The organism is Pseudomonas sp. P106(2024), from assembly GCF_057480815.1.
This window is the reverse complement of record NZ_JBLIYU010000012.1, coordinates 1-56,553: the sequence shown is the minus strand read 5'-3', so window position 1 is coordinate 56,553 and position 56,553 is coordinate 1. Positions and strand designations below refer to the sequence as shown.

The 56,553-nt window shown below is 63.5% G+C and carries 51 protein-coding genes and 2 tRNA genes (1 of these 53 only partly in view); 32 read left to right on the top strand and 21 right to left on the bottom strand.

The genetic code is table 11. The features are described from left to right. From rlmE to AC25M7_RS18625, 16 genes are all read left to right on the top strand, one after another. On the top strand, positions 1 to 594 hold the 3' portion of the coding sequence (rlmE, locus tag AC25M7_RS18700; protein ID WP_011532133.1) for a 23S rRNA (uridine(2552)-2'-O)-methyltransferase RlmE. 33 nt of this gene lie to the left of the window's left edge; the window shows 594 of its 627 coding nt (coding positions 34-627); its start codon lies off the left edge, out of view; its stop codon occupies positions 592 to 594. Between the two features lie 203 nt (positions 595 to 797). After that, positions 798 to 2,705, top strand: a complete 1,908-nt coding sequence (ftsH, locus tag AC25M7_RS18695; RefSeq protein ID WP_028691259.1) for an ATP-dependent zinc metalloprotease FtsH — start codon at positions 798 to 800, stop codon at positions 2,703 to 2,705. 8 nt (positions 2,706 to 2,713) lie between these two features. Further along, complete coding sequence (gene folP, locus AC25M7_RS18690) at positions 2,714 to 3,565, top strand: dihydropteroate synthase (RefSeq protein ID WP_069016465.1); 852 nt, start codon at positions 2,714 to 2,716, stop codon at positions 3,563 to 3,565. A 16-nt stretch (positions 3,566 to 3,581) separates the two neighbouring features. Further along, a complete protein-coding gene (glmM, locus tag AC25M7_RS18685) occupies positions 3,582 to 4,922 on the top strand; it encodes a phosphoglucosamine mutase (RefSeq protein ID WP_088851437.1) in 1,341 nt (446 codons plus the stop codon). Between the two features lie 66 nt (positions 4,923 to 4,988). Then, positions 4,989 to 5,744, top strand: a complete 756-nt coding sequence (gene tpiA / locus AC25M7_RS18680) for a triose-phosphate isomerase (RefSeq protein WP_486971353.1) — start codon at positions 4,989 to 4,991, stop codon at positions 5,742 to 5,744. Between the two features lie 4 nt (positions 5,745 to 5,748). Continuing rightward, a complete protein-coding gene (secG, locus tag AC25M7_RS18675) occupies positions 5,749 to 6,141 on the top strand; it encodes a preprotein translocase subunit SecG (RefSeq protein WP_028691255.1) in 393 nt (130 codons plus the stop codon). Between the two features lie 21 nt (positions 6,142 to 6,162). Further along, positions 6,163 to 6,248, top strand: a tRNA-Leu gene (locus AC25M7_RS18670). Between the two features lie 98 nt (positions 6,249 to 6,346). After that, positions 6,347 to 6,423, top strand: a tRNA-Met gene (locus AC25M7_RS18665). A gap of 130 nt (positions 6,424 to 6,553) precedes the next feature. After that, the gene (gene rimP / locus AC25M7_RS18660; RefSeq protein WP_036986186.1) at positions 6,554 to 7,012 is read left to right on the top strand and encodes a ribosome maturation factor RimP; all 459 of its coding nucleotides are present in this window, start codon (positions 6,554 to 6,556) and stop codon (positions 7,010 to 7,012) included. Between the two features lie 59 nt (positions 7,013 to 7,071). Continuing rightward, positions 7,072 to 8,553 (top strand): transcription termination factor NusA, encoded by a 1,482-nt coding sequence (gene nusA, locus AC25M7_RS18655; protein WP_028691253.1) that lies wholly within the window; start codon positions 7,072 to 7,074, stop codon positions 8,551 to 8,553. A 27-nt stretch (positions 8,554 to 8,580) separates the two neighbouring features. Then, entirely contained in the window at positions 8,581 to 11,121 is a 2,541-nt protein-coding gene (infB, locus tag AC25M7_RS18650; protein ID WP_028691252.1) for a translation initiation factor IF-2, read from the top strand. Between the two features lie 116 nt (positions 11,122 to 11,237). Further along, the gene (gene rbfA, locus AC25M7_RS18645) at positions 11,238 to 11,636 is read left to right on the top strand and encodes a 30S ribosome-binding factor RbfA (RefSeq protein WP_028691251.1); all 399 of its coding nucleotides are present in this window, start codon (positions 11,238 to 11,240) and stop codon (positions 11,634 to 11,636) included. A gap of 3 nt (positions 11,637 to 11,639) precedes the next feature. Next, positions 11,640 to 12,557: a tRNA pseudouridine(55) synthase TruB gene (truB, locus tag AC25M7_RS18640; RefSeq protein ID WP_062360905.1), complete on the top strand. Its 918-nt coding sequence runs from the start codon at positions 11,640 to 11,642 to the stop codon at positions 12,555 to 12,557. Positions 12,558 to 12,706: 149 nt separating this feature from the next. Then, positions 12,707 to 12,976: a 30S ribosomal protein S15 gene (gene rpsO, locus AC25M7_RS18635; protein WP_003249971.1), complete on the top strand. Its 270-nt coding sequence runs from the start codon at positions 12,707 to 12,709 to the stop codon at positions 12,974 to 12,976. Between the two features lie 248 nt (positions 12,977 to 13,224). Next, entirely contained in the window at positions 13,225 to 15,330 is a 2,106-nt protein-coding gene (gene pnp / locus AC25M7_RS18630) for a polyribonucleotide nucleotidyltransferase (protein WP_028691249.1), read from the top strand. Between the two features lie 260 nt (positions 15,331 to 15,590). Next, positions 15,591 to 15,941 (top strand): BON domain-containing protein, encoded by a 351-nt coding sequence (locus AC25M7_RS18625; RefSeq protein ID WP_028691248.1) that lies wholly within the window; start codon positions 15,591 to 15,593, stop codon positions 15,939 to 15,941. A gap of 94 nt (positions 15,942 to 16,035) precedes the next feature. Here the strand turns inward: AC25M7_RS18625 and AC25M7_RS18620 are convergent, their stop codons facing one another. Beyond that, positions 16,036 to 16,338: a heme-binding protein gene (locus tag AC25M7_RS18620; protein WP_028691247.1), complete on the bottom strand. Its 303-nt coding sequence runs from the start codon at positions 16,336 to 16,338 to the stop codon at positions 16,036 to 16,038. Positions 16,339 to 16,399: 61 nt separating this feature from the next. Between AC25M7_RS18620 and AC25M7_RS18615 the strand changes: the two genes are divergently transcribed. Beyond that, positions 16,400 to 16,813: a VOC family protein gene (locus AC25M7_RS18615; protein ID WP_028691246.1), complete on the top strand. Its 414-nt coding sequence runs from the start codon at positions 16,400 to 16,402 to the stop codon at positions 16,811 to 16,813. A gap of 69 nt (positions 16,814 to 16,882) precedes the next feature. Here AC25M7_RS18615 and AC25M7_RS18610 read toward each other — a convergent pair whose 3' ends face one another. The 16 genes from AC25M7_RS18610 to dksA form a co-directional block, all read right to left on the bottom strand. Next, positions 16,883 to 19,819 carry a DUF748 domain-containing protein gene (locus AC25M7_RS18610; protein WP_186596638.1) on the bottom strand — a complete coding sequence of 979 codons (2,937 nt, stop codon included), beginning with the start codon at positions 19,817 to 19,819 and terminating at the stop codon, positions 16,883 to 16,885. Between the two features lie 79 nt (positions 19,820 to 19,898). Beyond that, positions 19,899 to 20,768 (bottom strand): oxygenase MpaB family protein, encoded by an 870-nt coding sequence (locus AC25M7_RS18605; protein WP_028691244.1) that lies wholly within the window; start codon positions 20,766 to 20,768, stop codon positions 19,899 to 19,901. A 31-nt stretch (positions 20,769 to 20,799) separates the two neighbouring features. After that, a complete protein-coding gene (locus AC25M7_RS18600; RefSeq protein WP_028691243.1) occupies positions 20,800 to 21,153 on the bottom strand; it encodes an antibiotic biosynthesis monooxygenase family protein in 354 nt (117 codons plus the stop codon). 27 nt (positions 21,154 to 21,180) lie between these two features. Continuing rightward, positions 21,181 to 22,164 (bottom strand): zinc-dependent alcohol dehydrogenase family protein, encoded by a 984-nt coding sequence (locus tag AC25M7_RS18595; protein WP_028691242.1) that lies wholly within the window; start codon positions 22,162 to 22,164, stop codon positions 21,181 to 21,183. A 169-nt stretch (positions 22,165 to 22,333) separates the two neighbouring features. Beyond that, positions 22,334 to 22,636 carry an ArsR/SmtB family transcription factor gene (locus AC25M7_RS18590; protein WP_028691241.1) on the bottom strand — a complete coding sequence of 101 codons (303 nt, stop codon included), beginning with the start codon at positions 22,634 to 22,636 and terminating at the stop codon, positions 22,334 to 22,336. Positions 22,637 to 22,712: 76 nt separating this feature from the next. Further along, positions 22,713 to 24,647 carry an acetate--CoA ligase gene (gene acs / locus AC25M7_RS18585; protein WP_486971352.1) on the bottom strand — a complete coding sequence of 645 codons (1,935 nt, stop codon included), beginning with the start codon at positions 24,645 to 24,647 and terminating at the stop codon, positions 22,713 to 22,715. Between the two features lie 156 nt (positions 24,648 to 24,803). Next, complete coding sequence (pgi, locus tag AC25M7_RS18580; protein WP_028691239.1) at positions 24,804 to 26,468, bottom strand: glucose-6-phosphate isomerase; 1,665 nt, start codon at positions 26,466 to 26,468, stop codon at positions 24,804 to 24,806. 188 nt (positions 26,469 to 26,656) lie between these two features. Further along, entirely contained in the window at positions 26,657 to 27,520 is an 864-nt protein-coding gene (gene panC, locus AC25M7_RS18575) for a pantoate--beta-alanine ligase (protein WP_028691238.1), read from the bottom strand. Continuing rightward, positions 27,517 to 28,317: a 3-methyl-2-oxobutanoate hydroxymethyltransferase gene (gene panB, locus AC25M7_RS18570; RefSeq protein ID WP_028691237.1), complete on the bottom strand. Its 801-nt coding sequence runs from the start codon at positions 28,315 to 28,317 to the stop codon at positions 27,517 to 27,519. Before panB ends, panC begins: the two co-directional genes overlap by 4 nt. A gap of 250 nt (positions 28,318 to 28,567) precedes the next feature. Then, entirely contained in the window at positions 28,568 to 29,047 is a 480-nt protein-coding gene (gene folK, locus AC25M7_RS18565; RefSeq protein WP_236179475.1) for a 2-amino-4-hydroxy-6-hydroxymethyldihydropteridine diphosphokinase, read from the bottom strand. Positions 29,048 to 29,049: 2 nt separating this feature from the next. Beyond that, entirely contained in the window at positions 29,050 to 30,444 is a 1,395-nt protein-coding gene (locus AC25M7_RS18560; RefSeq protein ID WP_486971351.1) for a polynucleotide adenylyltransferase PcnB, read from the bottom strand. Between the two features lie 762 nt (positions 30,445 to 31,206). Next, positions 31,207 to 32,649 carry a sigma-54-dependent transcriptional regulator gene (locus tag AC25M7_RS18555; protein WP_069017543.1) on the bottom strand — a complete coding sequence of 481 codons (1,443 nt, stop codon included), beginning with the start codon at positions 32,647 to 32,649 and terminating at the stop codon, positions 31,207 to 31,209. A gap of 4 nt (positions 32,650 to 32,653) precedes the next feature. Continuing rightward, positions 32,654 to 35,629 carry a sensor histidine kinase gene (locus AC25M7_RS18550; protein WP_028691233.1) on the bottom strand — a complete coding sequence of 992 codons (2,976 nt, stop codon included), beginning with the start codon at positions 35,627 to 35,629 and terminating at the stop codon, positions 32,654 to 32,656. Further along, a complete protein-coding gene (locus AC25M7_RS18545) occupies positions 35,613 to 35,789 on the bottom strand; it encodes a hypothetical protein (RefSeq protein ID WP_003250005.1) in 177 nt (58 codons plus the stop codon). Before AC25M7_RS18545 ends, AC25M7_RS18550 begins: the two co-directional genes overlap by 17 nt. A 224-nt stretch (positions 35,790 to 36,013) precedes the next feature. Beyond that, positions 36,014 to 36,901: a tRNA glutamyl-Q(34) synthetase GluQRS gene (gene gluQRS / locus AC25M7_RS18540; protein WP_088851444.1), complete on the bottom strand. Its 888-nt coding sequence runs from the start codon at positions 36,899 to 36,901 to the stop codon at positions 36,014 to 36,016. Between the two features lie 100 nt (positions 36,902 to 37,001). Further along, entirely contained in the window at positions 37,002 to 37,445 is a 444-nt protein-coding gene (dksA, locus tag AC25M7_RS18535) for an RNA polymerase-binding protein DksA (protein WP_028691231.1), read from the bottom strand. 212 nt (positions 37,446 to 37,657) lie between these two features. Here dksA and AC25M7_RS18530 point away from each other — a divergent pair, with 212 nt between their 5' ends. Together AC25M7_RS18530 and sfsA are read left to right on the top strand one after the other, a co-directional pair. Beyond that, positions 37,658 to 38,830 carry a pyridoxal phosphate-dependent aminotransferase gene (locus AC25M7_RS18530; protein ID WP_028691230.1) on the top strand — a complete coding sequence of 391 codons (1,173 nt, stop codon included), beginning with the start codon at positions 37,658 to 37,660 and terminating at the stop codon, positions 38,828 to 38,830. 3 nt (positions 38,831 to 38,833) lie between these two features. After that, positions 38,834 to 39,547 carry a DNA/RNA nuclease SfsA gene (gene sfsA, locus AC25M7_RS18525; RefSeq protein ID WP_069017544.1) on the top strand — a complete coding sequence of 238 codons (714 nt, stop codon included), beginning with the start codon at positions 38,834 to 38,836 and terminating at the stop codon, positions 39,545 to 39,547. Here sfsA and AC25M7_RS18520 read toward each other — a convergent pair. Continuing rightward, on the bottom strand, positions 39,537 to 39,854 hold the full coding sequence (locus AC25M7_RS18520) for a Rieske (2Fe-2S) protein (RefSeq protein WP_028691228.1): 318 nt from the start codon (positions 39,852 to 39,854) through the stop codon (positions 39,537 to 39,539). The genes sfsA and AC25M7_RS18520 overlap by 11 nt on opposite strands. 161 nt (positions 39,855 to 40,015) lie before the next feature. Between AC25M7_RS18520 and AC25M7_RS18515 the strand changes: the two genes are divergently transcribed. The 4 genes from AC25M7_RS18515 to AC25M7_RS18500 are packed head-to-tail and all read left to right on the top strand — an operon-like array spanning position 40,016 to position 43,598. Beyond that, a complete protein-coding gene (locus AC25M7_RS18515) occupies positions 40,016 to 40,900 on the top strand; it encodes a heme/hemin ABC transporter substrate-binding protein (RefSeq protein WP_069017546.1) in 885 nt (294 codons plus the stop codon). A 50-nt stretch (positions 40,901 to 40,950) separates the two neighbouring features. Further along, positions 40,951 to 41,934 (top strand): FecCD family ABC transporter permease, encoded by a 984-nt coding sequence (locus AC25M7_RS18510; RefSeq protein WP_169740504.1) that lies wholly within the window; start codon positions 40,951 to 40,953, stop codon positions 41,932 to 41,934. Further along, on the top strand, positions 41,934 to 42,701 hold the full coding sequence (locus tag AC25M7_RS18505) for a heme ABC transporter ATP-binding protein (RefSeq protein ID WP_062360930.1): 768 nt from the start codon (positions 41,934 to 41,936) through the stop codon (positions 42,699 to 42,701). The genes AC25M7_RS18510 and AC25M7_RS18505 overlap by 1 nt, the downstream gene beginning before the upstream one ends. Before the next feature lie 12 nt (positions 42,702 to 42,713). Beyond that, positions 42,714 to 43,598, top strand: coding sequence for a ChaN family lipoprotein (locus AC25M7_RS18500; protein WP_486971350.1), 885 nt, complete (start codon positions 42,714 to 42,716; stop codon positions 43,596 to 43,598). Positions 43,599 to 43,769: 171 nt separating this feature from the next. Here the strand turns inward: AC25M7_RS18500 and AC25M7_RS18495 are convergent, their stop codons facing one another. From AC25M7_RS18495 to AC25M7_RS18485, 3 genes are all read right to left on the bottom strand, one after another. After that, positions 43,770 to 44,048, bottom strand: a complete 279-nt coding sequence (locus AC25M7_RS18495; protein WP_486971349.1) for a TfoX/Sxy family protein — start codon at positions 44,046 to 44,048, stop codon at positions 43,770 to 43,772. A gap of 261 nt (positions 44,049 to 44,309) precedes the next feature. Then, on the bottom strand, positions 44,310 to 44,663 hold the full coding sequence (locus tag AC25M7_RS18490; RefSeq protein ID WP_088851449.1) for a pentapeptide repeat-containing protein: 354 nt from the start codon (positions 44,661 to 44,663) through the stop codon (positions 44,310 to 44,312). 100 nt (positions 44,664 to 44,763) lie between these two features. Beyond that, positions 44,764 to 46,326, bottom strand: coding sequence for a bifunctional aminoglycoside phosphotransferase/ATP-binding protein (locus tag AC25M7_RS18485; protein WP_236179472.1), 1,563 nt, complete (start codon positions 46,324 to 46,326; stop codon positions 44,764 to 44,766). A gap of 117 nt (positions 46,327 to 46,443) precedes the next feature. Between AC25M7_RS18485 and mrcB the strand changes: the two genes are divergently transcribed. The 9 genes from mrcB to msrQ all read left to right on the top strand — a co-directional run bounded on the left by mrcB (position 46,444) and on the right by msrQ (position 56,298). Next, positions 46,444 to 48,765: a penicillin-binding protein 1B gene (gene mrcB, locus AC25M7_RS18480; protein ID WP_028691220.1), complete on the top strand. Its 2,322-nt coding sequence runs from the start codon at positions 46,444 to 46,446 to the stop codon at positions 48,763 to 48,765. A gap of 26 nt (positions 48,766 to 48,791) precedes the next feature. Next, positions 48,792 to 49,571: a tetratricopeptide repeat protein gene (locus AC25M7_RS18475; RefSeq protein ID WP_028691219.1), complete on the top strand. Its 780-nt coding sequence runs from the start codon at positions 48,792 to 48,794 to the stop codon at positions 49,569 to 49,571. Next, a complete protein-coding gene (locus tag AC25M7_RS18470; protein WP_062360937.1) occupies positions 49,568 to 49,900 on the top strand; it encodes a YqcC family protein in 333 nt (110 codons plus the stop codon). Before AC25M7_RS18475 ends, AC25M7_RS18470 begins: the two co-directional genes overlap by 4 nt. Before the next feature lie 407 nt (positions 49,901 to 50,307). Further along, positions 50,308 to 52,032, top strand: a complete 1,725-nt coding sequence (locus AC25M7_RS18465) for an acetolactate synthase 3 large subunit (RefSeq protein WP_028691217.1) — start codon at positions 50,308 to 50,310, stop codon at positions 52,030 to 52,032. A 1-nt stretch (position 52,033) separates the two neighbouring features. Beyond that, positions 52,034 to 52,525: an acetolactate synthase small subunit gene (gene ilvN / locus AC25M7_RS18460; RefSeq protein ID WP_003250040.1), complete on the top strand. Its 492-nt coding sequence runs from the start codon at positions 52,034 to 52,036 to the stop codon at positions 52,523 to 52,525. Positions 52,526 to 52,579: 54 nt separating this feature from the next. Beyond that, complete coding sequence (ilvC, locus tag AC25M7_RS18455) at positions 52,580 to 53,596, top strand: ketol-acid reductoisomerase (protein ID WP_028691216.1); 1,017 nt, start codon at positions 52,580 to 52,582, stop codon at positions 53,594 to 53,596. A 151-nt stretch (positions 53,597 to 53,747) separates the two neighbouring features. Further along, on the top strand, positions 53,748 to 54,599 hold the full coding sequence (gene pssA / locus AC25M7_RS18450; protein WP_028691215.1) for a CDP-diacylglycerol--serine O-phosphatidyltransferase: 852 nt from the start codon (positions 53,748 to 53,750) through the stop codon (positions 54,597 to 54,599). A 77-nt stretch (positions 54,600 to 54,676) separates the two neighbouring features. After that, on the top strand, positions 54,677 to 55,690 hold the full coding sequence (gene msrP / locus AC25M7_RS18445) for a protein-methionine-sulfoxide reductase catalytic subunit MsrP (RefSeq protein ID WP_062360939.1): 1,014 nt from the start codon (positions 54,677 to 54,679) through the stop codon (positions 55,688 to 55,690). Beyond that, positions 55,690 to 56,298 (top strand): protein-methionine-sulfoxide reductase heme-binding subunit MsrQ, encoded by a 609-nt coding sequence (gene msrQ / locus AC25M7_RS18440; RefSeq protein ID WP_028691213.1) that lies wholly within the window; start codon positions 55,690 to 55,692, stop codon positions 56,296 to 56,298. The genes msrP and msrQ overlap by 1 nt, the downstream gene beginning before the upstream one ends. Positions 56,299 to 56,553 lie beyond the last annotated feature (255 nt).

Genomic DNA, 56,553 nt, shown 5'->3' with positions numbered 1-56,553 from the left:
CTGCGTGAACATTTCAACGATCCTTTCGTCAAGCAGGCGCAGAAGGATGGCTACCGCTCGCGCGCGAGCTACAAGCTGCTGGAGATCCAGGAGAAAGACCGCCTGATCCGTCCGGGCATGAGCGTGATCGACCTCGGTGCGGCTCCCGGTGGCTGGTCGCAGGTGACCAGTCGTCTGATTGGCGGGCAGGGCCGGCTGATCGCCTCGGACATCCTGGAAATGGACTCGATACCCGACGTTACCTTTATCCAGGGCGACTTCACCCAGGATGAAGTGCTGCAGCAGATTCTGCAGGCGGTCGGCGATTCGCACGTGGACCTTGTGATTTCCGATATGGCCCCCAATATGAGTGGTACGCCTGCAGTGGACATGCCGCGCGCCATGTTCCTCTGTGAACTGGCCCTGGATCTTGCGACCCGTGTGCTCAAGCCCGGCGGAGATTTCCTGATCAAGATCTTCCAGGGCGAAGGCTTCGACATGTACCTCAAGGACGTGCGCAGCAAGTTCGACAAGGTGCAGATGCGCAAGCCGTCCTCCTCGCGAGACCGTTCCCGTGAACAGTACCTGCTGGGCAAGGGTTTCAAGGGCGCATGAAAGGCGTGTTGCGGGGTTGCCGATAGTTATTTCCAATCGGCCGTCCCGACTGGATTGTCCGAACTTCGTGTAGTCTAGCTTTCACAAAGGGTTACAGACGGTGCCTGCGGATGCGTGGGTAATGTAGTAAGTTAGGGCGATGAATATCATGCGAGGCACGGCTGCGTCGTGCGCCGGCCTCAGAGGGTAGCGAATTGAACGACATGGCAAAGAATCTGATCCTGTGGTTGATCATCGCCGCCGTCCTGGTGACGGTGATGAACAACTTCTCCAGCCCTAACGAGCCGCAGACCCTCAACTATTCCGACTTCATCCAGCAGGTCAAGGATGGCAAGGTTGAGCGGGTGACCGTCGACGGCTATATCATTACCGGCAAGCGCACTGACGGCGACAACTTCAAGACCGTACGCCCGGCGATTACCGACAACGGCTTGATCGGAGACCTGGTCGACAACCACGTCACCGTCGAGGGCAAGCAACCTGAACAACAGAGCATCTGGACCCAGTTGCTGGTTGCGAGCTTCCCGATCCTGGTGATCATCGCCGTGTTCATGTTCTTCATGCGCCAGATGCAGGGCGGTGCCGGTGGCAAGGGCGGGCCAATGAGCTTCGGCAAGAGCAAGGCGCGCCTGCTGTCCGAAGACCAGGTGAAAACCACCCTGGCTGACGTCGCCGGCTGCGACGAGGCCAAGGAAGAGGTTGGCGAACTGGTCGAATTCCTGCGCGATCCGGGCAAGTTCCAGCGCCTGGGTGGTCGTATCCCTCGCGGCGTGCTGATGGTCGGCCCGCCGGGTACCGGTAAAACCCTGTTGGCCAAGGCCATTGCCGGTGAAGCCAAGGTGCCGTTCTTCACCATTTCCGGTTCCGACTTCGTCGAGATGTTCGTCGGCGTGGGCGCCAGTCGTGTTCGCGATATGTTCGAACAGGCCAAGAAGCACGCGCCGTGCATCATCTTCATCGACGAGATCGACGCTGTCGGTCGTCATCGTGGCGCCGGCATGGGTGGCGGTCACGATGAGCGCGAGCAGACCCTGAACCAGTTGCTGGTCGAGATGGACGGCTTCGAGATGAACGATGGCATCATCGTCATTGCAGCCACCAACCGGCCCGACGTGCTCGACCCGGCGCTGCTGCGTCCCGGTCGCTTCGACCGCCAGGTGGTGGTTGGCCTGCCGGACATTCGCGGTCGTGAGCAGATCCTCAAGGTGCATATGCGCAAGGTCCCGGTTGGCGAGAACGTCAACGCGGCGGTCATTGCCCGTGGTACCCCGGGCTTCTCCGGTGCCGACCTGGCCAACCTGGTCAACGAGGCGTCGCTGTTCGCCGCCCGTGCCAGCAAGCGCCTGGTCGAGATGAAGGAGTTCGAACTGGCCAAAGACAAGATCATGATGGGCGCCGAGCGCAAGACCATGGTCATGTCCGAGAAAGAGAAGCAGAACACCGCGTATCACGAGGCGGGCCACGCCATCGTCGGTCGCGTCGTTCCCGAGCACGACCCGGTCTACAAGGTCTCGATCATTCCCCGTGGCCGCGCCCTGGGCGTGACCATGTTCCTGCCGGAAGAAGACCGCTACAGCCTGTCCAAACGTGCGCTGATCAGCCAGATCTGCTCGCTGTACGGTGGCCGTATCGCCGAAGAGATGACCCTGGGCTTCGACGGTGTTACCACCGGGGCCTCCAACGACATCATGCGCGCCAGCCAGATCGCCCGGAACATGGTCACCAAGTGGGGCCTGTCCGAGAAACTCGGCCCGCTGATGTACGCCGAAGAGGAGGGCGAGGTATTCCTCGGTCGCAGCGCGGCGAGCCAGCATGCCAGCGTCTCGGGCGAAACCGCCAAGATGATCGACTCCGAAGTGCGCAGCATCATCGATCAGTGCTACGCCACGGCCAAGCAGATCCTTACCGACAACCGCGACAAGCTCGACGCCATGGCCGAGGCCTTGATGAAGTACGAAACCATCGATGCCGACCAGATCGACGACATCATGGCTGGCCGTACCCCGCGCGAGCCACGTGACTGGGACAATGATTCCGGAACCTCCGGCAACCAGGCTTCCCAGGATGATCGTCCGGAGTCGCCGATCGGCGGTCCAGCGGCTCAACACTAAGGGTATCTATGAGCTTGACGCAGTACCCGACCCGGTTGCCTTGCGGCAACCGGGTTCTTGATTTGTCCCGTACCCATGTCATGGGTATCCTCAATGTCACCCCAGACTCGTTCTCCGATGGTGGGCGCTTCAGCCAGCGCGATGCGGCCTTGCGCCATGCCGAGGAGATGGTTGCGGCCGGTGCGACCCTGATCGACGTGGGCGGGGAGTCTACCCGTCCTGGGGCTCGCGCCGTCTCGCCTATCGAGGAACTGGAGCGCGTGGCGCCAATTGTCGAGGCGATCAGCAGTCGGCTCGACGTGATCATCTCGGTCGATACCTCGACGCCCTCGGTCATGCGCGAGACGGCCCGCCTTGGTGCAGGGCTGATCAACGATGTGCGCGCCCTGGAGCGTGACGGCGCGCTCGATGCGGCGGCCGATACCGGCCTGCCGGTGTGCTTGATGCACATGCGTGGCGAGCCGGGCAACATGCAGGACAATCCGCAGTACGAGGATGTGACAGCCGATGTAACGCGCTATCTTGAGCAGCGTATGGCCGCCTGCGCGGCGGCCGGCATCGGGGCTGAGCGCATCATCCTCGATCCAGGGTTCGGCTTTGCCAAGACCCTTGAGCACAACCTGAGCCTTTTCAAACACATGGAAGCGCTCTATCGCCTGGGGCGCCCGCTGCTGGTGGGCGTTTCGCGCAAGAGCATGATCGGTCTCGCGCTGGACCGTCCGGTCGGTGAGCGGCTCTATGGCAGTCTGGCCCTGGCCGCCCTGGCCATGACCAAGGGCGCGAGCATCCTGCGGGTACATGACGTCGCCGAAACCGTCGATGTCGTGCGCATGATCGCCGCGGTCCAGAGCGCCGAATAAGAACATTGGAGTCACTATGAGCAGAAAATACTTTGGTACCGATGGTATCCGCGGTCGCGTCGGCCAATTCCCCATCACCCCTGATTTCATGCTGAAACTCGGCTGGGCCGCCGGCATGGCCTTCCGCAAGCAGGGCAACTGCCGGGTACTGGTGGGCAAGGACACGCGGATCTCCGGCTACATGTTCGAATCCGCGCTCGAGGCGGGCCTGTCCGCCGCCGGTGCCGATGTGATGCTGCTCGGCCCGATGCCGACGCCGGCCATCGCCTACCTGACTCGCACTTTTCACGCCGAAGCCGGCATCGTCATCAGTGCTTCGCACAACCCCCATGACGACAACGGTATCAAGTTCTTCTCCGGTGCCGGCACCAAGTTGCCGGACGAAGTCGAACTGATGATCGAGGAGTTGCTCGACCAGCCGATGAATGTCGTCGAGTCCGGCAAGCTGGGCAAGGTCTCGCGCATCAACGACGCGGCGGGGCGCTACATCGAGTTCTGCAAGAGCAGCGTGCCCAGCAGCACCAGCTTCGAAGGCTTGAAGATCGTCGTGGACTGCGCCCATGGCGCCACCTACAAGGTCGCGCCGAGCGTGTTCCGTGAGCTGGGGGCTGACGTCACCGTGCTGCACGCCGCCCCGGATGGCCTGAACATCAACGAGAACTGCGGTTCGACCCATATCGAGTCGCTGCAGGCGGCGGTCCTGGTTGGTCATGCGGATATCGGCATCGCCTTCGATGGCGACGGCGACCGCGTGCTGATGGTCGATCACACCGGCGCCATCGTCGACGGTGACGAACTGCTGTTCATCATCGGTCGCGACATGCAGGAGCGCGGCAAGCTTCAAGGCGGCGTGGTCGGTACCCTGATGAGCAACCTGGGCCTGGAGCTGGCGTTCAAGGAACTGGACATCCCGTTCGTGCGGGCCAAGGTGGGCGACCGCTACGTCATGGCCGAACTGCTCGAGCGCGAGTGGCTGCTGGGTGGCGAAAACTCCGGTCATGTCGTCTGTGGCAGCCACACCACCACCGGTGATGCGATCATCGCCGCGCTGCAGGTGCTGATGGCGCTCAAGCGCCGTGGCGAAAACCTTGCCCAGGCCCGACAGGCCGTGCGCAAGTGCCCGCAGGTGCTGATCAACGTGCGCTTCGCGGCGGGCAAGAACGACCCGCTGGAAAACCCCCTGATCAAGGAAGCCAGTGCCAAGGCCACCGAGGCCATGGCCGGTCGTGGGCGGGTGCTGCTGCGCAAGTCCGGTACCGAACCGCTGGTGCGGGTGATGGTCGAGGGCGACGATGAAAACCAGGTACGTGGCCATGCCGAGGCCCTGGCCAAGCTGGTCGAAGAAGTTTGTGCCTGAAATAGGCTTGCCAGCGCAGATCGGGTTGGGTAAGATCTGCGCCCACTTTGACCGACGAGGTAAAGCATGCGTCGCCCCATGGTAGCTGGTAACTGGAAGATGCACGGTACCCGCGCCAGCGTCGTAGAGCTGACCCAGGGCTTGGGCAAGTTGTCCCTGCCGAGCGGAGTGGAAGTCGCGGTGTTTCCGCCATCCCTGTTCATCAATCAAGTGATTGATGGCTTGGAGGGAAAAGGAATCAACGTAGGCGCACAGAATTCTGCGGTACAATCTGAGCAAGGCGCGCTGACCGGCGAAGTTGCACCGAGTCAGTTGGCTGAAGTCGGTTGCAAATATGTATTGATTGGGCATTCCGAGCGTCGCCAGATTATTGGTGAAAGCGATGAAGTGCTGAATCAGAAGTTTGCAGCCGCTCAGAAAAGTGGTTTGACGCCAGTGCTGTGTATAGGGGAAACTATTGCAGAGCGCGAGGCAGGTGAGACGCTTGAAGTTGTAGGGCGTCAACTAAGCAGTGTTATCGACGTGTTCGGTATCAAGGCTTTCGCCAATGCAGTTATTGCCTATGAGCCTGTTTGGGCCATTGGTACTGGTTTGACGGCCTCGCCACAGCAAGCCCAGGATGTGCATGCAGCCATCCGCAAGCAGTTGGCGGCGAAGGACGCCGAAGTTGCAGAAAACGTGCAACTTCTCTACGGCGGCAGCGTGAAGGCGGCCAATGCGGCTGAACTGTTCGGCATGCCGGATATCGATGGGGGGCTCATTGGTGGAGCGTCCCTGAACGCAGACGAATTCGGTGCAATTTGTCGCGCCGCAGGAAACTGAACAAATGCTGGAAACAGTCGTAGTTGTTTTTCATCTGTTGGCAGCGTTGGCACTGGTTGTAATGGTGCTGCTGCAACAGGGTAAAGGTGCGGAAGCAGGTGCATCTTTCGGCGCAGGTGCTTCAAATACTGTGTTCGGAAGCCAAGGTTCCGCTACCTTTTTGAGTAAAGTTACTGCTATACTTGCTGCCACTTTCTTTTTGACTGCACTTGGGTTAGGATATTTCGCCAAGCAGCAGGCTCACCAGCTGACTCAAGCTGGTCTGCCAGATCCAGCAGTGCTGGAAGTCAAAGAGCCAAAGCCGGCAGTCAATGATGATGTACCGGTGCTCCAGCAGCAGAAGAGCGAAACCACCAACTCTGGTGACGTGCCTCCTCCAGCCAAAGAGCAGCAGTAACGGGTTTCAAGAAGTAGTATTGCCGAGGTGGTGGAATTGGTAGACACGCAACCTTGAGGTGGTTGTGCCCATAGGGTGTAGGGGTTCGAGTCCCCTTCTCGGTACCAATTGAAGCATGAGAGCCCGCTTTAGCGGGCTTTCTTGCAGGTGGAGGTCGGATTGACCCGGCAAAGGGTTCAGTCTTATACTTTCGCCCCAGCTTTGTCGCGGGGTGGAGCAGCTTGGTAGCTCGTCGGGCTCATAACCCGAAGGTCGTTGGTTCAAATCCAGCCCCCGCAACCAGCTTCAGCAGAGCCCCTTTTCAGGGGCTTTTTGCTAGCCGAACAGTTTTCGGCGCCGTTGTCCAACGGCGCTTTCAGGGATGGGCGCTTCGCCCATTTTTTATTTGCACAGCATGCACGAGGGGGTTCAGGTGTCGAGCAAGCTAGAACAGTTGCAGGCCTTGTTGGCCCCGGTTGTCGAGGGCCTGGGCTACCAATGCTGGGGGATCGAATACGTCTCCCAAGGCAAGCATTCGGTACTGCGTATCTACATCGACAAAGAAGACGGGATCCTGGTGGACGACTGCGAAGCCGTCAGCCGTCAGGCCAGCGCCATTCTCGATGTGGAAGATCCGATCAGCTCTGAATATACCCTCGAGGTGTCCTCTCCAGGCATGGACCGCCCGCTGTTCACTCTGGAACAGTTTGCTGCGCATGCCGGCGAGCAGGTGAAGATCAAGCTGCGTACGCCCTTCGAGGGCCGTCGTAACTTCCAGGGCCTTCTCCGCGGTGTGGAGGAGCAGGATGTGGTGGTCCAGGTGGACCAGCACGAGTTCCTGTTGCCGATCGACTCGATCGACAAGGCCAATATTATTCCCAGTTTTGACTGAGACGTGCCGGACCCGGCGAAACACCCGGGGCCAATGGCTTGCGCAAGGCGAGGCGTACGATGAGCAAAGAAGTACTGCTGGTTGTTGAATCGGTATCCAACGAAAAGGGTGTACCGCCCGGCGTCATTTTCGAGGCGCTGGAAGTGGCCCTGGCCACTGCAACCAAGAAACGTTTTGAGGACGAAGTCGACCTGCGTGTGGAAATCAACCGCCACACCGGTAGCTACGAGACCTTCCGCCGCTGGACCGTGGTCGACGAGAACGACCTGGACGATCCGGCGATCGAGACCTGGCTGGAAAAGATCCAGGACACGCACCCGGACGCCAAGATCGGTGACGTGATCGAAGAGAAGATCGAGTCGATCGAGTTCGGCCGCATCGCCGCCCAGACCGCCAAGCAGGTCATCGTGCAGAAGGTCCGCGAGGCCGAGCGCGCCCAGGTGGTCGACGCTTACCGCGAGCGCGTGGGCGAGATCATCTCCGGTACCGTGAAGAAGGTCACCCGCGACAACGTCATCGTCGACCTGGGCAACAACGCCGAGGCGCTGCTGGCCCGCGAAGACATCATTCCCCGTGAGACCTTCCGTGTCGGCGTGCGCCTGCGTGCGTTGCTCAAGGAAATCCGCACCGAGAACCGTGGTCCTCAGCTGATCCTGTCGCGCACTGCGCCGCAGATGCTGATCGAGCTGTTCCGCATCGAAGTGCCGGAAATCGCCGAAGGCCTCATCGAAGTCATGGCCGCCTCCCGTGATCCGGGATCGCGCGCCAAGATCGCCGTCCGCTCCAAGGACAAGCGCATCGACCCGCAAGGCGCCTGCATCGGCATGCGTGGTTCGCGTGTCCAGGCCGTATCCGGCGAGCTGGGTGGCGAGCGTGTGGATATCGTCCTGTGGGACGAGAACCCGGCGCAGTTCGTCATCAACGCCATGTCGCCAGCAGAGGTTGCTGCGATCATCGTTGACGAGGACGCCCATGCGATGGATATCGCCGTGGCCGAGGACAACCTGGCTCAGGCCATCGGACGTGGCGGCCAGAACGTCCGTCTGGCGAGCCAGCTGACTGCATGGACCCTGAACGTGATGACCGAGAAGGACATCCAGGCCAAGCAACAGGCTGAGACAGGCGACATCCTGCGTAACTTCATTGAGGAACTGGAAGTCGACGAAGAGCTGGCACAGGTGCTGGTCGACGAAGGCTTCACCAGCCTCGAAGAAATTGCCTACGTACCGTTGGAAGAAATGCTCAACATCGATGGCTTTGACGAAGATATCGTCAATGAGCTGCGCGCTCGTGCCAAGGACCGTTTGTTGACCAAAGCCATCGCTACCGAAGAAAAACTGGCAGACGCCCATCCGGCCGACGACCTGCTCTCCCTTGAGGGCATGGACAAGGACCTGGCGGCGGAACTGGCGGTGCGCGGCGTGGTTAACCGCGAAGACCTGGCCGAGCAGTCGATTGACGACCTGCTCGACATCGACGGCATCGACGAAGAGCGTGCCGGCAAGTTGATCATGGCCGCCCGAGCCCACTGGTTCGAGTAATTAGGCGCGGCCTGAGGAGAGAAGTGCATGACGCAAGTCACGGTGAAAGAACTGGCCCAAGAGGTCGAGGCACCGGTAGAGCGCCTGCTGCAGCAGATGCGTGAGGCAGGTCTGCCGCACACCGACGCCGGTCAGGTAGTGACCGACAATGAGAAGCAGACCCTGCTGACTCATTTGAAGAGCAGCCACAAGAGCAAGGCGGAAGAGCCGCGCAAGATCACCTTGCAGCGCAAGACCACCAGCACTCTGCGTGTCGCCGGTAGCAAGAGCATCAGCGTAGAAGTACGCAAGAAGAAAGTATTCGTGCAGCGCAGCCCGGAGGAAATCCAGGCTGAGCAGAAGCGTGAGCAGGAAGAGCGCCGCGCCGCCGAAAACGCCGCGCGCGAAAAGGTTGAAGCCGAAGTGCGCCAGCGCAACGAGGAGCAGGCCCGCCGTCAGGCTGCCGAGGCCCCGGCCGCTGCACCAGTGGCCAAGGCCGAGCCTGCACCTGTTGCAGCCCCGGTAATGGCCAACGCGCCGGTGTCCGAAGACGCCGCCGCTCGTGCCGCCGAGCGCAAGAAGGACGAGAGCCGTCGTAACGAAAGCCGTACCCGCGATGACGATCGTCGCGGTGGTGGCCCGGCTGCGGCCGGTCGTGGCGAAGCGCCGCGCATGTCGGTCAAGGTCAAGGTCAAGGAGAAGGAAAAGGCTCCGACTCCACGTGCAGCGCCACGCACCACCGACGAAGAGAGCGATGGTTTCCGTCGTGGTCGCGGCGGCAAGGGCAAAGGCAAGAAGCGCAACCAGCACGGCTTCCAGAACCCGACCGGTCCAGTCATTCGTGACGTGACCATCGGCGAGACCATCACCGTCTCGGAACTGGCGCAACAGATGTCGGTCAAGGCCGCTGAAGTCGTCAAGTTCATGTTCAAGCTGGGTACTCCGGTCACCATCAACCAGGTGCTCGATCAGGAGACCGCTCAGCTGGTCGCCGAAGAGCTGGGCCACAAGGTCACTCTGGTCAGCGACACGGCCCTGGAAGATTCCCTGGCCGAATCGCTGAAGTTCGAAGGCGAGACCACATCGCGTGCGCCGGTCGTGACCGTCATGGGTCACGTTGACCACGGTAAGACCTCGCTGCTCGACTATATCCGTCGTGCCAAGGTTGCCGCCGGCGAAGCCGGTGGTATTACCCAGCACATCGGTGCCTACCACGTCGAAACCGACCGTGGCATGGTCACCTTCCTCGACACCCCGGGCCACGCTGCGTTTACCCAGATGCGTGCACGTGGTGCCAAGGCGACCGACATCGTCATCCTGGTGGTGGCGGCGGACGACGGCGTGATGCCGCAGACCCGCGAAGCCGTGCAGCACGCGAAAGCGGCTGGCGTTCCGCTGGTTGTCGCCGTGAACAAGATCGACAAGCCGGGTGCCGACCTCGATCGCATCCGTAACGAGCTGTCGGTCGAAGGCGTGACCTCCGAGGACTGGGGTGGTGACACGCCGTTCGTCAAGGTTTCGGCGAAGATGGGTACCGGCGTCGACGAACTGCTCGAAGCTGTCCTGCTGCAGGCCGAGATCCTCGAACTCAAGGCCACTCCGACCGCTCCTGGTCGTGGTGTCGTGGTCGAGTCGCGTCTGGACAAGGGCCGCGGCCCGGTGGCCACCATCCTGGTTCAGGACGGTACCCTGCGTCAGGGCGACATGGTCCTGGTCGGTTCCAACTATGGCCGCGTACGTGCCATGCTCGACGAGAACGGCAAGCCTGTGAAGGAAGCCGGCCCGTCGATCCCGGTCGAGATCCTTGGCCTGGACGGCACACCGGACGCAGGCGAAGAGATGTCGGTGGTTGCTGACGAGAAGAAAGCGCGTGAAGTTGCGCTGTTCCGTCAAGGCAAGTTCCGCGAGGTCAAGCTGGCCCGTGCTCACGCCGGCAAGCTGGAAAACATCTTCGAGACCATGGGTCAGGAAGAGAAGAAGACCCTCAACATCGTCCTCAAGACCGATGTGCGTGGTTCCCTCGAAGCGCTGCAGGGTTCGCTCGGCAGCCTGGGCAATGACGAAGTTCAGGTACGCGTCATTGGTGGCGGCGTCGGTGGTATCACCGAGAGCGACGCCAACCTGGCACTGGCCTCGAACGCGGTGCTGTTCGGCTTCAACGTGCGTGCCGATGCCGGTGCGCGCAAGATCGTCGAGCAGGAAGGTCTGGATATGCGTTACTACAACGTGATCTACGACATCATCGAAGACGTCAAGAAGGCCCTGACCGGCATGCTCGGCAGCGATGTTCGCGAGAACATCCTGGGTGTGGCCGAAGTGCGTGACGTGTTCCGTTCGCCGAAGTTCGGCGCCATCGCCGGCTGTATGGTCATCGAGGGTACCGTGTACCGCAACCGTCCGATCCGCGTACTGCGCGATGACGTGGTGATCTTCGAAGGCGAGCTGGAATCGCTGCGTCGCTTCAAGGACGACGCCTCCGAAGTGCGTAACGGCATGGAGTGTGGTATTGGCGTCAAGAGCTACAACGACGTCAAGGTCGGCGACAAGATCGAAGTCTTCGAGAAAGTCCAGGTGGCTCGCACCCTGTAAGGGCCGAGCCGGGTGCAGGCCCCGTCGCAAGGCGGCTGGCGGCGCCTCTGAAGGTAGCGCCCGGTCAGGCTTAAGCCTGACCGGGCGTTTGCCGCTTTACGTTACAGGTAGCAAGAATGGCAAAAGAATACAGCCGTACCCAACGTATCGGCGATCAGATGCAGCGTGAGCTGGCAGAACTGATCCGCCGTGAAGTCAAAGACCCGCGTGTCGGTCTGGTGACCATCACCGCTGTCGACGTCAGCCGTGACCTGGGTCATGCGAAGGTTTTCATCACCGTCATGGGCGAAGAAACGCCCGACGCAGTGAAGCAGTCGCTCAAGGCGCTGAACAGCGCCGCCAGCTTCCTGCGCCTGCACTTGGGGCGCTCGATGCAACTGCGCAGCGTGCCACAGTTACACTTCCACTTCGATGAAAGCGTCAGTCGTGGTGTCCACCTGTCTGCGCTGATCGAGCGTGCGGTGGCCGAAGACCGCCTGCACAAGGATGCCGACGAGCTGGACGCCAAGGAGTAAACGGTGGCCCAGGTCAAACGTATCCGCCGCAATGTCAGCGGCATCATCCTGCTCGACAAGCCGTTGGGATTCACCTCCAACGCCGCCCTGCAGAAGGTTCGTTGGTTGCTCAACGCGGAAAAGGCCGGCCACACCGGCAGCCTCGATCCGCTGGCAACCGGCGTGCTGCCACTGTGCTTTGGTGAGGCGACCAAGTTCTCCCAGTACCTGCTCGATTCCGACAAGGGCTACGAGACGGTCATGCAGCTAGGGCAGACCACCACCACCGCGGACGCCGAAGGCGAGGTCCTGCAGACCCGCGAAGTAACCGTTGGTCGCGCCGACATCGAGGCCGTGATTCCGCGTTTCAAGGGTGAAATCCTTCAGGTGCCGCCGATGTACTCGGCCCTCAAGCGCGATGGCCAGCCGCTCTACAAGCTGGCACGTGCAGGAGAGGTAGTGGAGCGCGAGGCGCGTTCTGTTACTATTGGCCGCTTGGAGTTGCTCGAGTGCGAAGGCACCCGTGCGCGCCTGTCGGTTGGATGCAGCAAAGGCACCTATATCCGCACCCTGGTGGAGGATATCGGTGAGGCGCTGGGCTGTGGTGCCTATGTCGCCGAACTGCGCCGTACGCAGGCGGGCCCCTTCGAGCTGGCACAAACGGTGACGCTCGAGGAACTCGAGCAAGCCCATGCCGAAGGCGGCAACGAAGCGCTTGATCGCTTCCTCATGCCTTCGGACAGCGGGCTGCAGGACTGGCCACTGGTGCTGCTGTCCGAGCACAGCGCGTTCTACTGGCTGCATGGCCAGGCGGTACGTGCGCCGGACGCGCCGCAGTTTGGCATGGTTCGGGTACAGGATCACAATGGTCGCTTCATCGGTATCGGTGAAGTGAGCGAAGACGGGCGCATCGCGCCGCGTCGGCTGATTCGGTCGGAATGACCGGAACCACGGGCAGAGGCTTCGGCTGAAACCGGTGGATACGAGGGTGGCTGTTATTAGGCACGGTCACACCTCTTCTTTTTAATACGGGGACTTGTCCCTGGCCTATTGGAGACCGTTCGCGGGATCCGTTTATCAGGAGAAGCCAAATGGCCCTCAGCGTCGAAGAAAAAGCTCAGATCGTTGCCGAATACCAGCAAGCCGCCGGCGATACCGGTAGCCCGGAAGTGCAGGTTGCTCTGCTGACCGCCAACATCAACAAGCTGCAAGGCCACTTCAAGGCCAACGATAAAGACCACCACTCCCGTCGTGGTCTGATCCGTATGGTCAACCAGCGTCGTAAGCTGCTGGACTACCTGAAGGGCAAAGACACCACCCGTTACAGCGCCCTGATCGGTCGCCTGGGTCTGCGTCGCTAATAGCGGCCTGGCCAGTGGTGTTGCATGGCGTGTCGCATGCATCGGCAGGGTTGCCCGGCAACCCTGGCGTTGGACACGCCACGCGATCTGCGAGGTTGGCAGCCTGGTCCGTCGTGCGGTTCATCCGCCCGGCGCCAGGCTCCCAGCCTCGTGTTGTATCTGGACGGTCAATGGGGCCGATTCCCCGTTCTGCCCAAGAATTCGCAAGAACCAGTTCCCCCAAGAGCCACTGAAGAAGGTAGGAAACCGTGAACCCGGTAATCAAGAAATTCCAGTTCGGTCAATCGACCGTAACCCTCGAAACGGGCCGCATTGCCCGTCAGGCCACCGGCGCCGTGCTGGTCACCGTCGACAACGATGTCACCGTACTGGTGACCGTGGTCGGTGCCAAGCAGGCTGATCCGGGCAAGGGCTTCTTCCCGCTGTCCGTGCACTACCAGGAAAAGACCTACGCCGCCGGCAAGATCCCAGGTGGTTTCTTCAAGCGTGAAGGCCGTCCTTCCGAGAAGGAAACCCTGACCTCGCGCCTGATCGACCGTCCGATCCGCCCGCTGTTCCCTGAAGGCTTCATGAACGAAGTCCAGGTCGTCTGCACCGTGGTTTCCACCAGCAAGAAGACCGATCCGGACATCGCCGCGATGATCGGTACCTCGGCTGCCCTGGCCATCTCCGGCATTCCGTTCGAAGGCCCGATCGGCGCCGCCCGTGTCGCCTTCCACGAAAGCACCGGCTACCTGCTGAACCCGACCTACGAGCAACTGGCTGCCTCGAGCCTGGACATGGTCGTTGCCGGTACCGAGTCCGCCGTGCTGATGGTCGAATCCGAAGCCCAGGAGCTGACCGAAGACCAGATGCTGGGCGCCGTGCTGTTCGCCCACGACGAATTCCAGGCCGTGATCAAGGCGGTCAAAGAGCTGGCTGCCGAAGCTGCCAAGCCAACCTGGGACTGGAAACCTGCCGTTGCCAACACTGAGCTGTTCAACGCCATCCGTGCTGAATTCGGCGAAGCCGTTTCCCAGGGCTACACCATCACCGTCAAGGCCGACCGCTACGCGCGCCTGGGCGAGCTGCGTGATCAAGCCATTGCCAAGTTCTCCGGCGAAGAAGGCCAACCGTCGGCCGGCGAAGTCAAAGAGATCTTCGGCGAAATCGAATACCGCACCGTTCGCGAAAACATCGTCAACGGCAAGCCGCGTATCGACGGTCGCGACACTAAGACCGTGCGTCCGCTGAACATCGAAGTTGGCGTTCTGCCGAAGACCCACGGTTCGGCGCTGTTCACCCGCGGCGAAACCCAGGCCCTGGTCGTCGCGACCCTGGGTACTGCCCGTGACGCCCAGTTGCTGGACACCCTCGAAGGCGAGAAGAAAGACCCCTTCATGCTGCACTACAACTTCCCGCCGTTCTCGGTGGGCGAGTGTGGCCGCATGGGCGGTGCCGGTCGTCGCGAAATCGGCCACGGCCGTCTGGCCCGTCGTTCGGTCCAGGCCATGCTGCCGGCCGCCGACGTGTTCCCGTACACCATCCGCGTGGTGTCGGAAATCACCGAGTCCAACGGTTCCAGCTCCATGGCTTCGGTCTGCGGCGCCTCGCTGGCCCTGATGGACGCCGGCGTGCCGATGAAAGCACCGGTTGCCGGTATCGCCATGGGCCTGGTCAAGGAAGGTGACAAGTTCGCCGTCCTGACCGATATCCTGGGTGACGAAGACCACCTGGGCGACATGGACTTCAAGGTAGCGGGTACCGCCAAAGGCGTCACCGCGCTGCAGATGGACATCAAGATCAACGGCATCACCGAAGAGATCATGGAAATCGCCCTGGGCCAGGCCCTGGAAGCGCGCCTGAACATCCTCGGCCAGATGAACCAGATCATCGGCGAGTCGCGTACCGAGCTGTCGGCCAACGCCCCGACCATGATCGCGATGAAGATCGATACCGACAAGATCCGTGACGTCATCGGCAAGGGCGGCGCCACCATCCGCGCCATCTGCGAAGAGACCAAGGCTTCGATCGATATCGAAGACGATGGCTCGATCAAGATCTTTGGCGAGACCAAGGAAGCCGCGGACGCTGCCAAGCAGCGCATCCTGGGCATCACCGCCGAGGCCGAGATCGGCAAGATCTACGTCGGCAAGGTCGAGCGCATTGTCGACTTCGGCGCCTTCGTCAACATTCTGCCGGGCAAGGACGGCCTGGTGCACATCTCCATGCTGAGCGATGCTCGCGTCGAGAAAGTCACCGACGTGCTGAAGGAAGGCCAGGAAGTCGAAGTGCTGGTACTGGACGTGGACAACCGCGGCCGTATCAAGCTGTCGATCAAGGACGTTGCCGCTGCCAAGGCATCGGGCGTCTAAGCCTTCCCAGGCTGAAAGGAAGGACCCTTCGGGGTCCTTTTTTTATGCCTGCGGCTTTGTCTTGTGGACTTGCATCTTGCATGCAGGATTTTGCCCGGGCTTGCAAAATGCACGACCAGCTATCTATTGGTTAATTGTTAACTTATTGATTTAAAAGATAAAAAATAAAATCAAAAAGCTGGCACACGCCCTGCAACATCACTTCTACCTGACGCCAGGAACCACGGCGCAGACCTTTCGAAAAAACAGGAGTGACCCACATGAAGAAGTTCGCCATTGCTGCCGCTACTGCCACCGCTCTGACCCTGACCATGGCTAACGCGGCGTTCGCTGCCCAGTCCACCCAGGCCCCGATGACGCTGGCGGCCGGTGAGGTGACCAAAGCCAAGGAAGCTACTTCCGACACCTGGATCACCACCAAGGTGAAGGCCGACTTGATGACCGAGAAAGGCGTGCCAGGCAGCGACATCAAGGTCGAAACCAACAAAGGCGTAGTGTCCCTGTCCTCGGACGTGGCCATTACCGATGCGCAGAAGGAGATGGCGGTTGCCATCGCCAAAAAGATCAAGGGCGTGCAGGCCGTGTCTGCTGATGGCCTGAAGTCCGAATAAGGAATGTCCCGTCGGCCAAAAGGATTTGGCCACCCCTTCAAGCAAAAGCCCCGGCATTAGCCGGGGCTTTTGCTTGCGCTCATGCAGGCGCGCTTCAGTTCACCGGATTGCGTGCGATCACATCGCTCTCGAAGCACACCTGCTCCACGATCAACGGTTCCACCAGCGGCCTGCTGTCCCGGAAATGCGCGGTCTGGGTATGGGTCTCATACGCAGCGTCGTCCTGGTAGATCTCGTACAGGTAGATCACATCTGGATTTTCCCGATCCTGGGCCACATCGAACACCAGGCAGCCCGGTTCGGTAGCCACCGAAGCGGCGGCGTTGGCCTTGATTGCAGTGAGGAAGGCCTCGGCAGTTCCGGGTTTCACGCGGGTCTTGATAAACAGACAGTACACAGGAATCTCCTTTTGTTTTAAATTCTTTTTTGAATTGTATACAAAAATAGGAGCCGCGATCATGTCCCAACTACCTGTGCGACCAGGCCGCCTGAATGGCCTGCGTCATATCGCCTTGCTGGTCCCCAATCTGGAGGAATGCGAGCGCTTCTACGTGGATGTTCTAGGCATGGAGGTGCTGAACCGCGCCAATGAAGACCTGGTCTACCTGACCTGTGGCAACGACAACTTGTCACTGGGGCGCGGAGCAGGGGCGGCCAATGGGCTGCAGACACTGGACCACTATGGCTTCATCGTCGACAGCGTGGAGGAGCTGGAAGACTGGTACCAGTACTTCAAGGCCCATGGCGTGACGCTGCTGGATCGCCCGTTCAATCACGGCGATGGGGCGCGCAGCTTCCATTTGCTGGACCCGGCGGGGAACAAGGTGCAGCCGCTGTATCACCCGGCGGTGTCGGGGCAACGGCTGGCCTGATGGTATTGATCGCCAGCGCTACCCTCATCGCCGGCAAGCCGTCGATGAGGGCGATTGGGTCGAGATGGTTTACTCGGCATCCAGGTGCATCGGCGTCACCACGCGGCCATCGCTCTCGGCCTGGCCGAGGTTGGTGTCGATGAAGTACACCCGGTCATCTTCCAGCTGGCCCTTGTCCACGAGGTAGTCCTTGATGCTGCTGGCCCGCTCCTGGCCCAGGTTGCGCAGCAGCACGGTACTTTCCGCCCAGGACTTGATCACCGCCTCGCGCAGCTTGGCGCTACGCTCGTCACGGCTCAGGTCCTGCCATTCAGCCGGGGGCTGCTGTTTCAAGCGGGTACGGTAGATGCCTTCGAGCATTGCCGGCTTGTCGCTGTCGTCCACCACCAGCAGCGAGGCGTTGGCCGGTACCTTGTCGCCGCGGCGCTGGAGGATCTTGTACCAGGTGGCCTGGTACTCGCGCTCCAGGCGCTGCTGGGCGATCAGCGGGCCGTCGCTGCTCTGGGCGGCGGTGCCTTCGATCTCCAGGCGCAGTTCGGGGCGTGCCTTGAGGGCTGAGGCGAGCTTGTCGAGGGAGGCCTGCACATCAGGGGTCAGGTCGCTGGAGCCCGCCGCGAAAGAGACGTTGCCCAGGTCTTGCGCGCCGCCGCCGGAGACCAGCCCGCCGAGCAGCTTGAACGGCGCCTGTGCCGCGCGCAGCACCAGGTTGCGCAGGGTCTGCCAGACGATCGGCATCACGCTGAATTGCGGGTTGTTGAGGTCGCCCGACACGGGCAGCTCGATGGAGATCCTGCCTTCGGTGTCCTTGAGCAGCGCCACCGCCAGGCGGATCGGCAGGTCCACGGCGTCCGGGCTGTCGACTTTCTCGCCCAGTTGCAATTGCTCGATCACTACCTTGTTCTCGGCCTTGAGCTGACCGTTGGTGATCAGGTAGTGCAGGTCCAGGTTCAGCCGGCCCTTGCGGATGCGCATGCCCGCGAACTTGCCTGAATAGGGGGTGAGGGTGGTCAGCTCGACACGCTTGAAGCTGGTGGCGATGTCCAGGCTGGCCAGCGGGTTGAACGGGTTGAGCGCGCCCTTGATGGTGACCGGCGCGTAGCGGTCCACCTTGCCCTTGATGTCCACTTTGGCCGGCAGCGGCTTGCGGTTGTCGATGGTGCCGATCTGGCCATTGAGCTGCTGCACGGCGGTGGCGAAGTTGGGTGTAAGGGTCAGGTCGGCGAAGTTGGCCGAACCGTCATTGATGCTGATCTGGCCGATACGAATGCCCAGTTCCTTGCCACCGCCGGACGCCGCCGACTTGCTCGGCGCCGCAGCCGGTTTGTCCGCGGGTTGCGGGATCAGCAGGTCGTCGACGTTGGTGGTACGGTCTTCGTTGATGATGAAGCGCGCATAGGGTTGCAGCAGAGTGACCTTGTCGATCGACAGGGCATCACCGTGCACGTAGGACAGGCCATCGACGTTGACCTGCTGCCATTTGACGAAGTCGCGGTTCTTGATGGTGTCCAGGGTGTGCAGCTGGTTGGCCTGGGCCTTGCCGGTGATGCTGAAGGCCAGTGGTTCGGTGCTCTTGAGGTCGACCTTGAGGTCGCTGGAGAGCATGCCGCTGCGCAGCTCCAGGCGGATGAACGGGCTGATGTAGGCCTGGGCGACCCGCAGGTCGATGTCGCGGGTGGCCACGTCGAGTTTCGCCGTGACCGGTGCCAGGTTGACCTGGCCGGCGGCCTGCAGCTTGCCCTGCTTGCCCACGCCGGTGTCGAGCTTGAGGGTGAAGGGTGACTGGTTGAGGCTGTCGAAGTTCTGCAGGTCGAGGTTGAGCGGGCCGACATCCAGGGCCACGGGCTCCTTCTGGCTACGGTCGGCCAGGTGGACCAGGTAGTTGCGCGCCTGCACATCCTTGAGCAGGACCTGCCAGGGCTTGCCCGGCTCCTTGGCGGCCTGCTCTTCAGGGGTCGGCTCGGCGGCGGCGGGCTCGGCCTTTTCCTTCGGCGTGGCCTTGGCGGGCTGGCTGGCGAACAGCTTCTGCCAGTCGAGCTGGCCGTCCTTCTCCAGGGCCGCCCAGGTCTCCAGCTTCTCGCTACGGATCTTGCCGACGGTGACCAGCTGTTTGGCCAGGTCGATGGAGGTCTCGCTGACTTCCAGGCTGGCCAGGCGTGCCAGCGGGCGACCGTCCGGGGCCTTTATGGCAAAGGGCGCGACCCGCACCGAGGTGTTGTCGAGCAGGAACTCGGTTTCCTTGGCGAGGTTGAGCTTGTAGTGGGTGTCGAGGCTGACCATGCCGTCTTCCAGCACCAGCGGCACGGCGTCACGCACATAAGGCCAGAACAGCTTCATCTTGCCGTCGGTGACCTTGAGGGTGCCTTCGGAGGCGATCGGCGTCAGGCTCAGGGTGCCGCTCCAGTCGATGCGCCCACCTGACGGGCCGTTGGCCACCAGGGTCATGTCGGCGTTGTCGTCGGGCAGGGTGCTGAGGTTCTTCAGTTCCAGGTTCATCGAGTCGTAGAGGAACTCGATCGGCTCGCTCGGGCGCAGGTCCTGGAAGTGCAGGTAGCCCTCGCTGAGCTTGATGCTGGCGATGCGCAGCGGGAACGGATCGCTGGGCGGCTCGTCCGGCTTGGGCTCGCTCGGCGGAATCTTGAACAGCTGGGTCAGGTTGAGGCTGCCGTCCTTGGCGAACAGCAGCTCGGTGCGCGGCTTGTCCAGTTCCACGGCGTCGAGGCGCAGGGCCTTGGTCCACAGGCTGTCGAGGGCGAGGTTGGCGTACAGGCGTTCGAAGCCGACCTGCTCCTTGCCGGGTTCGCCGATCTGCAGACCCCAGAGCGTCAGCTCAAGGCTGAACGGGTTGAGTTCGATGCGCTGCAGGTGTGCCGGCACCGTGGCGTATTGCGCCAACTGCTGGTTGGCAATGCGCAGGGCGACACCTGGAAGAATGAAAAAGCCGAGCAGGCCGTACAGGGCCACGAGGGCCAGCAGTGCGCCGATAGCGCGGGTCAATCCTTTGGGCATGTGTCGCATCGTCTGTATCAGGCTGGAGTGCTTGGAGTATGGCACGTTAAATCGGTTCCGATGAACGGAGCAAAATACCTCATTCGAGGCCCATGCGCCGCCGTGCTCGGTGCGCCGAACCGTCGCGCATGGCCCAGCGCAGTACCGGGGCGGTGTTGTCCAGGCCCAGGCGGATCATGCGCCGTTCGACCGCGCCCAGGTGCAGGCCGAGCATGGCGCAAGCCCACTCTGGCAGCAGGTCGATGCCGGCCTTGAGCATCAGCTTGCCCACCGGTTCTGCCATCCGGCTGGGCGCCGGGGCCTTGAGCAGGATGTCCACCACCTCCAGGCTGCGTGCGTCGCACTGCAGTTGCGGGCGCATGCGTTGCAGGTACTCGTCGACCTCGGCGCAGGAGCGTGGCACGTCACGTGCACCGAGGCGTTCGGCGATCAGTGCGATCTCGTCGTAGTAGGCGTCCTGTTCGGCACGCGGCAGGCGGGGGTTGCGATAGCGCAAGTGGGCGGCGAGGAAGCTGCTGACTTCGGCCACATGCACCCAGGTCAGCAGGTCTGGGGCGCTGGCCGCATAGGGGCGGCCGTCGGGCGCGGTGCCGGTAACCTTGAGGTGGATGGTGCGGACCTTGTCGATCAGCCACTCGGCGTCGCGGGTGGAGCCGAAGGTGGTGCCGGAGATGAACTGACTGGTGCGGCGCAGGCGTCCTAACAGGTCCTGACGGAAATTCGAATGATCCCACACCCCGGCCAATGCCAGCGGGTGCAGCAGTTGCAGCATCAACGCGCTGATCCCGCCCACCAGCATGCTGGGGAAGTCGCCATGTACCCGCCAGCTGATGCTCTGTGGGCCGAACAGGCCGGGATCGCCTTTGGGCGATTCCAGGTCGAGCTGGCCGAGGGCCAGCCCGGTGAGGCTCATTACCTGGGTTTCGATGCGACGGCGTAGGACTTCCATGGCGACCTGTGCTGGCCGCCATGGCGGCCGTCTATGAATTGAGGCGTTTATCGTTCAGCCGGTCATCAGCCGGGCCTGAGGTGGAGCGCGTCTCGAACGTGCCACCCTGGACATGATAAACCGTGGGCTCCTCGGAAAAATACGGCGACAGGTGGGCCATGAAGACCTGGTGATCTTCACTGGCCTCGAAGCCAGGCGTGTGATCCTCGAGGGATTGCCACTGCACGATCAGGTTGAATTGATAGGGTGCTTCGATCCCTTGCGCGAGCAGGTGGCTGATGTGCCCATTGGCCCGGCTGAGCAGAGGGGCCACTTCGGCGAAGGCGTGCCTGAAGCTGTCGATATGTGCCGGCTGGATGGGAAGTATGGCGATTTCGTAGATCATGGCAGTTCTCGTTGGGTGATGGGGGCGTCAAACGCTGGCTGGGGTGTTCGCAGGCACGACCGCAATGGCGATCTTTCCTTGCAGGCCATTGTTGGGGCTTTGCAGCCGGGCGTGGGCGAGCGCAACGTCGGCCAGGGGGTAGACGGCGCCCACATGTGGCCGCAGTTGGCCGCGTTCGACCAGCGCGCTCAGCTCATCGAGCTTGCCGCGCTGCTGGCGGGTAAAGACAAAGTGATAGCTCGCGTTCTTGCCCCAGGCCTGCAGGAGGTTCTGCGGCTGCGCAATGTCCACGATCGACACCACGCGGCCCAACTGGGCCAAGGCGTCCGGGCTGCGAGACAGGGCATCGCCGCCGATGGTGTCGAACACCACGTCGACGCCATGGCCTGCGGTTTCCTTGAGGATGACATCGACATAGTCCTGGCGCTCGTGGTCGATGACCACATCGGCGCCCATGCGCCGCACGAATTCGGCGTTCGCTTCGCGCGCCGTGGTAAAGACCCTGGCGCCCATGGCCTTGGCCAGCTGGATCGCCACATGACCGACTCCGCCGGCACCGCCATGCACCAGGATGCTCTCGCCCACCCTGAGCGCCGCGCGGACCACCAGCGCCTCCCAGGCCGTGCCGCCGACCAGGCTCAGGCTTGCCGCCTCGAGATGGCTCAGCGACGGCGGCTTCAGGCCGACGATGCCTTCGGCGGCGACGTGGTATTCGGCATAGCTGCCGGCGCCTTCGAAGATCTGCGGGGTGTACCACACTTCGTCACCGGGGCTGAACGCCGTCACCCCAGGCCCGACGGCTTCGACGACGCCGGAGACGTCGTGCCCGGTGATGGCCGGCAGCGGCACCAGGTCGGGATAGTCGCCGCGGCGGACCTGGTAGTCCAGCGGGTTGACGGAGGTGGCATGCACCCGGACCAGCACCTGCCCGGCCTTTGGCACCGGTTTGGCGGTGTCACGATAGACGAACGCATCCGGGCCGCCGAAGGCATCCAGTATTAACGCTTTCATGGTGTTTCCTCGCTTCGATAAAAAGGGATATCGAGAAATATCGATATAATAAGTGGGATCAAACTGCCTTTCTGGTTCTGGGCGCCTGGCAGGCACCTCGGTGATTGCTCCGTGGTTTCGTTAAAACGGGATATCGAGAAATGCCGATATATTGAGATAAAAGCTAACCCTACAGTTCGCTCCCGATCAGCTCCGCGAGCGCGCTGATGGCCGTTTCGTTGCGCTTGTAGTAGGTCCACTGGCCAATGCGGCGGACCTCGACCAGGCCTGCACGCTGCAGGGTGGCCAGGTAGTCGGACACCGTTGACTGCGACAACCCCACGCCTTCCTGGATACTGCTCACACAGACACCCACGGTGTGAACGTCACCTTCGTCCTGCGGAGGAAAGTGTTTCACCGGGTCTTTCAGGCCTTTGAGGATCTCGAGGCGTGTGCGGTTCGAGAGTGCCTTGAATACGTCGAGCAGTTCCATGACGCGATAATATCGGGATTTACCGATATGTCAAATCGCCCCAGGGCGGCCGGCAGAGACCGCCCTGTGAAGCTGCTTACTGATTCAGGCGTTTGTCGATCAGCCCCTGGACCACACTCGGGTCGGCGAGGGTGGACGTGTCGCCCAGGTTGTCCAGTTCGTTGCAGGCGATCTTGCGCAGGATGCGGCGCATGATCTTGCCCGAACGGGTTTTGGGCAGTGCGGGCGCCCACTGGATCAGTTCAGGCTTGGCGAAGCTGCCGATCTCCTTGCTGACCAGGGCCAGCAGTTCGGCCTTGAGCGCGTCGTCCGGCACGACGCCGTTCATGGGGGTGACGAAGGCGTAAACCCCCTGGCCCTTGAGGTCATGGGGGTAACCGACCACGGCGGCCTCGGCGACGCTGTCGTGCAGCACCAGGGCGCTCTCCACCTCGGCGGTGCCGATACGGTGGCCGGAGACATTGATCACGTCGTCGATGCGCCCGGTGATCCAGTAGTCGCCATCGGCGTCGCGGCGGGCTCCGTCACCGGTGAAGTAGTAGCCGGGCATCGGCTTGAAGTAGGTGTCGACCATGCGCTGGTGGTCGCCGTAGACGCTACGGATCTGCCCGGGCCAGCTGGCCTTGATCGCCAGCAGCCCGGCGCCGGGGCCTTCGATCAACTTGCCTTTGTCGTCCAGCAGTACCGGTTGCACGCCGAACATCGGCTGGGTGGCGCAGCCCGGCTTGAGCCTTGGCGTGCCGGGGAGGGGGGTGAGCATGATGCCGCCGGTCTCGGTCTGCCACCAGGTGTCGACGATGGGGCAGCGTTTCTGTCCGACGGCGTCGAAGTACCATTCCCAGGCTTCCGGGTTGATCGGCTCACCGACACTGCCGAGCAGGCGCAGGCTCTGGCGCGAGGTACTTTGCAAGGGATCGGGGCCTTCGCGCATCAGCGCGCGCAGGGCGGTGGGCGCGGTGTAGAAGATGTTCACCCGGTGCTTGTCGACCACCTGCCAGAAGCGCGAGGTGTCGGGGTAGTTGGGCACGCCCTCGAACATCAGCGAGATCGCGCCATTGGCCAGCGGGCCGTAGACGATATAGCTGTGGCCGGTGACCCAGCCGACGTCGGCGGTGCACCAGAACACCTCGCCGTCACGGTAGTCGAACACGATCTTGAAGGTCATGGTCGCCTGCAGCAGGTAGCCAGCGGTGGTGTGCAGCACACCCTTGGGTTTGCCGGTACTGCCCGAGGTGTAGAGGATGAACAGCGGGTCCTCGGCGTTCATCGGTTCGGCCGGGCAGTCGTCACCGGCTTTTTCCGTCACCTCGTGGTACCAGAGGTCGCGGCTTTCGCTCCAGGCCACGTCAGCGCCGGTGCGCTTGATCACGAATACGCTGCTCACCGCCGGGCAACTGGTAAGGGCCTTGTCGACGTTCTGCTTGAGGGGGATGCGCTTGCCGCCACGCACGCCTTCGTCGGCGGTGATCACTGTACGGCAGTCGGCGTCGAGGATACGGTCGCGCAGTGCGTCGGGGGAGAAGCCGCCGAACACCACCGAATGGATGGCGCCGATGCGCGTGCAGGCGAGCATGGCGTAGGCGGCTTCGGGGATCATCGGCATGTAGATGCAAACCCGGTCGCCTTTTTTCACGCCACGGGCTTTCAGGGCGTTGGCCAGGCGGCAGACCTGGCGGTGCAGTTCGCGGTAGCTGATGGCCTTGCTGTCCGCGGGATCGTCGCCCTCCCAGAGCAGGGCGGTCTGCTCGCCGCGCTGGGCCAGGTGGCGATCGATGCAGTTAAGGCTGACATTCAGCTGGGCGCCGTCGAACCAGCGGGCGCTGCCAGTGTTCAGGTCGCATTGCTGCACACTCGACCAGGGCTTGATCCAGTCCAGGCGCCTGGCCTGTTCGGCCCAGAAGGTGTCGGGGGCATCCACCGACTGGCGGTAGAGGCGGCGGTAGTCGTCGTCGCTGAGGGCGGCGGACTGGCTCACGGCCAGGGCCTGGGGATAGTCGCGGAGATCGAACATGGCGGGTGGTCCTGCTCTTGTTAGGGGCGAGGGACTGCAACGGCTTATTCGATGGACAGTGTAGAAGGTGGGGGTGTTCCCGGGTGCAAAGCATCGCGGGGCAAGTCGCATCGGCGCACCGATGCGACTTGCCCCGCGATTGGTCTTGCTGGTCGATCAGCCGCGGTGACGGCCGCGGAAGTAGTTGATCAGGCCCTGGGTCGAACCATCCTCGGCGTTGTCCTCTTGGGCGCCGACCAGGCGCTGGTAGACACCCTTGCCCAGTTCCTTGCCCAGCTCGACGCCCCACTGGTCGAAGGCGTTGATGCCCCAGACCACGCTCTGCACGAACACTTTGTGCTCATACATCGCCACCAGCGCACCAAGACGGCGCGGGCTGATGCGCTCGACCACCAGGGTGTTGCTCGGACGGTTGCCCGGGATCACCTTGTGCGGTGCCAGCTTGGCGATATCGGCCTCGTTCAGGCCCTTGGCGCGCAGCTCGGTCTCGGCTTCCTCGCGGGTCTTGCCGAGCATCAGCGCCTGGCTCTGCGACAGGCAGTTGGCGTACAGCCACTGATGGTGGTCCGCCACCGGGTTGAAGCTCACCACCGGAACGATGAAGTCGGCCGGGATCAGCTGGGTGCCCTGGTGCAGCAACTGGTGGTAGGCGTGCTGGCCGTTGCAGCCGACGCCGCCCCAGATCACCGGGCCAGTGTCGGTCTTCACCGGGCTGCCGTCCTGCAGAACGCTCTTGCCGTTGGATTCCATGTCCAGCTGCTGCAGGTGTTTGGTGATGTTGCGCAGGTAGTGGTCGTACGGCAGGATCGCATGGGCCTGGGCACCCCAGAAATTGCCGTACCACACGCCCAGCAGGGCCAGCAGCACCGGCATGTTCTTTTCGAACGGCGCGGTCTGGAAGTGCTGGTCCATGGTGTAGGCGCCGGACAGCAGTTCCTTGAAGTTGGCGGTGCCGATGGCCAGGGCGATTGGCAGGCCAATGGCCGACCACAGCGAGTAGCGGCCGCCGACCCAGTCCCACATCGGGAAGATGTTCTCTTCGCGGATGCCGAAGGCCACGGCCGCGGCCTTGTTGCTCGACACGGCGATGAAGTGACGGTACAGCTCTGCCTCCGAACCGCCCTGGGCGAGGTACCAGGTGCGCGCGGCCTGGGCGTTCTTCAGGGTTTCCAGGGTGTTGAACGACTTCGACGAGACGATGAACAGGGTGGTCTCGGCGCGCAGGTTGGCCGACAGCTCGTGGAACTCGCTGCCGTCGATGTTCGCCAGGTAGTGGCAGCGCACGCCGCGCTGGGCGTAGGGCAGCAGCGCCTCGGAGACCAGCTCGGGGCCGAGGAACGAGCCACCGATGCCAATATTGACCACGTCGGTGATCGGTTTTTCGCTGTAGCCGCGCCACAGGCCGTCGTGGATGCGGCCGACCAGTTCGGTGATCTGGTTCAGTACCTTGTGCACTTCCGGCATCACGTTGACGCCGTTCACGCTGAGCTTGTCGCCGACCGGGCGGCGCAGGGCGGTATGCAGCACCGGGCGGCCTTCGGAGGCGTTGATGATCTCACCGCTGAACATCGACTTGATGGCCGCTTCCAGGTCGACTTCCTTGGCCAGGTTCACCAGCAGGTCACGGGTCTGCTCGGTGATCAGGTTCTTCGAGTAGTCGAGGAACAGGCCGCAGCTGCTCAAGGAGAACTGCTCGAAGCGCTTGCCGTCGGCGGCGAAGGCTTCGCGCATGCTGAAGCCCTGCATGGCGTCGCGGTGTTGCTGAAGCGCCTGCCAGGCGGGCAGCGCCGTCACATCGTGGGGGGTACGGTAATACGCCATTGCGGGTGGTTTCCTTGGTGCATGGTCAGGCTTGGACAGCGGCATTCGTTGCCGGTTGCAAGCTGGACATTATAGGCATTGGCGCCAAGGCGGGAATGGGGCGAGGCAAACGGTGTGGATTAAAAATTGTCACCACCTGGATACCTGGCGTGCGTGGGGCGACGATTCGCCGCGCCCACGCGCGGATGTCAGGCGGTCTGCTCTTCCAGGTGCAGGTATATGTTGTCGATCAGACGGGTATTACCCAGGTACGCCGCCGCGATCACCACGAGGTCACGGTCGTCGATCATCGCCGGGCGCAGCGTCAGGGCGTGGCGCACTTCCAGGTAGTCCTTGCGCAGGCCTGCCGCTTCCAGTTGCGCCTGGCCCTCGGCGATCAGCGCCGCGAAATCGCGCTGGCCATGGCGCAGGGCCTCGGCGATGCCGTTCAGGGTGCGGTACAGCGCCGGGGCGGTGGCTCGCTGTTCTGGCGTCAGGTAGCCATTGCGCGACGACAGCGCCAGGCCGTCCTCGGCGCGCACGGTCGGCTCGCCGATGATCTGGATCGGCATGTTCAGGTCGCGCACCATGGCGCGGATCACCGCCAGTTGCTGGAAGTCTTTTTCGCCGAACACGGCCAAGTCCGGCTGGACCATGTTGAACAGCTTGCTGACCACCGTCGCCACGCCTTCGAAGTGGCCGGGGCGGCTGGCGCCGCACAGGCCTTCGGAGAGCTGCGGCACGCTCACCCGGGTCTGCACCGCCATGCCGTCGGGATACATCTCCTCGACGGTGGGGGCGAACAGCAGGTGGCAGCCGGCCTGGAGCAGTGTTTCCTGGTCGGCGGCGAGGGTGCGGGGGTACTTGTCCAGATCCTCGCCGGCGCCGAACTGCAGCGGGTTGACGAAGATGCTGGCGACCACGAAGTCGGCGCGCTGGGCGGCCTTGGTCACCAGGGCGGCGTGGCCGCTGTGCAGGTTGCCCATGGTCGGCACGAAGGCGATGCGCTTGCCTTCGCCACGGGCGCGGGCTACGGCGGCGCGCAGTTCACGGACGGTCTTGACGGTATTCATGCGCTGAACCCATGTTCGCTGCCTGGGAAACTGACTTCCTTGACCGCACGGACATAGGCGGCCAGGGCACTCTGGATGTCCGGCTGGCCGGCCATGAAGTTCTTCACGAACTTCGGCACACGGCCGCTGAGCGACAGCCCGAGCATGTCATGCAGGACCAGCACTTGGCCATCGGTGGCGCTGCCGGCGCCGATGCCGATCACCGGAATGCTTACCGCCTGGGTGATTTCCGCCGCCAGTTCGCTGGGCACGCACTCAAGCAGCAGCATGGCCGCGCCGGCCTGCTCCAGGGCGATGGCGTCGGCGCGCATTTGCCGGGCCTGGGCTTCCTGGCGACCCTGGACCTTGTAGCCCCCCAGCACATTGACCGTCTGCGGGGTCAGGCCCATGTGCGCGCACACCGGCACGCCGCGCTCGGCCAGCAGGCGAATGGTTTCGGCCAGCCAGGCGGCGCCTTCGATCTTGAGCATGTGGGCGCCGGCGCGCATCAGTTCGGCGGCGTTGGCAAAGGCCTGTTCGGGAGTGGCATGGGCCATGAACGGCAGGTCGGCGAGGATCAGCGCGCCATCATTGCCGCGTTTGACGCACGCCGTGTGGTAGGCCATGTCGCGGTTGGTGACGGGCAGGGTGCTGTCATGGCCCTGCAGGACCATCCCCAGGGAGTCGCCCACCAGCAGGACTTCCACGCCGGCCTGGCTGGCGACCTTGGCGAAGGTCGCGTCGTAGCAGGTCAGCATGGTGATTTTTTCGCCCTTGGCCTTCAGGCCGTGCAGGGTGGTCAGGGTTACTTCAGGCATGTAGGGGAATCCTCGTTCAGGCGCTGTGAACAACAACTGCGTACAACGCGTGTATTCATCTTCCGGAGCGGCACATCATCGTCTGTGATGTTCGGGCACAGGTCCGTCCGGGCCTAAATGGGTGATTGCGGCAGAGTGGCGCCGCGGGACGCCTATAGTCGTGAGCGAGGTGGGGGAAGTCAACCAGGCGTGTTACCGCATTGTTACGGCACCGGTGTTACTGGCGTTACCGCGGTCGGAAACGCCCGAATTACAGGCGTTCCAGGCCGACGAAAGGACAATCTTCGAGCAGCTGCGCCAGTGCGCGACCGTCGGCGAGGCGGAATTCGGCGGGCACCAGCTCGGCGAGCGGGTACAGCACAAAGGGGCGGGCATGCATGTGATAGTGCGGCACCTGCAGGCGCGGCACGTCGATGACCTGCTCCCCGAACAACAGCACGTCGAGGTCGAGGGTGCGTGGGCCCCAGCGCTCCTGACGCACGCGGCCCTGGTCGTTCTCGATGGCTTGCAGCGCGTCGAGCAGCTCCAGCGGCGCCAAGGCCGTGTCGATGGCCGCCACGGCATTGGTGTAGCGCGGCTGGCCGGGCAGCAGCGAGTCGCTGGTGTAGAGCGCCGAGGCCGCCGCCAGGCGGGTGTCGGCGATCAGGTCCAGCGCCTGCAGGGCGCTGCGCAGCTGCTCGGCGGGCTCATCCAGGTTGCTGCCCAGGCCGATGAACGCACGGGTGTTCATGCTCAGTCCCAGGCCTGCTCGTCGTCGCGCTTGCGTTTGCCGCCGCTGCGCTTGCGCTTGCGTGGGCCGGCAGTGCCGCCGGCACCGTCGTCGCGGCTGCCTAGCTCGCGGATCATGTCGCGGCGCTGGCTGTCGTTGGCGTCCTGGTAGTCGGTCCACCATTCGCCCAGACCGTCGGTTTCCTCGCCGGCGCTTTCACGCAGCAGCAGGAAGTCGTAGCCGGCGCGGAAGCGCGGGTTGTCCAGTAGCATGTCGGCGCGCTTGCCGCTGCGCCGTGGCAGGCGCTCCTGCATGTCCCAGATCTCGCGGATCGGCAGGGTGAAGCGCTTGGGAATGGCAATGCGCGCGCACTGCTCGGCGATCAGGTCGTGGGCCGCGCCGTTCATGGCCGGGATCGGCGGCATGCCTTGACTCTGCAGGTACAGCGCACGTCCCGGCAGGGCCGGCCAGAGCAGGGCGGCGAAGAGAAACGCCGGGGTCACCGGCTTGCCCTGTTTGACGCGCAGGTCGGTGTTGCTCAGGGCCTGGCTGATCAGGGTGTGGGTGTAGGTCGGGCGCTCTTCCAGGGCCTGGCTGCTGGCCGGGAACAGCGGCTCGAACAGTTGCAGGTCGACCAGCATCTCGAAGGTGATCGCGCCCTGGCCGTTGAGGAACAGCTTGAGGCTTTCCTCGAACAGGCGTGCCGGCGGAATGTCACGCAGCATGGGCGCCAGCTCGCGGATTGGCTGCACGGTGTGCTTCTCGATGCCGAAGTCCAGCTTGGCGGCAAAGCGCACGGCGCGCAGCATGCGTACCGGGTCTTCCTGGTAGCGGTGCGTGGGGTCGCCGATCAGGCGCAGCAGACGATTACGGATGTCATGGACACCGTTGGCGTAGTCGAGGATGCGCTCGCTGACCGGATCGTAGTACAGGGCGTTGATGGTGAAGTCGCGGCGTTGCGCGTCTTCTTCCAGGGTGCCGTATACGTTGTCGCGCAGGATGCGGCCGCTGGCGTTATGCGACGAGCGGTGGCTATCGGACTGGTCTTCATCCGAGTGCGGGGCACGGAAGGTGGCGACCTCGATGATGTCACGGCCGAAATGCACGTGGACCAGCTTGAAGCGCCGACCGATGATGCGGGCGTTGCGGAACTCCGCGCGGACCTGCTCGGGCGTGGCGCTGGTGGCGACGTCGAAGTCCTTGGGCGTGATGCCCAGCAGCAGGTCGCGGACACAGCCACCGACCAGGTAGGCCTGGTAACCGGCTGCCTGCAGACGCTCGACGATGCTCACGGCATGGCGGCTGAACTGGCTGCGCTGCAGCGAGTGCTGGCTCTTGTTGATCACTTCAGGCGTGGTGCGCCTGTGGTGCTGGCCACGAACGGGCGGGCGGAACGACTGGAACAGCTTCTTCAGCATGGGATGCACTGTTTGAAGGAATGATCGGCCAAGGATAGGAGAATGGCCGCATGATGGGCGGGGATTCTAGCATTTACTGGGGGAATGGTGTAGGCGGTGTCGCAGGGGGTGATACGAAGGGGAGAAACGACATGGGGAGCCGAAGCTCCCCATCAAGTCGTTGCGTGCTCTTATTGTTTTTTTTACGGGCTTCTTGTTTTTGTTGAATGCCCTGTCCACAAATCTGAAAGCTTGTGGACGACCCCCAAACCAGGGGTGAAGAGCAAACGGATTGCTTTGGTCGCCGAGTTGATGCTGATCTGTCGATCCAATCAGTTCAGGTGCTGCTTTTTAGTGCAGTTTTTGTTGTTCTCTGCCTGATCGTGGGGCAAGCCCCAAACACAACGCCTCTCCAAAAGAATCAGTTAGCTGCGCCTCCGCCGTCTTGTTCTTATTGTGCGTGAGTCGTTTCGTCTTGTTCTTATTCTGAGTTGCAGTGCTTGTTATTGTTCTTGTACCAGACATATAGCAGGTGCCGTGCCAACTTTTGAAAACCCAATGAAATCGGGGGTTTCAGTGATTCAGGCAGGTTTTGGCGCGGGGCAAATGTAGAAATTTCGTTACCTTACGCCTCGGTGATGTTACGCCTGACAGGGTGGGGTAACAGATTTTTGCGGGAACTGATGTGTTACCGCGCAAACGCATCGCGGGGAATGCCCGCTCCCACGCACCAGGCAAGGCTGGCGTGGGAGCGGGCATTCCCCGCGATCTGTCGGCGTTGAATCAATTGTCGCTGGTGGCGTTGCTCTTGCGCCGCGGGATGCCCAGGCGCTGGCGGCGCTCCCACAGGCATTTGCGGCTGACGCCCAGCTTGCGCGCCAGTTCGGTCTCGGTCATGTGGTCCTGGTGCTCGAGAACGAAATGCTGGAAGTAGTCCTCCAGCGACAGGTCCTCGGTCGGCTCGTGGCTGGCGTTGTTGGCGCTGGCCAGGCTCGGCAGGTTGTCCAGTACGTCGTCGTCTTCCAGGTCGCTCAGCTCGATGTCGATGCCCAGCAGCTCGGCAGAAATTTCCGCGCTCTCGCTAAGGATCACCGCGCGCTCCACGGCGTTCTCCAGTTCGCGCACGTTGCCCGGCCAGCTGTAGTGACGGATGGCCTGCTCGGCCTCGTGGGAGAAATGCAGGTCGTCGCGGCCGATGCGCGCGCTCTGGCGGGCGAGGAAGGCATTGGCGATCTCGTTGACGTCGCTGCCGCGCTCGCGCAGGGCCGGCAGCTTCAAGGCAATCACGTGCAGGCGGTAGTACAGGTCTTCGCGGAACTGCCCGGCCTTGGCCAGGTTCTTCAGGTCGCGGTGGGTCGCGGCGATCAGGCGCACATCGACCTTCTGCGACTGCACCGAACCGACCCGGCGGATCTCGCCTTCCTGCAGCACGCGCAGCAGGCGGGCCTGGGCCTCAAGGGGCAGTTCGCCGATCTCGTCGAGGAACAGGGTGCCGCCGTCGGCGGCCTCGACCAGGCCCGCGCGCCCGGCGCTGGCACCGGTGAACGCGCCCTTCTCGTGGCCGAACAGCTCCGATTCGATGAGCGTTTCCGGAATCGCCGCGCAGTTTACCGAGATCATCGGTGCCTTGGCCCGGCGCGAAAGGTTGTGCAGGGCGCGGGCGACCAGCTCCTTGCCGGTGCCCGACTCGCCCTGGATCAGCACATTGGAGTCGGTCGGGGCGACCTTGCGAATCTTGACGTACATGTCCTGCATGGGCGGGCACGAGCCGATGATGCCGATCTCGCCGTTGGCGGCCGCGCTACCGGCCTTGTCGCTGACGGCCTTGGCGTTGCCGGCACGAGGTTCGGCGGCAGGCGCGGTGGCCGGGGCGTTGTGTCGGTCGCGCAGGATGCGGGCCACGGCCTGGAGCATCTCGTCGTGGTCGAAGGGCTTGGCGATGTAGTCCACCGCGCCCATCTTCATCGAGTCCACCGCCGAGCGCAGGCTGGCGTAGCTGGTCATGATCAGCACCGGTGTGCCCTGGCCGAGCTTGATCAGCTCGGTGCCCGGGGCGCCCGGCAGGCGCAGGTCGCTGACGATCAGATCGAAGGTGGCAATGCTGAAGCGTTCCTGGGCTTCCTGCACCGAGCCGGCTTCGCTGACCTGGTACTGGTTCCGTTCAAGCAGGCGACGCAGGGCCGAACGGATGATGGTTTCGTCTTCGACGATCAGAATGTGCGGCATTGATTCAATTCTCTCGACGGTCTCGAATTTCAGGGGACGTCGCTACGACATGCCGGGGCAGGGTCACGCGGATCCGGGTACCACGTTGGCGCTCGATGTCGGCCGGGCTGTCGATGGTGATTTGCCCATAATGCTCTTCCACGATGGAATAGACCAGAGCGAGCCCCAGTCCGGTTCCTTCGCCCGGGTCCTTGGTGGTGAAGAAGGGTTCGAAGAGGCGGTCCATGATGCTTTTCGGGATGCCGCTGCCTTCGTCCTCGACGATCAGGTCGACGGTGTGTTCGTTCACTTCGCTGCGCACGCGCACGGCGCTGCCTGGCGGGGAGGCGTCGCGGGCGTTGGAAAGCAGGTTGATCAGTACCTGGGCCAGGCGCTGCGGGTCGCCCTCGACCCAGTGCTGCGGGTCGCAGAGGTTGAAGAACTGTACTTCGAAATTGCGCCGGTTCAACGCCAGCAGACCAATGGCGTCCTGCGCGACTTCGGCCAGGCACACCGGCTCCTCGCTGTTCTGCTGGCTGCCGCCGGCATGGGCGAAGCTCATCAGCGACTGGACGATGCGCGACACGCGCTTGGTCTGTTCGAGTATCTGGCTGGACAACTCGATGATCTCGCCGTCGCCTTCGCGCTCCTCGCGCAGGTTTTGCGCAAGGCAGGCGATGCCGGTGATCGGGTTGCCGATCTCGTGGGCCACCCCTGCGGCCAGGCGACCGATGCTGGCCAGGCGCTCGGAGTGCACGAGCTTGTCTTCCAGCGCCTGGGTCTCGGTGAGGTCCTCGACCAGCAGCACCAGGCCGCTGTTGCCCGGGGCCAGCGGCTCGTCGATGGCCGCCTTGTGCAGGTTGAGCCAGCGCGGCTGGCCATCGAGTGCCAGCCGCTGCTTGTGCAGGTGCTCGTCGGGCACGTTGATGAAGCCTTGCAGCAGGCCGCGCCAAGGTTCGCCGATAGTCACCAAGCGCGAACCGACCACGTGCTTGGCGGCGATCCCGGTGAGCTCCTCCATGGCCTTGTTCCACATCAGGATCTCCTGGTCCTTGGCCAGCGAGCACACGCCCATGGGCAGTTCCTGCAAGGTCTGGCGGTGGTAGCGGCGCAGGGCGTCGAGCTCGGCTGCAAGGCCGGTCAGGCGTGAGTGGTAGTCCTCGAGGCGGCTCTCGATGAAGTGGATGTCCTCGGTGACGTAGTTCTCGTTGCCGGACTTGTAGGGCAGGAAGGTCTCGACCATGTCCTGGGCCACGCTAGGGCCCATCAGGCCGGAGAGGTTGGCCTCGATGCGGTCGCGCAGGCGGCGCAGGGCATAGGGGCGGCGTTCGTCGAAGGGCAGGTAGAGGTCGCGCAGGGCCTGCTCGACCTCCTTCTGCGCGGCCTTGGCGCCCAGTGGCTTGGCCAGCTGGGTGGCGAACTCCTGGGGCGAGGCAGCGTGCAGCTCGCGGCGCTGCGGGCGACGCACGTTGTCCACCGCGCAGGCCTCGGCGGCGCTGACTTCTTCGCTGCTGGCGTTGGTGAACAGCGAGATCAGGGTGAACAGCAGGACGTTGGCCGCCAGCGAGGCGATGGCCGCCATGTGCCAGCTGGTATCGTCCAGCACGTAGATCATGTCCAGCAGCGGGATGTAGAAGCCCTGCAGGTTGCCCAGCAGTGGCAGCAGCATGGTCACCATCCACACCAGCATGCCGGCCAGCAGCCCGGCGATGAAGCCGCGGCGATTGGCGGTCGGCCAGTACAGCACCGAAAGCACGCCGGGCAGGAACTGCAAGGTGGCGACGAAGGCGACGATGCCCAGGTTGGCCAGGCTCTGGTGGGTGTTCTGGGTCAGGTAGAAGACGAAGCCGGCGGTGATGATGGCGACGATCAGGGCCCGACGGGTCCATTTCAGCCAGCGGTAGATGTTGCCTTCGGCTGGCGGCTGGTACAGCGGCAGCACCAGGTGGTTCAGGGCCATGCCCGACAGCGCCAGGGTGGTGACGATGATCAGCCCGCTGGCGGCCGACAGCCCGCCGACATAGGCCAGCAGCGCCAGCGCTTCGTTGTTGGCGGCGATGCCCAGGCCCAGGGTGAAGTACTCGGGGTTGGTGCTGGCGCCCAGGCGCAGGCCGGCCCACAGCACCAGCGGCACGGCCAGGCTCATCAGCAGCAGGAACAGCGGCAGGCCCCAGCTGGCGCTGACCAGCGAGCGTGGGCTCAGGTTCTCGGTGAAGGCCATGTGGTACATGTGCGGCATGACGATCGCCGAGGCGAAGAACACCAGCAGCAGGGTGCGCCACGGCCCCTCCTGCAGTGGCGTGTGCAGGGCGGCGAGGGCGGTCTGGTTCTGCAGCAGCCAGACTTCCAGGCCGTGGGGGCCGCCGAACACGCCGTACAGCGCGTAGAGGCCGACGCCGCCCAGGGCCAGCAACTTGATCACCGACTCGAAGGCGATGGCGAACACTAGGCCTTCGTGCTTCTCGCGGGTGGCGATATGGCGCGAGCCAAAGAAGATGGTGAACAGCACGATCAGCACGCAGAAGGCGAACGCCACCCGCGCCTTGACCGGCTCGCCGGTGAGGATGCTGATCGAGTCGGCCACCGCCTGGATCTGCAGGGCCAGCAGCGGCAGCACGCCGATCAGCATGAAGATGGTGGTCAGCGCGCCGGCCCAGGTGCTGCGGAACCGGAATGCCAGCAGGTCGGCCAGCGACGACAACTGATAGGTGCGGGTGATCTTGAGGATCGGGTAGAGCAGCACCGGCGCCAGTAGGAACGCCCCCGACACACCCAGGTAACAGGCGAGGAAACCGTAGCCGTACTGGTAGGCCAGGCCGACCGAGCCATAGAAGGCCCAGGCACTGGCATAGACGCCCAGCGACAGGGTGTAGGTCAAGGGGTGGCGGATGACCGCGCGCGGGATCAGCCCACGTTCGCTGATCCAGGCCACGCCGAACAGCACCAGCAGGTAGGCGGCGCTGATCAGGATCATCTGGGTCAGGCTAAAGCTCATCGGCATCTCGTTGGCTCTGCAGGATGAAGGTGACGACGATCAGGATCAGCCAGAGCAGGTAGGGGCGGTACCAGGCTCCGGTCGGCTCGATCCACCAGTCCATGATGGCCGGGGAGAACAGATAGATCCCCACGACCAGAAGCAGGACCAAACGATAGATGTACATGCTGGCCTCGATGGGTTGGGCGCTGCGGGCTTGGACTTATTATTGGCGCAAATGGCTGGGGCGATGCTAGCGGGAATCGGTAGGGTTCGCCAAGGGGTTGAATTTGTTGGGCTTTTGATTTTGGTATTGCGTGTTCTGGCCCTATCGCGGGGCAAGCCCGCTCCCACGATGCCAATGTGGTCTGCGTGGGAGCGGGCTTGCCCCGCGATAGGGCCGGTACTGCTTTAGCGCAATTGCGCCTCGGGCACCGTCATCTGCCGCGCAATTTGCTCCGGCCGCCATTGCTGCCGGGCCGCCGCAAGCACTTCACGTGGGCTGGCCCCCGCCAGTGCCGGATCTGCCTGCTGTCCCAATGCCCGCAGGGCGCGCAGCAGCAATGGCGTCGCCTGGTCCGCCTCCAGTGGTGGCGAGCGGTACGACTTGCCCAGCTTGTGCCCGTCCGGCTGCACGATCAATGGAATGTGCAGGTAACGCGGCTGCGAGAACCCCAGCAACTCCTGCAGGTACAGCTGGCGCGGCGTGTTGTCCAGCAGGTCGGCTCCGCGCACGATATCGGTGACACCCTGCCAGGCATCGTCCAGCACCACCGCCAGCTGGTAGGCATACAGCCCGTCGCGACGCTGGATGACGAAGTCGCCCACCTCGCGCCCCAGGTGTTGCTCGAACGTGCCCTGGACCCGGTCGCTGAATCGGTAGATCAGCTCCGGCACCCGCAGACGGATCGCCGCGCCTTCGCGGGCGTGCCCGGCGTTGCGGCATAAACCCGGGTAGATGCCGTTGTGGCCTTCCAGCTGCTTGCGCGAGCAGGTGCAGGCATAGGCCAGGCCCATGTTGAACAGGCGGTCGACTACCGTGGCATAGGCATCGTGACGCTGGCTCTGGAACACCACCTCGTCGTCCCACTCCAGCCCGTAGCGCTCCAGTGTCTGCAGGATCGCGTCACGGGCGCCGGGCATCTCCCGGGGCGGGTCGGTGTCTTCCATGCGCAGCAGCCAGCGACCGTTGACGGCGCGGGCGTCGAGCCAGGAGGCGAGGGCGGCGACTAGCGAGCCGAAGTGCAGGAAGCCGCTGGGGGTGGGGGCGAAGCGGCCGATGTAGCGGGAGTCGTTCATGGATTGCACAGCTATATAAATGAAGACGGGGCGTACCCGTCGTAGAAAGCGGGCTAGCCTGCTTCCACAACCGATACGCCCCGTCTGCGAGGGTCCGGGATCAGCCTTTACCGACAGTCTTTTCCTTCTTCTCCGCAATTTCCTTGCAGTCGAAGCACAGGTCGGCGGTCGGACGGGCCTCGAGGCGGCGCAGGCCGATCTCGATGCCGCAGGAATCGCACCAGCCGTACTCGTCGGCCTTGATCTTGTCGAGGGTCTTGTCGATCTTCTTGATCAGCTTGCGCTCGCGATCGCGGTTGCGCAGCTCCAGGGCGAATTCTTCTTCCTGGCTGGCACGGTCCGCCGGGTCGGGGAAGTTGGCTGCTTCGTCCTTCATGTGGTCCACGGTGCGATCCACGCTGACCATCAGCTCGCCTTTCCAGGCGTTGAGGAGCTTGGTGAAGTGCTGCTTCATGAGCTCGCCCATGTACTCCTCACCCTTGGTCTCTACGTAGGGTTCGACACCGTACATGGTCTGGACTTTTTGCTTTTCTACGGTGGACATGAATAGACCGCCTCTCACTCATCTGATCCAATGCGCAGGCTGCTTCCATCTCCGGCGCCCGCCGGCCCTGCGACTGCGAGCCGCCGAACTTACCAGATAGATCCGGGGTGCGCTACCCCGCCCTATGCCTGCTTTTGACAGCGGCATCACCGGCGCGTTCGTTGGCGTGCACAGGTAGAATCACCAGTTTAGACCCAATTGAGAGAAGGCCCATGGCTCAGCCACACAGTGCGCGCAGTCGCGCCATCGAACCCTTCCACGTCATGGCCCTGCTGGCCCGTGCCAACGAGCTGCAGGCCGCGGGCCACGACGTGATTCACCTCGAGATCGGCGAGCCGGACTTCACCACCGCCGCGCCGATCGTCGCCGCCGGCCAGGCCGCCTTGGCCGCCGGGCACACCCGCTACACGGCGGCCCGTGGCCTGCCGCAACTGCGCGAGGCGATCGCCGGGTTCTATGGCCAGCGCTACGGTGTGGACCTCGATCCAGAGCGCGTGCTCATCACCCCGGGCGGTTCCGGCGCGCTGCTGCTGGCCAGCAGCCTGCTGGTCGATCCGGGCAAGCACTGGCTGCTGGCCGACCCGGGTTATCCGTGCAACCGGCATTTCCTGCGCCTGGTCGAAGGCGGTGCGCAACTGGTGCCGGTGGGGCCGGACGTCAATTACCAGTTGACCGCCGATCTGGTCGATCGCCATTGGGACAAGGACACCGTCGGCGCCCTGGTCGCCTCGCCGGCCAACCCGACCGGCACGGTGCTCGACCGCGACGAGCTGGCCAGCCTTTCCAAGGCCACCCGCGAGCGTCATGGGCATCTGGTGGTGGACGAGATCTACCACGGTCTCACCTACGGCATGGATGCGCCGAGCGTGCTGGAGGTGGACGATGAGGCATTCGTCCTCAACAGTTTTTCCAAATATTTCGGCATGACCGGCTGGCGCCTGGGCTGGCTGGTGGCACCGCCGTCGGCGGTGGGCGACCTGGAAAAGCTGGCGCAGAACCTCTACATCAGTGCCCCGAGCATGGCCCAGCACGCCGCGCTGGCTTGCTTCGAGCCGCAAACCCTGGCCATCCTCGAGGAGCGCCGCGCCGAGTTCGCCCGTCGCCGCGACTACCTGCTGCCGGCTTTGCGCGGGCTGGGCTTCGGCATTGCCGTGGAACCCCAAGGGGCCTTCTATCTGTATGCCGATATCAGCGCGTTTGGCGGCGATGCCTTCGCGTTCTGCCGGCATTTCCTGGAAACCGAGCACCTGGCGTTTACCCCGGGCCTGGACTTTGGCCGACACCAGGCCGGTCATCATGTGCGTTTCGCCTACACCCAGAGCCTGCCGCGCCTGGAAGAGGCGGTACAGCGCATCGCCCGTGGCCTGCAGAGCTGGCAGGGCTGACCGATGCAGTTTCCGCCCCTGGAACAGGCGCGCCTGCTGCGCCGCTACAAACGCTTCCTGGCCGACATCGAGCTGGCCAGTGGCGAACAGATCACCATCCACTGCCCCAACACCGGCTCCATGCTCAATTGCATGCGCGAGGGCGGGCAGGTGTGGTTCAGCCGCTCCAACGACCCCAAGCGCAAGTTGCCCGGTACCTGGGAAATCAGCGAAACGCCCCAGGGCCGGCTGGCCTGCGTCAACACCGGGCGCGCCAACGCCGTGGTGGAGGAGGCCCTGCGCGCCGGCGTGGTCGGCGAGCTGGCCGGCTTCACCACGCTCAAGCGTGAGGTGGCCTATGGCGAGGAGCGCAGCCGGATCGACTTCTACCTGGAATATGCCGACGGAGCCAAGGCCTATGTCGAGGTCAAGAGCGTGACCCTGGGTTACCCCGACACGCCGGTGGCGGCCTTCCCCGACGCCGTCACCCAGCGCGGTGCCAAGCACCTGCGCGAGCTGGCCACCCTGGCGCGCCAGGGGATCCGCGCGGTGCAGCTGTATTGCGTGAACCTGACCGGCATCGAGGCCGTGCGCCCTGCCGAGGAGATCGACGCCGCCTATGCCCAGGCCCTGCGCGCCGCCGTGGCGCAAGGGGTCGAGGTACTGGCCTACGGCACCCGCCTGGATGCGCAGCAACTGGTCATCGACCGTCCGCTGCCGGTGCTGCTCACTCCGTGAGCCAGATGCCCTGGCTGTCTTCCCGGCAGTCCAGGGCCTCCAGCCACTCGCCCGCGCAGGGGCCAGTGATGCATTCGCCGCTTTCTATGAGGAACTGGGCCCCGTGATGGGCGCACTGGATCAGGCTCGCGCTGTCGTCGAGAAAGCTGTCCGCCGCCCAGTTCAGCGGGATGCCCCGGTGCGGGCAGCGGTTGCGGTAGAGGTGGACCTTGCCCTGGCGGCGCACGCCGAACAGCGGCACGCCGGCTACGCTGAAGGCGCGGCTGTGGCCCTCGGCGAGGTCGTTGGAGGCGCAGAGAAAATGCATTGCAGCGGAGTTTCCGGTTAAGCCGTGTGACAAAGGGATGGCTTGACGCTTCAATGCGAATAATTATCAAATTGCCCGCATTCGTCGCGCCAGGCTGTCTATGGTGCGCACTTGTGCCGCCCGCCACAAGGTGTGCTGCCCTCCCTCTGCAAAGGAATCCGATGATGCGCCGTCCCGCTGCTTTGATTGCACTGTGCGCCGGTCTTGCCCTGTCCGCCCACACCATGGCCGCCGAGCTGCCGCAGCGCTGGGTCAGCGCCGGTGGTGCCCTGAGCGAGTGGATCAGCGCCCTGGGCGGCGAGCAGCGGCTGGTCGGTGTCGACACCACCAGCCAACACCCCGAGTCGCTCAAGGCGCTGCCCAGCATCGGCTACCAGCGCCAGTTGTCGGCCGAAGGCATCCTCAGCCTGCGCCCCGATGTGCTGGTGGGTACCGAGGAGATGGGGCCGCCGCCAGTATTGGCGCAGATCCGCAAGGCCGGGGTACGAGTCGAGTTGTTCTCCAGCAAGGCTGAGCTTGATGCGGTGGACGAAAACCTCAAGCACCTGGGGGCGTTGCTGGATGACGAGAAGAAGGCCGAGGCACTGGCCTCCGACTATCGTCGGCAACTGGAGGTGCTGCACAAGGAGGTCGAACAGGCCCAGGCCGGGCACAAGGCGCCCGGTGTCCTGCTGCTGGTCGGCCATGCCGGCGCCAAGCCGATGATCGCGGGGCAGGGTACCGCCGGGGATTGGGTGCTGCGCCAGGCGGGAGGACGCAACCTCGCCGATCACCAGGGCTACAAGAACTTCTCGGTGGAGGCCCTCGCCGCGCTGAATCCGGACGTGGTGGTGTTCTCCGACCGAGCCCTCAGCGGCGAGCAGGCCTTGCAGGCACTGATCAAGGAAAACCCGGCCCTGGCGACTTCGCGCGCGGCGCGCGACAAGCGCCTGCTGTCGCTCGACCCGACGCTGCTGGTCGGCGGCCTGGGCCCACGCCTGCCGGCCACCCTGCATGAGCTGGCCGCCAGCTTCTATCCTGCCGCCAAGGCCAGCTTCACCCCATGAGGCAGCGGGTTCGACCACGTACGTTGTTCATTACCCTGGCGTTGCTGTGCCTGCTCGCGGTCTGGCTGTCGCTGGCGCTGGGCCCGGTCAGCCTGCCGTTGCTCGATACCCTGCGCGCCGGCCTGCGCCTGGTCGGCTTGCCGGTGCCCGGCGAAGGCCTGGAGCAGGCCGAGATGATCCTCGGCCAGATCCGCCTGCCGCGCACCCTGCTGGGGCTGGCGGTCGGTGCCGTGCTGGCGTTGTCCGGGGTGGCGATGCAGGGGCTGTTCCGCAACCCGCTGGCCGACCCGGGGCTGGTCGGCGTCGCCAGTGGCGCCGCCCTGGGCGCGGCGGTGGCGATCGTCGGCGGCAGTTGGCTGGGGGGCATTCCCGACTGGTTCGCGCCTTACCTGCTGTCGCTCTGCGCCTTCGTCGGTGGGCTGGGCGTGACGGCGATGGTCTACCGCCTGGGGCGGCGTGACGGCCAGACCAATGTGGCCACCATGCTCCTGGCCGGTATCGCGATGACCGCGCTCGGCGGCTCAGCGGTGGGCCTGTTCACCTACCTGGCCGACGATGCCACGCTGCGCACCCTGACGTTCTGGAACCTGGGCAGCCTCAACGGCGCCAGCTATGAGCGGCTATGGCCCCTGCTGCTGGTGGCGGCGGCCGTGGCCCTGTGGCTGCCGCGCCGGGCGCAGGCACTCAACGCCTTGCTATTGGGCGAGTCGGAAGCCCGTCACTTGGGCATCGAGGTCGAAGGGCTCAAGCGCGAACTGGTGTTCTGCACGGCGCTGGGCGTGGGGGCGGCGGTTGCCGCCGCCGGCCTGATCGGTTTCATTGGCCTGGTGGTGCCGCACCTGGTGCGGCTGGTGGCGGGACCGGACCACCGGGTGCTGTTACCGGCCTCGTTGCTGGCGGGCGGTACCCTGCTGCTGTTCGCCGACTTGATCGCGCGCCTGGCCCTGGCCCCGGCGGAATTGCCTATCGGCATTGTCACCGCGTTCATCGGGGCGCCATTCTTCCTGTTCCTGCTGGTGAAGGTGCGCAGCTGATGCTCGACGTCCGAGGGCTGTCTCTCAAGCGTGGTGGCAGCCAAGTGCTGCACGACATCAACCTGACGCTGCGGCCCGGGCAGGTCCTCGGCGTGCTCGGGCCTAACGGTGCCGGTAAGAGCAGCCTGCTCGGCGCCCTGTGTGGCGAACTGGCGCCCAGCGCCGGGCAGGTGCAACTCGATGGTCGCAGCCTTGATGGCTGGCCGGGCCAGGAACGGGCACGGCGACTGGCGGTGTTGCCGCAGGTGTCCAGCCTGGGCTTTGCATTCAGTGTCGAGGAGGTGGTCGGCTTAGGTCGACTGCCCCATGCCAGCGGCCGTCAGCGTGACCGGGAGATCGTCGATGCGGCGCTGGCGGCGGCGGATGCGGGGTATCTGGTCGAGCGCAGCTACCTGGCGCTGTCCGGCGGCGAACGCCAGCGCGTGCACTTGGCGCGGGTGCTGGCCCAGCTGTGGCCCGGCGAGCCCGGTACCACGCTGCTGCTCGACGAGCCCACCTCCGCGCTCGATCCGCTGCACCAGCACACCACGCTGCAGGCGGTGCGCAGCTTCGCCGACCGTGGTGCGGCGGTGCTGGTCATCCTGCATGACCTGAACCTGGCGGCGCGCTACTGTGACCATATCCTGCTGCTGGAACAGGGCCGCTGCCATGCCCTGGACACGCCGCAACAGGTGCTGACGCCGGCGGCGCTGCGGGCAGTGTTCGGTATCGATGTCCTGGTCCAGCCGCACCCGGAGCGCGGCCATCCGCTGATCATCACTCGCTAAGAGGCTTGCACCATGCGCCATCCCCTGCTGTCCATCTGTCTGGTGCTGGCTTTGGGAGGTTGCCAGGCGAGCCTGCCACCCGCGCCGGCCTGGCAGGGTACTGAGGGCCGTGCCAACGCCCAGTTGGGACGGATCATCGAATTGTCCAGCGGCCAGGCCTTGAGTCCCGGGCAGCTGGTCCAGCGCCTGGCCGATGCGCCACGGGTGCTGGTGGGTGAAAAGCACGACAACCCCGACCACCACCGCCTGCAGCTCTGGTTGCTGCGTGCCCTGGAGAGCCGCCGGCCACAGGGCAGCCTGCTGCTGGAAATGCTTGAGCCGCGACAGCAGGCCCTGGTCGATGCGCAGAAGGGCAAGGTGTCGCCGGCAGCCGACCTGCCCAAGGCCCTCGACTGGCAGCCCAGCTGGAACTGGGCGCTGTACGGGCCGATCGTCCGCGAGGCCCTGGCCCAACCTTACCCGCTGCTGGCCGCTAACCTGTCGCCGGAGGAAGTCCGCCGGGCCTATCGCCAGCCAGCGACACCCCCGGGCGAGCGCTCCAATGCGCCGGCAGTGGTGCAGGCGCTGCTGGCCCAGGTGCGCGCCGGCCACTGCAACCTGCTGCCGGAAAGCCAGCTACCGGCGATGCTGGCGGTGCAGCAGCAGCGTGACCGACGCATCGCCGAGCGGCTGCTGGCCGCGCCACAGCCGGCACTGCTGCTCACCGGCAGCTACCATGCGCGCAAGGACCTGGGCGTGCCCCTGCACCTGGCCGATCTCGGCGCCAATGCCGAGGGCACGGTGCTGTTGCTGGCGGAAGTGGGGGAGGCGGTCGAGCCAGCCATGGCTGACTTCGTCTGGTATACCCCGGCGACGCCGGAGCAGGACTACTGCGCCCAGCTGCGCAAGGCGCACTGAATCGCGGGCAAAAAAAGACCCGGCAAAGTGCCGGGTCAATAACCGTGATTAGCCTGATGAGGAGATAATCTGAGCGTCCGAACCAGGGAGCATTCAGGTTACCCAACCAGTCTCGCGACCAGTTGTGATAATCATAACGATTCTCATTTCGAGGTCAATGCCTTTTGCGAATTATTTTTCGTTTTTCTGTGCCGGGTACTTCGCGTCGAGCTGCTGGTTCAGCGCTTGCTTGCGTTCGGCCGGCAGGTCGTTCCAGTGCATGTCCAGCAGGGCCCCCTCGATGGCGTACAACAACACCTTCGAAGCCCGGAATCCTCGCGTTCTCACGGCTTGATAGGCACCCACTGCGCCGAGCCGGCGCAGGTCCGAAGCACTGTGGATACCGACGGCGTGCAGCCATTGCGCGGAGGTCTTGCCAAGGTTTTTCAGATGCTGCAATTCATCGTTCATCGAGCCTCCTTGCGATGGCTGAACGGGTCGTGGGGATAAATCGCGAGCAGGTCAATGAGGAGTGTAGCGGGGGTTGTGAATAACGCGGCCTTTTGCCATCGGCGCCGACGGGATGCAGTACTTTCGCTGGGTGGGACCCTATGGGAGCGGGTTGCGTGGGAGCGGGCTTGTCCCGCGATGGCGATCGCTGGGGCAGACGCTATCGCGGGGCAAGCCCGCTCCCACAAAGTTCCCATCCACAGCCTGGCGCAGGCCAGGCACTTACCCTTGGCGAGCACTGCGATATCGCATCCGCGTCCCGAACTTCACTGACATCAGGATTTCGTCGGCGCTGAGCTCAGCCGGGAAGTAGGTCCCGGAGATCTGCGCGTGGGCGAGGCTGGCGCCCTCCAGGCCGTTTTCGCGCAGGTCGAGCCCACGCAGGTCAGCGGCGCGAAAGTACGCGTCGGTGAAGTCGATGCCGCGCACATCCAGGGCGCGCAGGTCCAGGCCGCGGAAATCACCGCCTCGAAAGTCGATAGTCGTATCGCTGGGCTTCTCGCGGTTGAACGCCGCGATCTTCTCGTCGCGGATCATCGTGTACAGGACGTTGTCCAGCTGACGGGGCTGATTCATGGCGGCGCCTCCTCCGTGGGGTGTGATGATATTGTAATGACATCACTGGAGGGGCGCCTGACTTCAGGCGTGAACTGTCGACTGCTTCACGCCTTGTGGCTCAAAGGCCGGGCAGGTGCTGGCGGATCTGCTCGATCAGCTGGTCCATGCTGGCGCTTTCCTGGGTGTTCACGCGCTTGCTGTGCTTCTGCTCCTCGGCATCCAGCGGGTCGCGGCTGGCCTGCTGCGCCTGGATCACTTCCAGGGTGGCGTCCGACGGGTCGATGGCTTCGGCCTGGCGCTGGGCCAGCCAGCTGGCGATCACCGCGTCGGGGGCCTGGCAGTCGAGAATCAGGAACGGCACGCCGGTCTCGCTGGCGACGTCCGCCGCCGCCTTGCGCTGGTCATGCTTGAGGTAGGTGGCGTCGAGTACCACCGGGAAACCGGCGTGCAGGATGATCGCCGCCAGCTCATGCAGGCGCTGGTAGGTGGCGATGCTGGCTTCCTTGTCGTAGATGCCCGCCTCGAGCTGGCCCGCGTCGGCCGCCGACTGCTTGCCGAACAGGCGCTTGCGCTCCACGTCCGAACGCACGCGCACCGCGCCCAAGGCCTCGACAAGACGCATCGCCACATGGCTCTTGCCCACCGCCGAGACGCCCTGGGTGACAGCCAGCAGGCGCGAAGGGATAGCGCTGTAGCTTTCGGCCAGGTTGGCGTAGTTGCGGTAGGTGCGCAGGGTGGTGGCGCGCTGCACGCCGTCGGCGTCGGGCGACAGGCTGAACAGCGCGACCTTGGCCCGCACCAGGGCGCGATAGGCCTTGTAGAAGTTCAACAGTTCCAGGCCTTGGTAGTCACCGGTCAGTTCCAGGTACTGGCTGATGAAGCGTCGCGACAGGCACTTCAGGCCGCGGTCCTCGAGGTCCATGGCCAGGAAGCCGACGTCAGCGTAGACATCGGTCAGGCGGAACGGCTCGTTGAACTCGATGCAGTCGAAGATCACCACCTTGCCGTCGATCAGGGTAGCGTTGCCCAGGTGGATATCGCCGTGGCACTCACGAATGAAACCATTGACCTTGCGCGCCTCGAGCAGGCTATGCAGGCGCTTGAAGCTGTCCTGGGCCCAGGCCTGCAGGTTGTCCAGTTGCTGCAGGTCGACCTTGTCGGTCAGGAACGGGCGGATCTGCTCGAAGTTCTGCTCCACCGGCGCCATGACCGCGTCCGGGGTGCCCAACGGATGGTCGACCGGCACTTTCGGCGCCTGCAGGTGGAACTCGGCGATCTGCCGGGCCATCTGGTCGATGTGACCGGCGTTCAGCTCGCCGTTGGCCTGCAGGGTGCTGAGCATCTGGTCCTGGGGGAACTGGCGCATCTTCAGCGCGTACTCGATCGCCGGGCCTTCGCCGCCGACCTGTGGGGCCTCGACGCTGCCGGTGATCGGCAGCACTTCCAGGTACAGGCCTTCGGTCAGGCGCTGGTTCAGCCGCAGCTCTTCGTTACAAAAATGCCCGCGCTGGTCCAGGCCGGTGAAGTCGAGGAAGCCGAAGTTCATGGGCTTCTTGATCTTGTAGGCGTACTCGCCGGTGAGCAAAACCCAGGAGATGTGCGTCTCGATGAGCTGGAAGCCCGCAACCGGGTGCGGATAGAGGGCGGGGTTCTGCAGCGCGCTGATCAGGGCTTGGCTCACGGATCATCCTTCAGGAGTCAGGGAATTCGAATCGGACATTATGGTCAATGGTGCCGTCCCTGCAAACCGCCGAGGGGCGTCTGCCCCCCTTTTCCAAAGTGCGTATAATCCGCCGCCATGACACGTACCCGAAATTCCCGCACCCCTAAAAAACGCCCGACCGGCCGCGCCCGCGCCTGGCTGGGCTGGGCACTCAAGCTCAGCCTGGTCGGCCTGGTGGTGATCGCCGGCTTCGCGGTCTACCTCGATGCCACCGTCCAGGAGAAGTTCTCCGGCAAGCGCTGGACCATCCCGGCCAAGGTGTATGCCCGGCCGCTGGAGCTGTTCGTCGGCCAGAAGCTGAGCAAGAACGACTTCCTCACCGAACTCGATGCCCTGGGCTATCGCCGCGAAGGCGTGGCCAATGGCCCGGGCGCCGCGTCGGTCAACGGCAACAACGTCGACCTCAACACCCGTGGCTTCCAGTTCTATGAAGGTATGGAGCCAGCGCAGTTCGTGCGTGTGCGCTTTTCCGGCGACTATGTCGCGGGCTTGAGCGGCGCCAATGGCGGCAAGCTCGACGTGGTACGCCTGGAGCCGCTGATGATCGGCGGCATCTACCCGAAGAACCTTGAAGACCGCATCCTGATCAAGATCGACCAGGTGCCGCCCTACCTGGTGGAAACCCTGATCGCCACCGAAGACCGCGACTTCTACAGCCACTTCGGCGTGTCACCCAAGTCCATTGCCCGGGCGGTGTGGGTCAACACCTCCTCCGGCGCCATGCGCCAGGGCGGCAGTACCCTGACCCAGCAGTTGGTGAAGAACTTCTTCCTGACCAACGAGCGTAGCCTCAGCCGCAAGCTGACCGAGGCGATGATGTCGCTGCTTCTGGAACTGCACTATGACAAGCGCGAGATCCTCGAGGCCTACCTGAACGAAGTGTTCATCGGCCAGGACGGCCAGCGCGCGGTGCACGGCTTCGGTCTGGCCAGCCAGTTCTTCTTCAGCCAGCCGCTGCAGGAGCTCAAGCTGCACCAGATCGCCCTGCTGGTGGGCATGGTCAAGGGCCCGTCCTACTACAACCCGCGCCGCTACCCCGAGCGTGCCCTGCAACGGCGCAACCTGGTGCTCGACCTGCTCGCCGAGCAGGGCGTGGCCACGCAGGAGGTGGTCGACGCGGCGAAGAAGATGCCGCTGGGCGTGACCAAGCGCGGCAGCCTGGCCGACAGCTCGTTCCCGGCCTTCCTCGACTTGGTCAAGCGTCAGCTGCGCCAGGACTACCGCGATGAAGACCTGACCGAAGAAGGCCTGCGCATTTTCACCAGTTTCGACCCGATCCTGCAGATGAAGGCCGAGACCGCCATGAGCGAGACCTTCAAGCGCCTTGCCGGGCGCAAGGGCGCCGACGAAGTGGAATCGGCCATGGTCGTCACCAACCCCGAGACCGGTGAAGTGCAGGCATTGATCGGCAGCCGCCAGTCGGGCTTTGCCGGTTTCAACCGCGCCATCGACGCCGTGCGGCCGATCGGCTCGCTGGTCAAGCCGGCGGTCTACCTGACCGCGCTGGAGCAACCGAGCAAGTTCACCCTGACCAGCTGGGTGCAGGACGAGCCGTTCTCGGTCAAGGGCGCCGACGGCCAGGTGTGGCGTCCGCAGAACTACGATCGCCGCCCTCACGGCACCATCTACCTGTACCAGGGCCTGGCCAATTCCTACAACCTGTCGACCGCCAAGCTCGGCCTTGAAGTCGGCGTGCCCAACGTGATCAAGACCATCGGTCGGCTTGGCGTGCAGGTCGACTGGCCGGCGTTCCCATCGATGCTGCTGGGCGCCGGCGGCATGTCGCCGATGCAGGTGGCGACCATGTACCAGACCATCGCCAACGGTGGCTTCAACACGCCGATGCGCGGTATCCGCAGCGTACTCACCGCCGAAGGCGAGCCGCTCAAGCGCTACCCGTTCCAGATCCAGCAGACCTTCGATCCGGGTTCGATCTACCTGGTGCAGAACGCCATGCAGCGGGTGATGCGCGAAGGCACCGGTCGCTCGGTCTACAGCGTGCTGCCGAGCTCGCTGACCCTGGCGGGCAAGACCGGTACCAGCAACGACTCGCGCGACAGCTGGTTCTCCGGCTTCAGCCAGGACCTGCTGGCGGTGGTCTGGCTGGGCCGCGACGACAACGGCAAGACGCCGTTCACCGGTGCCACCGGCGCGCTGCAGGTGTGGACCAGCTTCATGAAGAAGGCCGACCCGCTGCCGCTGGACATGCCGCAGCCGGACAACGTGGTGCAGGCCTGGATCGATCCATACAGCGGCCAGGGTTCCGACGGCAGCTGTCCGGGAGCGGTGCAGATGCCGTATATTCGTGGCAGTGAACCACCCGCTGGCGCCACCTGTGGTGGCGAGCAGAACCCGGCCGAAGAGGTGATGGACTGGGTCAAGGGCTGGATGAATTGAGCGCGAGCTTCTGAAGAGGGTGTGAAGTGAACAAGTGGTGGATTCCTGCCGTGGCGGCAGTGACCGTGCTGCACGGCTGTGCCAGCGTCCCGCGTGGCAACATTCCGGTGGTCGATTCGAGCACCCGGGTCTCCAACAGCGAGCGCGTCTCGGCCAACCGCACGTCGGCCTATCCGACCAGCGGTGGCAGCAGCCAGGCCCAGTCATTGCCGGAAGACTCCGGCGTCACCGTGATGATCCCGCAAGGGACCGGCGGCGCGCCGATCCAGTCGTTCCCGGCAGGCACCGGGCCGGCGCCGATCAGCACCGGCCCGATCACCCCGGGCCCGGTCAGCAGCGGCCCGATCACGACCAACCCCAACCCGATCGCCGACGAGCCGTTCGATATCGCCTCGATGAGCAATCCGGCGCCGGTGACCAGTGCCCCGACCGGTATCCCGCGTGGCAACACGTCCGGCGGCGGCCTGTCCGCCGACGAACAGCTCGACGGCCCGGTGCTGGCGCTGCTGACCACCGCCCAGCAGCAGCAGGGCAGTGGCGACTTCAACGGCGCCGCGTCGAGCCTGGAGCGTGCCCAGCGCATCGCCCCGCGTGAGCCGCAGGTGCTGTTCCGCCTGGCTCAGGTGCGCCTGTCCCAGGGCGATGCGGCGCAGTCCGAGCAACTGGCACGCCGTGCGCTGACCTACGCCAACGGTCGCCCAGACCTGCAGGCCCAGCTGTGGAACACCATCGCCCAGGCCCGCGAGAAGCAAGGTGACAGCGCAGGTGCCGCCCTGGCGCGGCAGAAGGCGCGGGTCAACCTGTGATGGAGCAGCGCATCCTCGATATCGCCGACCACCTGCTGCTGATCGAGCGCGAGCTCAAGGTCCAGGGTTGGTGGAGTGATGCCACGCCCAGCGCCGAGGCGCTGGCCAGCGTGGTGCCGTTCGCCGTCGACAGCATGGCCTTCGAGCAGTGGCTGCAGTGGATCTTTCTGCCGCAGATGAAACTGATTCTCGAGCACGGTCACCCGCTGCCCAATGCCTCGGGCATCCTGGTCATGGCCGAGACGGTGTTTGTCGACCGTCCGGAACAAAGCCGCGAGCTACGGCGCCTGTTGGCAGCATTCGACCATTTGATCAGCCCCTCCGCCTGATTTCTTCTCTTTTTCCATCAAGGGCCGCAGATTGTGGCCCTTTTTTATGAAAATCTTCTTATATCTGCTGCTGCCGGCCTTTTTAGTGGTGGCGGAGATTCATCTTGCCGAAAAATTGGCAATAATTTCTCTTGACTTGTGCGCGCCGAATCACAAGAATCCAGATTCCGCTGTAGAGGGACTGCCAGAAGCAGACCCGCTAAGCAGATCATGAGGCGCACACCCGCGCCGACTTGTAACACCCCGCAACGCGTTACCTCGCGCTGGGTGGGAAGGCCCGCAACACACCAGGGCACTCCCAATACTTGCTCAGTCAGTGCTGACGTTCGCTCATGCTCTGCTTGGCAGTAAACCTATTAAGACCCGCTCAGTGAGGGCGGTATTCTGGCGTTTTAGAGGTGAACAACGTGGAGCTTTTATCTGGCGCTGAGATGGTCGTCCGCTTCTTGCGTGACGAAGGCGTTAAGCACATCTACGGGTACCCTGGCGGTGCTCTCCTTCATGTTTATGATGCCCTGTTCAAGGAACCGGAAGTCCAGCACATCCTGGTCCGTCACGAGCAGGCTGCCACCCATATGGCGGACGGTTACGCCCGTGCCACCGGCAAGGCCGGCGTGGTCCTGGTGACTTCCGGTCCGGGCGCGACCAATGCCATTACCGGCATTGCCACCGCCTACATGGATTCCATTCCGATGGTCATCCTGTCTGGCCAGGTGCCCAGCACCATGGTCGGCACCGACGCGTTCCAGGAAACCGACATGATCGGTATCTCCCGGCCGATCGTGAAGCACAGCTTCATGATCAAGCACGCCTCGGAAATCCCCGAAGTCCTGAAAAAAGCCTTCTATCTTGCGCAGTCCGGCCGTCCCGGCCCGGTGGTGGTCGATATTCCAAAAGATATGACCAACCCGGCCGAGAAGTTCGAGTACATCTACCCGAAAAAGGTCAAGTTGCGTTCGTATAGCCCGGCTGTTCGTGGTCACTCCGGGCAGATCCGCAAAGCGGCCGAGATGCTCCTGGCGGCCAAGCGCCCGATCGTCTACTCCGGTGGTGGCGTGATCCTCGGCGGCGGCTCCGAAGCCCTCACCGAAATCGCCAAGTCGCTGAACCTGCCGGTCACCAACACCTTGATGGGCCTCGGCGGCTTCCCGGGCACCGATCGCCAGTTCCTCGGCATGCTCGGCATGCACGGCAGCTACACCGCCAACATGGCCATGCACCACGCCGACGTGATCTTCGCCGTCGGCGCGCGGTTCGACGACCGCGTGGTCAACGGCCCGGCCAAGTTCTGCCCGAACGCCAAGATCATCCACATCGACATCGACCCGGCGTCGATCTCCAAGATGATCAAGGCCGATGTGCCGATCGTCGGCCCGGTCGAGAGCGTGTTGAGCGAGATGCTCACCATCCTCAAGGAGATCGGCGAGCAACCCGACAAGGCGGCGCTGGATGCCTGGTGGAAGCAGATCGACGAATGGCGCGGCGACGGTGCACTGTTCCCCTACGACAAGGGCGACGGCAACCTCATCAAGCCGCAGCAGGTGATCGAGACCCTGTGCGAAGTGACAAAAGGCGATGCCTTCGTCACCTCCGACGTGGGCCAGCACCAGATGTTCGCGGCGCAGTACTACCGCTTCAACAAACCCAACCGCTGGATCAACTCCGGTGGCCTGGGCACCATGGGCTTCGGTTTCCCGGCGGCCATGGGCATCAAGCTCAACTTCCCTGACCAGGACGTGGCCTGCGTCACCGGTGAAGGCAGCATCCAGATGAACATCCAGGAGCTGTCCACCTGCATGCAGTACGGCCTGCCGGTGAAGATCGTGAACCTGAACAACGGTGTGCTGGGCATGGTCCGCCAATGGCAGGACATGGCCTACAACGGTCGCCACTCGCACTCCTACGTCGAGTCGCTGCCGGACTTCGTCAAGCTGGCCGAGGCCTATGGCCATGTGGGCATCCGCATCACCAGCCTGAAAGACCTCAAGCCGAAACTGGAAGAGGCTTTCGCGATGAAGGACCGCCTGGTGTTCATCGACATCGCGGTCGACCGGACCGAGCACGTCTATCCGATGCAGATCAAGGACGGCTCGATGCGTGACATGTGGCTGAGCAAGACGGAGCGTACCTGATATGCGGCACATCATCTCCCTGCTGCTGGAAAACGAACCCGGTGCCTTGTCTCGCGTGGTCGGTCTGTTCTCCCAGCGCAACTACAACATTGAAAGCCTGACCGTGGCACCGACCGAAGACCCGACTCTGTCGCGTCTGACGCTGACCACCGTTGGCCATGACGAGGTGATCGAGCAGATCACCAAGAACCTGAACAAGCTGGTCGAAGTGGTCAAGCTTGTGGACCTGTCGGAAAGCGCCCACATCGAGCGCGAACTGATGCTGGTCAAGGTCAAGGCCACCGGTGCCCAGCGCGCCGAAATCAAGCGCACCACGGATATCTTCCGTGGCCAGATCGTCGACGTGACCGCCAGCGTGTACACCGTGCAGCTGAGCGGCACCAGCGACAAGCTGGACAGCTTCATCCAGGCCATCGGCACCGCATCGATTCTCGAAACCGTGCGCAGTGGCGTCACCGGCATTGCCCGTGGCGACAAAGTGCTCAGCATCTAACTTCAAAAACTAGCGATGGCTCCGCTGGGGCCGAGATATAACAGGGGTATTTTCATGAAAGTTTTCTACGACAAAGACTGCGACCTTTCCATCATCCAGGGCAAGAAAGTCGCCATCATCGGTTACGGTTCGCAAGGTCACGCCCAGGCGTGCAACCTGAAGGACTCCGGTGTGGACGTTACCGTCGGTCTGCGTAAAGGGTCGGCCACCGTTGCCAAGGCAGAAGCCCACGGCCTGAAAGTGGCTGACGTGGCTACCGCCGTCGCCGCTGCCGACCTGGTCATGATCCTCACCCCGGACGAATTCCAGGGCCAGCTGTACAAGAACGAGATCGAGCCGAACATCAAGAAGGGCGCCACCCTGGCCTTCTCCCACGGCTTCTCGATCCACTACAACCAGGTCGTTCCGCGTGCCGACCTCGACGTGATCATGATCGCGCCGAAGGCCCCGGGCCACACCGTGCGCTCCGAGTTCGTCAAGGGCGGCGGCATCCCTGACCTGATCGCTGTCTACCAGGACGCCTCGGGCAACGCCAAGAACGTCGCCCTGTCCTACGCCGCTGGTGTCGGTGGTGGCCGTACCGGCATCATCGAAACCACCTTCAAGGACGAGACCGAAACCGACCTGTTCGGTGAGCAGGCCGTTCTGTGCGGCGGTACCGTGGAACTGGTCAAGGCCGGTTTCGAGACCCTGGTCGAAGCGGGCTACGCCCCGGAAATGGCCTACTTCGAGTGCCTGCACGAGCTGAAGCTGATCGTCGACCTCATGTACGAAGGCGGTATCGCCAACATGAACTACTCGATCTCCAACAACGCCGAGTACGGTGAGTACGTCACCGGCCCAGAAGTCATCAACGAAGAATCCCGCAAGGCCATGCGCAATGCCCTCAAGCGCATCCAGGACGGCGAGTACGCGAAGATGTTCATCAGCGAAGGCGCCACCAACTATCCTTCGATGACCGCCAAGCGTCGCAACAACGCCGCCCACGGCATCGAAATCATCGGCGAGCAACTGCGTTCGATGATGCCTTGGATCTCGGCCAACAAGATCGTCGACAAGACCAAGAACTGAGTCTTGCGTCGATAAATGAAAAACGCGGCTTCGGCCGCGTTTTTTCGTTTGCGCGGTCAGCTTCTGGTATAAAGCGACCAGTGGCTCGCTGTTAGAACGGTTTTGCCGAGCCCATGTCGAACATATTCCACCCTGTTGCAAGGTACTTTTCATGAGCGAACGTCCCGAAGAGCCGAACAAGCCCTCCGACGCCGAAAGCCTGCTACCTGTCGATGAGCACGTTGAAGAAGGTCACGACGCCGAAGGGCGCAAGGTGCGTCACCGCGGTATCTATCTGCTGCCCAACCTGTTCACCACCGCGAACCTGTTCGCCGGCTTCTATTCCATCATCAGCTCGATGAGCGCGCAGAGCGCCCTGAGCGCGGGTGATCCACGGGAGGCGAGCAAGTATTTCGCCTTCGCCGCCATCGCGATCTTCGTCGCCATGGTCCTCGACGGCCTCGATGGCCGCGTGGCCCGCATGACCAATACGCAAAGTGCCTTCGGCGCCGAGTACGACTCGCTGTCGGACATGGTCGCCTTCGGCGTGGCCCCGGCGTTGCTGGCGTTCGGCTGGGCCCTGGGGGACATGGGCAAGGTCGGCTGGATGGTCGCCTTCATCTATGTGGCCGGCGCCGCGCTGCGCCTGGCGCGTTTCAACACCCAGGTCGGCACCGCCGACAAGCGCTACTTCATCGGCCTGGCCAGCCCAGCGGCGGCCGGCGTGGTGGCTGGTACCGTATGGGCGTTCAGCGACTACGGCATCCAGGGCTCCAAGCTGTCGTTCCTGGTGGCGCTGCTGGTGGCGGCCGCGGGCATGCTGATGGTCAGCAACATCAAGTACAACAGCTTCAAGGAACTCGATCTCAAGGGTCGCGTGCCCTTCGTCGCCATCCTCGCCGTGGTGCTGGTGTTCGCCGTGGTGTTCAGCGATCCGCCGCGCATCCTGCTGCTGATCTTCCTTGCCTATGCTGCATCGGGGCCGATCCAGTTCCTGTTGCGGGCGCGCCGTCGTAAATCCTGACAAGGATTTAATCGCGGAATAACCTGCAGGCTCCATAGTCTTACGTGTACATCAGTGACCCGTACTGTGGAGCCGCCATGCTCATCAAGCTTCCCCGACCATCCGACTGCAAAGCGTCGGAGATCACCCCCGAATCCATCTACTTCTCCCGTCGCACCTTGCTAGGCGCAGGCCTGGCGGGCGTGGCCCTGGGCGCGTTGCCGCGGTTGGGCGCGGCTGCCGAGGTGTCCCGCTATGCCGATGTCGAAGGCGGTGCCGCCCCCGGCTGGTTCAGCGACAAGCTGGCCAGCACCCGCTGGCAGGCGGTCACCGTCAGTGGCGAAGCGATCACGCCGTTCAAGGACGCCACCCACTACAACAACTTCTATGAGTTCGGCCCCGACAAGGGCGATCCGGCGGCCAATGCCGGCGGTCTGAAGACCGAACCCTGGAGCCTGGTGGTCGATGGTGAGGTGGCCAAGCCCGGGCGCTATGCGCTGGAGGACTTCATCAAGCCTTACCAGCTCGAGGAGCGGATCTACCGCCTGCGCTGCGTGGAGGCCTGGTCGATGGTGATTCCCTGGTTGGGCTTCCCCTTGGCGCAGGTGCTCAAACAGGTCGAGCCTACCTCGAAGGCGCGCTACATCCGTTTCGAAACCCTGGAAGACCCCAAGAGCATGCCCGGCCAGCGTTCCGGCTTCGCCCTGATCAACTGGCCGTATATGGAGGGCTTGCGCCTGGATGAGGCGATGAACCCGTTGGCGATTCTGGCGGTGGGCATGTATGGCCGCGAGCTGCCCAACCAGAACGGCGCGCCGCTGCGCCTGGTGGTGCCATGGAAGTACGGATTCAAGAGCATCAAGTCGATCGTGCGCATCAGCCTGGTGGCGGAGCAGCCGCAGACCACCTGGCAGGGGCTGGCGCCGGACGAATACGGCTTCTATGCCAACGTCAACCCGACGGTCGACCACCCGCGCTGGACCCAGGCGCGGGAGCGCCGCTTGCCCAGCGCGCTGTTCAGTCCCAATGTGCGCGATACGCTGATGTTCAACGGCTATGCCGATGAAGTGGCGTCGCTCTATACCGGTCTCGACCTGCGGAAGAACTACTGATGCGCTATCCCTGGTTTCGTCTGGCGATCTTCGTCGTGGGGTGCCTGTTTCCACTGTGGTGGTTCTATGAAGCTGCCATGGGGCTGCTTGGGCCAGATCCTGGGAAGATCATGATGGACCGACTTGGTTTGGGGGCGTTGGTGTTTTTGCTTATCACCCTGGGCATGACGCCGCTGCAGCGGCTGACGGGGTGGTCGGGGTGGATTGTGGTGCGGCGCCAGCTGGGGCTGTGGTGCTTTGCTTATATAGTCCTGCACATGACGGCGTACATGGTGTTCATCCTGGGGCTGGATTGGGGGCAGTTCGGCGTCGAGCTGCGCAAGCGGCCCTACATCATTGTTGGCGCCTTGGGTTTCCTTGGCCTGCTGGCGCTTGCGGTTACCTCCAACCGTTACAGCCAGCGGCGCCTGGGGGCGCGGTGGAAAAAGCTGCATAGGCTTGTCTATGTGATTCTCGGGCTGGGGCTGTTGCACTTCCTGTGGATCGTGCGCTCGGACCTGAAGGAATGGGCGGTGTATGCCGCTATCGGAGTCTTGCTGCTGGTGCTGCGCATTCCCCCGGTATGGCGGCGTGTTCCACGATTGATGGGGCGGGGGAGGGCGGCCTGAAATCTTTCTTTAATAAAAGCTTGACGCCCTCTCAGATCCCCTTATAATGCGCCCCACTTCCGACGTAGTCGAAACGAAAAATCTCTTGTTAATCAATAGGTTGAATGTTTCAGGTAGTATCGGAGGTGCTTCGATCATCTGATCGGCAGCGGTGAAAAAGGCAGTTGACAGCAGGTTGTAACGCTGTATGATTCGCCTCCCGCTACGAGAGATCGCAGCGAGTCAAGTGTTTGAAGTGAAACGAGTTCTTCGTTA

Excerpts from the sequence above, each read along its gene's own strand:
- ftsH (WP_028691259.1), top strand. The coding sequence starts at position 798 with ATGGCAAAGAATCTGATCCTGTGGTTGATCATCGCCGCCGTCCTGGTG.
- folP (WP_069016465.1), top strand. The coding sequence starts at position 2,714 with ATGAGCTTGACGCAGTACCCGACCCGGTTGCCTTGCGGCAACCGGGTT.
- glmM (WP_088851437.1), top strand. The coding sequence starts at position 3,582 with ATGAGCAGAAAATACTTTGGTACCGATGGTATCCGCGGTCGCGTCGGC.
- tpiA (WP_486971353.1), top strand. The coding sequence starts at position 4,989 with ATGCGTCGCCCCATGGTAGCTGGTAACTGGAAGATGCACGGTACCCGC.
- secG (WP_028691255.1), top strand. The coding sequence starts at position 5,749 with ATGCTGGAAACAGTCGTAGTTGTTTTTCATCTGTTGGCAGCGTTGGCA.
- nusA (WP_028691253.1), top strand. The coding sequence starts at position 7,072 with ATGAGCAAAGAAGTACTGCTGGTTGTTGAATCGGTATCCAACGAAAAG.
- infB (WP_028691252.1), top strand. The coding sequence starts at position 8,581 with ATGACGCAAGTCACGGTGAAAGAACTGGCCCAAGAGGTCGAGGCACCG.
- rbfA (WP_028691251.1), top strand. The coding sequence starts at position 11,238 with ATGGCAAAAGAATACAGCCGTACCCAACGTATCGGCGATCAGATGCAG.
- rpsO (WP_003249971.1), top strand. The coding sequence starts at position 12,707 with ATGGCCCTCAGCGTCGAAGAAAAAGCTCAGATCGTTGCCGAATACCAG.
- AC25M7_RS18625 (WP_028691248.1), top strand. The coding sequence starts at position 15,591 with ATGAAGAAGTTCGCCATTGCTGCCGCTACTGCCACCGCTCTGACCCTG.
- AC25M7_RS18615 (WP_028691246.1), top strand. The coding sequence starts at position 16,400 with ATGTCCCAACTACCTGTGCGACCAGGCCGCCTGAATGGCCTGCGTCAT.
- AC25M7_RS18610 (WP_186596638.1), bottom strand. The coding sequence starts at position 19,819 with ATGCCCAAAGGATTGACCCGCGCTATCGGCGCACTGCTGGCCCTCGTG.
- AC25M7_RS18605 (WP_028691244.1), bottom strand. The coding sequence starts at position 20,768 with ATGGAAGTCCTACGCCGTCGCATCGAAACCCAGGTAATGAGCCTCACC.
- AC25M7_RS18600 (WP_028691243.1), bottom strand. The coding sequence starts at position 21,153 with ATGATCTACGAAATCGCCATACTTCCCATCCAGCCGGCACATATCGAC.
- AC25M7_RS18595 (WP_028691242.1), bottom strand. The coding sequence starts at position 22,164 with ATGAAAGCGTTAATACTGGATGCCTTCGGCGGCCCGGATGCGTTCGTC.
- AC25M7_RS18590 (WP_028691241.1), bottom strand. The coding sequence starts at position 22,636 with ATGGAACTGCTCGACGTATTCAAGGCACTCTCGAACCGCACACGCCTC.
- acs (WP_486971352.1), bottom strand. The coding sequence starts at position 24,647 with ATGTTCGATCTCCGCGACTATCCCCAGGCCCTGGCCGTGAGCCAGTCC.
- pgi (WP_028691239.1), bottom strand. The coding sequence starts at position 26,468 with ATGGCGTATTACCGTACCCCCCACGATGTGACGGCGCTGCCCGCCTGG.
- panC (WP_028691238.1), bottom strand. The coding sequence starts at position 27,520 with ATGAATACCGTCAAGACCGTCCGTGAACTGCGCGCCGCCGTAGCCCGC.
- panB (WP_028691237.1), bottom strand. The coding sequence starts at position 28,317 with ATGCCTGAAGTAACCCTGACCACCCTGCACGGCCTGAAGGCCAAGGGC.
- folK (WP_236179475.1), bottom strand. The coding sequence starts at position 29,047 with ATGAACACCCGTGCGTTCATCGGCCTGGGCAGCAACCTGGATGAGCCC.
- AC25M7_RS18560 (WP_486971351.1), bottom strand. The coding sequence starts at position 30,444 with ATGCTGAAGAAGCTGTTCCAGTCGTTCCGCCCGCCCGTTCGTGGCCAG.
- AC25M7_RS18555 (WP_069017543.1), bottom strand. The coding sequence starts at position 32,649 with ATGCCGCACATTCTGATCGTCGAAGACGAAACCATCATCCGTTCGGCC.
- AC25M7_RS18550 (WP_028691233.1), bottom strand. The coding sequence starts at position 35,629 with ATGCCGATGAGCTTTAGCCTGACCCAGATGATCCTGATCAGCGCCGCC.
- AC25M7_RS18545 (WP_003250005.1), bottom strand. The coding sequence starts at position 35,789 with ATGTACATCTATCGTTTGGTCCTGCTTCTGGTCGTGGGGATCTATCTG.
- gluQRS (WP_088851444.1), bottom strand. The coding sequence starts at position 36,901 with ATGAACGACTCCCGCTACATCGGCCGCTTCGCCCCCACCCCCAGCGGC.
- dksA (WP_028691231.1), bottom strand. The coding sequence starts at position 37,445 with ATGTCCACCGTAGAAAAGCAAAAAGTCCAGACCATGTACGGTGTCGAA.
- AC25M7_RS18530 (WP_028691230.1), top strand. The coding sequence starts at position 37,658 with ATGGCTCAGCCACACAGTGCGCGCAGTCGCGCCATCGAACCCTTCCAC.
- sfsA (WP_069017544.1), top strand. The coding sequence starts at position 38,834 with ATGCAGTTTCCGCCCCTGGAACAGGCGCGCCTGCTGCGCCGCTACAAA.
- AC25M7_RS18520 (WP_028691228.1), bottom strand. The coding sequence starts at position 39,854 with ATGCATTTTCTCTGCGCCTCCAACGACCTCGCCGAGGGCCACAGCCGC.
- AC25M7_RS18515 (WP_069017546.1), top strand. The coding sequence starts at position 40,016 with ATGATGCGCCGTCCCGCTGCTTTGATTGCACTGTGCGCCGGTCTTGCC.
- AC25M7_RS18505 (WP_062360930.1), top strand. The coding sequence starts at position 41,934 with ATGCTCGACGTCCGAGGGCTGTCTCTCAAGCGTGGTGGCAGCCAAGTG.
- AC25M7_RS18500 (WP_486971350.1), top strand. The coding sequence starts at position 42,714 with ATGCGCCATCCCCTGCTGTCCATCTGTCTGGTGCTGGCTTTGGGAGGT.
- AC25M7_RS18495 (WP_486971349.1), bottom strand. The coding sequence starts at position 44,048 with ATGAACGATGAATTGCAGCATCTGAAAAACCTTGGCAAGACCTCCGCG.
- AC25M7_RS18490 (WP_088851449.1), bottom strand. The coding sequence starts at position 44,663 with ATGAATCAGCCCCGTCAGCTGGACAACGTCCTGTACACGATGATCCGC.
- mrcB (WP_028691220.1), top strand. The coding sequence starts at position 46,444 with ATGACACGTACCCGAAATTCCCGCACCCCTAAAAAACGCCCGACCGGC.
- ilvN (WP_003250040.1), top strand. The coding sequence starts at position 52,034 with ATGCGGCACATCATCTCCCTGCTGCTGGAAAACGAACCCGGTGCCTTG.
- ilvC (WP_028691216.1), top strand. The coding sequence starts at position 52,580 with ATGAAAGTTTTCTACGACAAAGACTGCGACCTTTCCATCATCCAGGGC.
- pssA (WP_028691215.1), top strand. The coding sequence starts at position 53,748 with ATGAGCGAACGTCCCGAAGAGCCGAACAAGCCCTCCGACGCCGAAAGC.
- msrP (WP_062360939.1), top strand. The coding sequence starts at position 54,677 with ATGCTCATCAAGCTTCCCCGACCATCCGACTGCAAAGCGTCGGAGATC.
- msrQ (WP_028691213.1), top strand. The coding sequence starts at position 55,690 with ATGCGCTATCCCTGGTTTCGTCTGGCGATCTTCGTCGTGGGGTGCCTG.